The sequence below is a fragment of the Exiguobacterium sp. s130 genome, from assembly GCF_018619055.1.
Lineage (GTDB): Bacteria > Bacillota > Bacilli > Exiguobacteriales > Exiguobacteriaceae > Exiguobacterium_A.
This window is the reverse complement of record NZ_JACSNI010000003.1, coordinates 338161-395831: the sequence shown is the minus strand read 5'-3', so window position 1 is coordinate 395831 and position 57671 is coordinate 338161. Positions and strand designations below refer to the sequence as shown.

The following is a 57671-nucleotide window of genomic DNA, read 5'->3' as shown; positions in this document are numbered from 1 at the left end:
TTCATTTCGATGGGGTTTGCCCTCGTCGAAAGTATGTTACCGGTCTTCTTGAAAGAAGCACTGCCAGGATTACCGACGAAACAAAATCCGTTTCCTTACTTGATGGCACTCAACGGAATCATGGTCGTCTTATTCCAGTTCCCGATTGCTGCTCGCTTGTCAGGGAAGGCATTCGGAAAAGTCATGTTGCTTGGTGCCTCGATCTTCGGAATCGGCATGATTTTCCTCGCATTCTTGCCGTCTTACCTGTTCTCACTCGGAACGAGTTATGTCGTGCTCGTGACAGTATTGCTTGCGATTTATGCGTTCTATACGCTCGGTGAGATGATCATGTCCCCTGTGCAGATGACATTCATTGCTTTAATCGCCCCGGAACATCTCCGCGGAACGTACAACGGTGCTGCGAGTCTTCAGTGGTTGATCGGTGGCGTCACCGCCCCACTGCTCGGATCCTTATTCCTTGACTCCGGAAAAGGTGATTTTGCGCTTGGATTCGTCGGACTGCTCTGCTGTGTATCAGGTGGGGTCTATCTCGCACTCGATCGTTCGATTCAACGCGCGAAACGCTTAACGAAATCAGCTTAAAAAAGCGATGTGTCATGCTCCGACTTTTGTCAGAGCGTGACACATCGCTTTTCTCGTTAAGATGGTAATTGATTTGCCGCTACGAACGGACCGAACAGGACCGGTAGCGGATCGAGTCGTTGCTGGATGTCTGCAATGAAGTTCGTCGATCCACTGACGAAGACGATCGGATCATTCGCTGTGATCATCGTCAGGAATTCCTGCATCTGCTGTTCCCATCCTTCTTGACGAATGTGGTGGACGATCATGCCTTTCGTTGTCAAGGAGAGGACATTTGCTAACATTCGTTCTGCCAGTTCTTCAGCTGAGACATGTAATAAGGTCGTTTTCCGACCGCTTAAGAGAGCATGCCTTGCTTCATCAATGACGGCTCCTAGATGATGTTCTTCTGCGATCAATAAGATATCTTGTTGCCGCCAATTTTCAGCACGGCGGTATTTACAAAAATGCCGACACGTATCGACAAGTTGATGATGGACGATGGACCATGCTTGAAGCAAAAGAGCATCTTCCTCAAGTGCATATTCAATCTGAACGGCTTTTAAAATTTCATGACTGATGATGTCCGGGTACGTCAGCAGAAACGATTTCGTCTGATTGATTTCGTTCAATAAAATCAATTTGAACAATTCACTCGATTCATGCTGATTGGTAATTTGGTTCAGTAATTGACTTAGGCGTAAAATCCGCAGAGCCCGAGTTCCTTCCTGAGCCCCCGCTTCTCGAAGCGCGCGCAATTCTTCTTCGTACGTCGCCTCGAGCGAGTCATAGAAGCGCGTCGCGATCCGCAATCCCTTTTGCTCCATCGATGGACCTAGCTGTTGCAAAAGGTGTAATGCCTGATCGAAATGCATAATTTAACCTACCTTTCACCATCCATTATGCGTGAATCCACTCTCAAAAACAATCTCTAAAATGCATCTTATTTTTTGCACATTGAAAGTTGTAAATGCTTGCGTCCCCCCCCTAGTATGTGTGTTAAGTAGGTGATGAAAATGCGCATGACACGTTATACGGATTACGCGATTCGGTCCCTGCTGTTCGCAGCAGCTCATCCCGATCGTTTAGTCCGAATCCAGGAAGTAGCGGATTGTTACGACATTTCTAAGAATCATTTGATGAAAGTAGTCTATCGTTTAGGACAGAGTGGTCTGATTGAATCTGTCCGTGGTCGTGGAGGTGGTTTTCGATTAGCGAGCCCTCCGGATGCAATTCATATCGGTGACGTCGTACAACTCTTTGAACCAACCGTTCATTTTCTCGATCCGCAAGAAGGTATTTATGAAGTTCCTTCGCTCGATCCGGCACGTGATGCTTTCGATGATGCCATTGCGGCGTTCCATCAAGTACTCAACAGTTATACAGTACACGATTTGCTACATCCGACAGCTAATACTCATCCCCAAATACTTGAAAAGATTCCGAACCGCGATTGAGCCGGTTCGGAATCTTTTTTTATTCCGTCCTCGCTCAATTGCGATTTCTCAAAACGCTCGTGGTATACTTATATAAGAAAGGAGGGGTACAGATGAACCCTCAAGAAGAACTCCATCTTTTATATCTTCGCTTAAAGGAAGAAGAACCCTCCGTTACACGCGGTGAGGCCTTATGGGCCATCTTTGAGGAAACAGCTAATGATTCACTCCGCTTCCTCTCCTTATGGACGTTTTCACAAAATCAATTTGATCTAGGACACTTCCGATCATTTCTCGTGTCCTTCACGCTCTTGATGGAATGGATCCGAAAAGACGAGATGACACTGACTCCAAAACAAGAACTTGATTTGTACTGGAACTATAAGTCCTATTTGATCTATATGGCAGAACAAGAAGACGTGACGGTATCGCTTCTCGAAGAAGATCTTGACCGATTCATCGATTTTTGTGACGCGCATGGATTCGCGCGCACACGCGACTATATTAGCTTCATGGTTTACAGCAAGCTCGGTGACGAGGAGCAAGCCGATCACTATTTATCGGAATGGGTCGACGCACCAAGCGACGAACTCAGTGATTGCCCATCCTGTGAAGCCTTCAGCCGGATGACATATGCAATCGAACGTGGATTCGAAGATCGCGCCTTACTTCTTTATGCGGCACTGCGACATGAACGCGGTTGTTCACGGATGCCAGATCAGGCTCATCCATACATCCTGCCATTATTCCTTAGTCGCAAAAAAGAACGTTTTGATTGGAGCGAACGCTTGATTGAAGAAGTCAAACGTGGTGAAACACTCTTTACCGGTGGCGATGAGCCCTATCATTTATATGCGAAGATGTATTACGACACAAACTATACCTGGTTGATGGAAGAGAAAAAACAATTGATTCCATTCTTAACCGATCGTGGATATCTCCAGTTCCTACTCGCTCACTATGCATTTGCCCATCGACAATCCCTTGGTGAGGAAGCGTCGTATCTCGCAGCGCTCTGGACGAACTTATATGAAATCGCTCAATCTCTTGATCGTCGGATCGAAGGTGTCTTCTACTTGAATCTCGTTGAGCGTGAACTGAAACGGATCACCCAGTTCGTTGCTTAAATCTCATTCGTAAAGGAAGTGTCTTCATGTTAGATCATGTCCAACTCGCTATGCCGAAAAATGAAGAAGATCGCGCCCGTGCATTTTATGCCGGGCTTTTACATATGAAGGAAGTCGATAAACCTGCTGGTGTTCAAAAAAGTGGTGGTGTTTGGTTCAAAGACCACGGTACAGCGCTTCACCTCGGCATCGAGGAGCCATTCTCTCCTGCCAAAAAAGCGCATCCCGGATTGACCGTCGCTACATTTGAAGAATTGAGTGATCGCTTGCAAGACGCCGGTTATCCCGTTGAGCATGATACACGACTTGCTCCGCGCCGTCGTTTCTTTACAACGGACCCATTCGGTAACCGATTGGAAATCATTTCCGCTCATCTTCCGACCTTAACGCCGAAGAAGCTGACAGATGGTTCTCATGTCCGTTTAGTCGCCCCCGCTTCGAGCCTCTCGACAGTCGAGCTGAAGATCATTGACGGTGCAATCGAGACACTCGAATCATTCGGATTACGCGTCTCAATCAGTCAACATGCGCGTGCTGTCAATCCGTTCGGCTCCAGTGATCCCGAGTTACGCGTTGCAGATCTCCACGCCGCGTTCGCTGATCCGAACGTCGATGCGATCCTTTGCGTTCGCGGTGGGTTCAGTACGAATGAACTCGTCGATTTACTCGATTATGAACTGATTCGGACGCATCCGAAGATTCTTTGTGGCTTCTCTGATATCACGGCGCTCAGTCACGCCATTTTGACGAATACAGGTTTAGTGACATACTCTGGACCAATGTTACGGGCTTTCCGTGATCGTGACGCCTATACGATTGATTATTTCAAACAAGTCTTATTCGCAACGGACCCGGTTACAATCAAGCCGTCGATTCATTGGCGGGATTCGGATCGCGGACATGTCATCACGTTACCGAACAAAGGACCGATACTCTTATCTCCGGGACAAGCGAGCGGTCGTCTGATCGGTGGAAATCTTTGCACCTTGAACCTCCTTCAAGGCACGTCGCACTTCCCTGATTTGCGGGATACCATCTTGTTCCTTGAAGACGATTACGAAGTCCACCCAGCGACGTTCGCCCGTGATTTCGCCTCTTTGATGGCGCAACCAGGCGCGGAGACAATTCGTGGGCTCGTCTTCGGACGGTTCCAACTCGCGACGAAGATGACGGAAGAACATCTGCGCTACTTGATTTCACTTTACCCATCACTAAAACAGATTCCGGTCCTTGCGAATGTCGATTTTGGACATACGAGTCCTTTGTTTACGTTCCCGATCGGTGGACAGGTTGACCTTCATGACGAGGTCATCCGACTTCATATTTCTTAAATATCAAAAGAAGGAGACGCGGCAATCCGCATCTCCTTCTTTTTTAATAGTCGAGCAATCTCGAAGCGTCGATTTGACGTTTCGACCCATCCGCGAACATCTCGAGTGTCGCAAAAATCTGGTCATTTGCCCATTCATAGTGAAGTAATGTGAAGTCTTCGAGTGTCGAGACCGTCTTGAACGTTTTCCCGACCGTAAACGCACGCTTCCGGCTCGCATCTTCTGCCGGAACGGTGACGAAGATGACTGTAATCTCCTCACCCTTTGTATCATAATAGAATTCAACGATCCGACCGTCCGCTGTTTCAGGTAAGACACCTTTACGGGGCTGTCCGGTCTCGTCCAATTGTACATATGGTTGCAGCATTTTTTCGCCTCACTTTCTCCGTCATTCATCATAGCACGTCCACCTGATTTATGCTAATCTATATTTGATGTGAAAGGGGGATGAGTCGCGCATGGAATGGTTCATGAACGGGATTCTGCTCTGGGGCTTTATCATGATTACACTCATGGCAATCGGCGGGTTTTTCATGTTCCGGAAGTTCCTCAAGAAGTTGCCGAAAGAAGACGGTAAATCGATGATGGACTGGGAAGATGAGTACATCGACAAGACACGACACCTTTGGACGGATGAGACGATGGAGTTATTGAACGCTCTCGTCATGCCGGTCCCATCGGCATTTCGTGATGTCGCACGCCGCAAGATTGCCGGGCGGATCGGACAGTTCGCACTCGAGGAACGGGCGACAGAGATGACATCTGAACTGGTCGTCAAAGGGTATATTTCTGCGACGCCGAAACGCGATCATAAATTCTTGAAAAAAGCTTTGACGGAGCACGCCATCGACTGGCGAGACTACGCATTATACTTCCAAAATTGAAGGATGCACGAAAAAACCGCCGAAGTCACCTTCAGCGGTTTTTTATTGGGGTAAATGTGCTACAGACACGGTGCCCGATTTCACCTTTTTGAATTTGAGATACATCGCGAAGCGCCACGGGGCAATCATACCGAAGGCGACGAGATAAAAGATCCCACCCGTCTCGAAGATGTCGATTTGCCCTCCGATAAAGAATTTCGCAATCGTCCGAATGAATAAGATGCCGAATAAGACGATGAAAAACGCTTTCGAACGTTGCAGATAAATCTGCCCTTCCGCTTCATAAAAATTGGATGTCTTGATCAAAAAGATACTGAAGATGGCTCCAATGAGCAACGCTTCTGCTACCTCCGTCCATGTCAGACGGGAAGCTGGGTATAAAAACTGTAGCATTCCCGTTGACATCGCAAACGGTGGGATCAAGATTTTTTTAGCGTTCGTCGGTTTTGCTGATGCCTTCACGCGAATAAAGCTGATCAGCAAACCCATGACGAGCGCTACCCCAGTTGATATCCAAATCATCCGATCACTTCCTTGATTAAAATCCTGTGAATCCGACGATGTCACTCATCCATGCCGCGAATTTACTGAGACCGTCAAAATACAGCATGACACCGAAGACCATCATCAAAGCTCCACCGAATTTCGTTAATTTCAGACTATACTGCACGAACAGACGCGAACGACCTACGAAAAATGCCATTAATAAGAAAGGAATCGAGAACCCAAGGACGTACGCGAGCATGTAGAACATACCTTGGCTCGGATTGGTCGCAGCTAATCCGATGACTCCTGCGAGAATCGGACCTGTACACGGTGTCCAACCAGCCGCAAAACCGATTCCGACGAGTACCGTTCCGACGTATCCCCCTTTTCGTTCCCCAAGATTCAGTTTCTTTTCACGCATCAAGAATGTCGGTTGCCATAACCCGACGAGAACGACACCGAACACGAAGATGACGAGTGCCCCGACCATCCGTAACGTATCCCGATATGTGATAAAGACATCTGCGAACAAGGATGTCGAGAGTCCGAGCACAGCGAAGACCATCGCAAATCCAACGAGGAAAGCTAACGTGTGAAACAGGGATCGCCTTTCCCGTACCCCTCGTTCCTTCAAATCTGTGACCGACACTCCTGTAATATAGGAGAGAAATACAGGATACAGCGGCAACGTACACGGAGAGACGAATGATAACAAACCGGCTCCGAACGCTAACCACAATGAGAGCTCCATATGAGCATCCCCTTTCTTTACTACTATAGAAGAAGTTCCTTCTCTATTTTGCCAAACTCCTCTGCATTTAGCACCTATTATCTCATAGAAAGTTGCAAAAGATTCGTGTCCGCCAAAATTACAAAAAAATTACATTTCGTCAATTTTACTGAAATCTCGTTGCACCCAGTAAATGGACTTGCTAGAATATGGATACGACACCAATGTAAGGGAGACCGCTATGACGACACAACAACTATTGACGTTAGCCATTGAAGCCAAACGTAGCGAATTATATCATCAAGCTGACCAGTCCAGCTTCACCTCCCCGCGTGTTTTGCAACTTAGCCATGAACTCGACGTCCTACTTTTAGAATATTCACGGACGGTCCAAAACTACACCATTCACGGTTCAAACGAACCGCTCTTATCCTAATGCACGATCTAGTCAGCATTCGAGTGCGAATGCTGACTTTTTTATGACTTCTTATTTCTGATGGAGGTGCTTTATGTCTGCTCTTACGTTCTTATCTAGTTCCCGTCCCTTTTATGTACCTGACGATCTTCCTCGATTATACGTAGATGAAGTCGAACCGCTTGAATATGTCTCCTTGAAGCAAGGACGATTCACGATGTCTTACCTTTATACGATTGATGGTGCTGATCAATGGGAGTTCATGATTTACTTAGAGCGTTATATTGAAGAAGGAGATGTCCTCGAATTACTCTACATTGAAAATCAAAATGACAGCATGCATGACCATCTACCGTCCGCTCCACTAGTAGAGCCGATTGACATCAATATTCAACAACGAACATACCAAACGATTCACGGCACGTTTCAGCTTTCCGCTAACGATTGGATGCAGGAATTGTACCATCGTTCCTATCTGACAGCGTTTGGTGTGACGACGATCGTCAAGTATTGATCTGCATATCACCTATTTCACTTTTTCATCACTAGACGATAAAAGGATGACATAGTTTCTATATTTAAGTCTTTTTCCTTTTAAATTGTTCGAATATTTCATCGAAAGTAAGTCAAAAGACCTATAAATGTCTATTTTTCATAATTAGTATGTCCTACCGATGACAAAAACCCTTCTTTTGCAATCTTCTTGTCATACAAGCTTAGTTTGTAACTCGAATGACATTGACCTGTAAACGCACAAGTCAGATTTGCCGTGTAAAGTAGGAACAGTAAACACAGCATATGTCAGGAGGACATCAATAATGAAAAAAGCAGTTTTCGCTGCCGGTCTTGCAGCAACAGCTCTATCAGTAGGATTTGCCCAAGAGACAGAGGCTGCCTCAGAAACGGTAACAGTAAATACACCAGTACTCAACGTACGCACAGCACCTACAACTGCATCAGCAGACGTAGGCAATGTATATAAAGGTCAAACATTAAATGTCGAAGGACGTTCTGGCGCATGGATCCAAACACACATTAACGGTCAAAAACGTTATGTCCATGGCGCGTATACGTCTGCAGCAGGCTCATTCGACTTTAAAAAAGCTACAGTTACTACGGCAGTATTAAATGTCCGCACACAACCAACGACAAGCTCGAAAGATGTCGGTAACCTCTACAAAGGTGAAAAAGTCAACGTAGAAGGTAAAGTCGGTGCATGGATCAAAACAACAATCGACGGTAAAACACGCTATGTACACAGTGCATATACAACACTCGGTAGCGTAGCGAAAGCACCAGCAGCTCAACCAGCTGCGAAGCCAGCGGCTCAACCGGCTGCGAAGCCAGCACCAAAAGCAGCAGCTCAACCAGCAACTGCAACAAAACAATCAACACCTGCAAAATCAGGTACAAAAGTGACGATGAACGTCAGTGCTTACACGAACGACCCATCTAACAATGGTAGCCAACTCTACAATGGTCGTGCGTTGACAGCAAGCGGTTATGACGTTACAAATACGATCACGTACAATGGTATGCGTATCGTAGCAGCTTCTTCGCAATATCCAATCGGTACACGTATGCACATCGAAGGCATTGGTGAAGCAATCGTACTCGACCGTGGTGGCGCAATCCAAGGTAACCGTCTTGATCTTCTCGTTGGTTCACAACAAGAAGCACTCAACTGGGGTCGCCAAAACGTCACAGTTACAGTCTACTAATCAAAATAAACAACCTGCCGGGCGAGATCGCCTGGCAGGCTTTTTTTATAGCTATTTTTTTAAGAGACCGTGACATGACCAGATTGCAGTTGATACATCTTCTTATACAGTCCATCTTGCGCGATCAATTCTTGATGGTTACCTTGCTCGATCACTTCCCCTTGATGCAATACAAGAATCAAATCAGCATCTTGAATCGTTGATAATCGGTGGGCAATGGCAATCGTCGTCCGACCCTCGCGCATCCGTTCGAGCGCCACTTGGACTTTTTCTTCCGTTTCCGTATCAATCGAACTTGTCGCTTCATCGAGAATCAGGATTTTCGGATCCCGTGCCATTGTGCGTGCGAAGGAAATCAACTGACGTTCTCCAGCGGAGAATGTCGCACCCCGCTCGGCGACGGGACTGTCATATTGCTGATCGAGTTGATTGATGAATCCGTCGGCTTGAACGAACTGCGCGGCCGCTTCAACACGATCAAAGGAAATCGAACTGTCGAACAATCGAATGTTATCCGCGACCGTACCCGTAAACAAAAATGAATCCTGCAGGACGAGTCCGACATGCTTCCGAAGTTCTTCCTCCGATAACTGCTCGAGCGGTTGACCATCGATCAAAATCCGACCCGATTGGTAAGCGTAAAATCGCATGAGGATGTTGATGATCGAACTTTTTCCGCTTCCCGTATGACCAACGAGGGCAATCGTCTGTCCTTTTTTCGCCTCGAATGAAATTCCTTTCAAAACATCTTTCTCTCCATCATAACTAAAGCGAACATCTTCAAAGACGATATGTCCTTCCGACACACGTGCATCCCCTTCGAGCTGTTTCGTTGGTTCCGGTTCATCCGTATCGAGCACCTTGAATACACGGTCTGCCGAGACGACAGCTTGTTGGAACTCAGACAATTGTTGCATGATTTGCTGAACCGGTTGGAAAATTCGCTCCATGTAGCTGATGAAGGCATAGACGACACCGACTTGGACCGTTTGTGAGAACGATAAGACACCGAAATACGTCACGAGTGTCGCAATCGAAATCGCCAGTAACAATTCGATGATGGGTCGTAGTAACCAGCTATCGAGCTTCAAGTTCTTATAACGTCCATTCTGGTGGGCGACGTTCGTCTCTTCGAATTCTGCCATTAGACGCTTTTCTTGGCGGAACTGCTGGATGATCGCCATCCCGTTGATCGATTCATTCAGTTGGGCATTGATTTTCGACAGTAAATCGCGGACTTCCGCGTAATACTTCGTCGAATACTTCCGGTAAATCCAAATGATGAAATAAAACAGTGGTAACAACAATAACGCAATCGTCGCGAGTCGCGGTTCTAACAGATAGAGGAAGATATATGTCCCAATCAACTGGACACCGCTTTGCACGAATGTCGATAAGACACCGATGTAAAGTTCTTTAATCGCTTCCGTATCGTTCGTGATCCGGGAGACGAGTACCCCAGCAGGCGTTCGATCAAAATAAGCGAGTCGTAAGTGCATGACGTGTCGGAATACATCGATACGCAAGCGTTGAATGACTTGTAAGGCAATCTTTTGGAACTCAAATGCTTGCAAGTAATCGACGATGATCCCTGTTGTATGCAATAACAAGTACGCCGTAAACAAAAGTGCAACTTCCTTTACCGGATACGTACCCGGTGCGACATATTCATCGATAAAAATCTTGACGAGATACGGTCCCCCGAGTTTTGCCGCTGTCGTAATGAACAGCAGGATGAAAGCGATGCTGACTTGCTTTTTGAACGGTTTGACGAAATCAAGCAATCGTTTCAGGACGGCTTTTTCATTGATATCATGATTCATTCAGAACGCCCTCCTTGTTCAACGAGTGATTCTAGTTGCTGGCGATCGTACGTCTCTTTATACCAACCGTCATGAGCGAGTAATTGCTCATGTGTTCCTCGCTCGATGATCCGACCGTCTTCAAGGACGATGATCTCATCGGTATGCGACACAGCCGATAATCGGTGGGCAACGATGATTTGCGCTTGATCGTGATCCGCCGTACGGAAGTGGTGGATGATCGCTTCTTCGGTTTTCGCATCGACCGCAGACAAGGCATCATCGAGTACTAAAATCGGACAATCCGCTAATAATGCTCGGGCAATCGAGATCCGTTGTTTTTGACCGCCAGATAACGTCACCCCACGCTCCCCGACCATCGTCGCGTACCCTTCCTTAAATCCAAGAATATCCTCATGGACTGCTGCAATACGTGCCGCTTCCATGATGTCTTCCATTGATGCATCCGGTTTTGCAAAGGCGATATTATCGGCAATCGACGCGGAGAATAAGAAATGATCCTGTGGAACGATCGCTACTTGACGACGGACGGTGTCACGCGTCAATTGTTTGATGTCTCGTCCACCAATCGTGATGGCGCCTTGTTTAACGTCATATTCACGCGATAACAAACGAACGAATGTCGATTTCCCGGCACCCGTCTTCCCGACGATTCCGAGCGATTTACCGGGCTTCAACGTCACATCGATCTCTTGAAGGACCGGTTGCGTGTCATAGATGAATCGTTTAATCCCGACATGAAGTTCTGATGATGAGACACTCGTTGCTGCTTCCTTCGCATCTTTAATTTCTGGTTCGATCGCAAGCATCCGTTCGATCCGGTCATAGGAAGCACGACCCCGTTCAACGATGTTGAACAACCAACCGAAGGCGAGCATTGGCCACGTCAATAAACCAAGATATGTAGTGAAGGAAACGATATCACCAATCCGGATTTCGCCTTGTCGTAACAAGTAGGCGCCATAGCCGACCGCAATGATATACGATAGACCGACTAATCCAAAAATCGTCGGATCAAACAGAGCATCAATTTTCGCCACACGACGATTCTTTTGAACGACGTCATCAGACAGATCGGTAAACGTCTGCACGTCGGATTCGACTTCCCCTGTTGCTTTTAAGACACGGACACCACTGATGCTCTCCGCGACCTTATCGTTCAAATCAGAGAACGCTTCTTGCGCGTCATGAAAACGGGAATGTAACATCTTACCGTAGCGTGACGTCAAATAGACCATCAGTGGCATTGGCAAAAGTGACACGAGTGTTAATTTCCAGCTGATCGTCGTGACCATCGTGATGATGACAAAGCTCCCCATCGTCACCGAGTCGACGAGCGTTAGAATGCCAGCCCCCGCTGTCATCGAAACAGCTTGTACATCGTTTGTCGCATGTGCCATCAAATCTCCGCTGCGATATTTCTTATAGAACGATTGATCCAAATCTGAAAAATGACCATACAGTTGACTGCGTAATAATCGCCCGAGGCGAATCGATGCACCGAAAATGTGAAAACGCCAAAAATAACGAATGAAATACGTCGCGACCCCGATGAGTAACAATGTACCAGCTAGACGAATCAAATCATTCTTCGTCAAGCTTCCTTCACTCAGACCATTGACTGTCGTTCCGATGACCTTTGGTGGAATAAGTTCTAACCCTGCCACAAAAATCAAACAGATGACCCCAAGACTATACGCTTTCCATTCTCGTCGGAAAAACCAACCGAGTTTCCTGAAGACTCCCATTCAAGTCTCCCCCCTTTTTTTAAATCCTATGATTATTTGAAATAGTCTCACATTTTAGATTAATTCTCTTTCTAAAAAATAGCAAATAAAAAGGAGACCATTTGGTCCCCTTTCGTACAGCTTATTTTTTAGGTGATTTCATTGAACCACTCATTGAACGCATCACTTGGTTGACTTTCTTTTGTGATGGCTTTTGACCCATTTGCATCATCAATGTCTTAATCATATCTTCGTTGATTGGTGGGTTTTGCTCCAAGTAGTTCATCATGTATCGACGAGCGATATAGAAACCAAGGGCGACACCTGCTACCAAGCAAAGAAGGGCAATTAAAATCCAAATCCATGTAGCCAAGTTGCTTCCTCCTCTAACTTAAAACGTCGCTTTTTACTATACTATAATTCCAATTGTTTGCATAGATGATAATAGATGAAAAACGAGTCCGACGTAAGATCGGACCCGTTTTTCCGGAAATGATTATCCGAGTTGCTTGACAGTCGCTAAAACGTTCTCAACAGACATGCCGTATTCTTTCAAGAGGAAGTCTCCAGGAGCAGATGCGCCGAAACGATCGATTCCGATGACTTGTCCTTCTGTACCTACATATTTGTACCAACCGAGTGAAGCCCCTGCTTCGATTGCTACACGTTTCGTGATGTGTTTTGGAAGAACCGATTCTTTGTACTCTGCTGATTGTGCTTCGAATACTTCCCATGATGGAAGTGAAACGACAGCTGCTGATTCACCAAGTTCTTTTTGTGCTTCGACAAGAAGGTGAACTTCTGAACCAGTACCGAGCAAGAGTGTATCAGCTTTCGTAACGTCACCAGCGATGACATAACCACCTTTTTCAGCACCTTCTGTCGTCGTACCTTCAAGTTCAGGAAGACCTTGACGTGTCAAGACGAGGAGTGTCGGTTTATCTTTTGCTTGAACTGCTGTTTTCCATGCTGCGATCGTCTCTTTTCCGTCTGCTGGACGGTAGATCGTGACGTTCGGCATTGCACGGAAGCTCATCAAGTGTTCGACTGGCTCGTGTGTTGGACCATCTTCACCGACAGCGATCGAGTCGTGCGTCAAGACGAAGATTGATGGAAGTCCCATTAATGCTGCTAAACGAACAGCTGGACGGAGGTAATCCGAGAAGACGAAGAATGTTGCACCGTAAGGGATGACGCCGCCGTGAAGTGCCATACCGTTGACAGCTGCTGCCATTGCGAATTCACGTACACCGAACCAGATATTACGACCGCTTGGGTCGATATCGAAGTCTGCTTCGCCTTTGAGCATCGTGTTGTTTGATCCTGCAAGGTCAGCTGAACCACCGAACAATGTCGGAACGTTCTTCGCGAGACCATTCAAGACTTCACCGCTTGTTTGACGCGTTGCTTTTTTCGACGACAAGTCGTATGTCGGAAGGTCTGCTTCCCAGTTGCTTGGCAATTCGTTTGCGATTGCGCGAACGAGTTCAGCATGCAATTCTGGGTGCGCTGCTTCGTATTGTTTCATCGTCTCGTTCCATGCGTCTTCTGCAGAAGCACCACGTTGGACGACCCGCTCGTCAAACAATGATTTGACTTCTTCAGGAACGTAGAACTCTTCGTGATCCCAAATGTAGCTTGCTTTCGTCAATTTGATTTCTGCTTCACCAAGTGGTGCACCGTGAGAAGCCGACTTCCCTGATTTGTTCGGTGAACCGAAACCGATGACTGTTTTGACTTCAATCAATGTCGGTTTTGTCGTCTCTGCTTGTGCCGCCGCGATTGCTTTCGAAATCGAATCGATATCCGTTCCGTCTTCTACACGAATGACTTGCCAGTTGTAAGCTTCGAAGCGTTTCTGGACGTTTTCAGAGAATGATTTATCGAGATCGCCATCAAGTGAAATATCGTTTGAATCATACAATACGACCAATTTACCAAGACCAAGGTGACCTGCGAGTGAAGCCGCTTCAGCTGAGACACCTTCCATTAAGTCTCCATCTCCACAAATTCCGTATGTGAAGTGATCAACGACGTTGAGATCGTCACGGTTGTATTTTGCTTCAAGATGACGTTCTGCCATCGCCATACCAACTGCCATCGCGATCCCTTGACCAAGTGGACCCGTTGTCGCATCTACACCAGCCGTGTGACGGTATTCCGGGTGACCTGGTGTTTTTGATCCCCATTGACGGAATGATTTAAGATCATCCATCGATAGATCATATCCCGATAGGTGGAGGAGTGAGTAGAGAAGCATCGAACCGTGTCCGGCTGAAAGTACAAAACGGTCGCGGTTGAACCATTCTGGATTTTTAGGGTTGTGGTTCATATGATCCGCCCAAAGCGAGAATGCCATCGGCGCTGCTCCCATTGGCATACCTGGGTGACCCGAGTTCGCCTTTTGTACGGCATCAATCGATAAGGTACGAATCGTATTAATTGCTAATTGTTCTACTGTCGTCATGTTCGTCAAAACAATCATCCTCTCTCTTTTTCACAAATTCCTACTCATTTTAGCATACTCTTAAATGTGATACAACTTTTCTAAATAGTATGTCACATTAAAATGAATGCGCTATCTATAGCCGTTCTATCGACTCATACAGGATGTCTGAATCGATGAATGTCCTCTATTAAGATGTATTGCTATCGTACAATGTTTCCTCACCTACTCACTCTAAACAAAAAAGATACTCGCTCTAAACAAAAAAGATACTCGCTCTAAACAAAAAAGAGGTCCGCTTGACGCGAGACCTCTTTCTTCTATAAAAGAAACGAACGATTATTGTTTATTCCGTTCTTCTTCTTGTGCTTGTTTCAATTTCTCAGGTGTTACGTCCGTTCCCTCTTCATCGACGATTTTCATACCCATGAGTTGGTTTTTGAACGATCCACGGAATGCTGCGAGATACGCTGCACGTAATTCTTTTTGCTCTGCCGTTTCCGCTTCCGATAACGGCTCAACTTTTGATTTATTCGCTAATGCATTGATTCGATCTAATTGTTCTTGTGATAACATGGAATCCCTCTTTCTTTATGACTCAAACTTGAGTTGTTCAATTGTATTCTTACTGTAAAAGAGCTTATAAAAAAAAGCAAGTTAACCGCGTCAGTCGACGGGTTACTTGCTTCTCATTCCGGGCTAGGTGTCAGTTCGCGGTATTCAAGATATCGACGATTGACCGTTGCTTTTGAAATATCATGCCCCATCCCCCGCAAGGTGATGGCGATATCAGAAAACGTCAATCCGAGTTCTCGAAGACGTACAATTTCTTCGATCGGTACGTCTTTTCGACTACGTCCTGCGTTCTCTCCTTGACGATTGAGATTTCGTTCCGGGCGAAAACCTTGTTCGACTGCTCGCCGCATGCCACGGGCGATTTTTGCATTATGCAGTTTCCGTTGGTATTCTTCCACGAGTGAGACGATCTCAAGGACCATCGCTTCTGCATCCGCAAGTTGATATTCTCCATCTGAATCAAGCGTCATCAAGCGGACCCCATGTTTTTTGAATGTATGCAAAATAGCGATTTTTGCATTCCCTCGACCAATCCGTGTATCATCTGTCACCAGGACCGCATCTACCGTATTGCGTGTCACATAATCAAGAACTGTTAGCATCCCTTCCCGATCAACATCATATCCACTCTCTTTTTCAGAGACGATGTCCACGACATCAAATCCCTTTTGAGAAGCAACCTTCGAAAGCTCCATCCGTTGGCGTTCAATCGAACTATCTTGTGCTTCTTTTTCGGTCGATACTCGACAATAAATCACGACCTTCATCGTACCTCACATCCCTGTTCGTTCTTTCACAACTTTTCCATTTTGTCATTGTTGTGCGATTGGTACAACGATTTTGCTTTTTGAGATGACATGTTTTGTCTCAACATCATTATTTTTGATCAACCAGTTGACGTATTCCTCATCTGACATCGAACCGTCATTGTAGACTTCAGCAATTTGTTCGACTGTAGCGTTCTCATCGACCGTAACGGAAGCCGTCATCAATTGCGCTACTTTTTCATCTGGGCGTGGTGTGAGTAAAAAGATCACGAAGGCAATACTTAATGCATAGAAGAGAATAGAAAAAGCATGAGTACGAATCGTATGAATCATCATGAATCCCTCCAAATATGAAATGAATGAGTTAGAATAAACGTTCGCGGAACAATTGTTCGCATAACTCATAATAAACACAGAACCTGTGTTCGGTCAACACAAAATGTCGAACAATTGTTTGTACGCTCATTTGTTCTATGTTATAGTGAATTTAGAAACATATATTCTTACATTTCAAAATTCAATCCAGAAAGAGGTGGCAATTCGTATGCGGAAAATGTCTAAGCGCCAACAAGAGATTCTCGACTACATCGTCTCTGAAGTGAAACTGAAGGGGTATCCACCATCAGTTCGTGAAATCGGAGAAGCAGTCGGACTCGCGTCTAGCTCGACGGTACACGGTCATTTGGATCGACTCGAGAAACGGGGAATGATTCGCCGTGACCCGACGAAACCACGTGCGATTGAGATATTGCTTGATAAGCCTGAAGAAATCACGGAAGCCATCGTTCATGTTCCCGTCATCGGGAAAGTCACAGCTGGTCTTCCGATTACAGCGATTGAAAACATCGAAGAACAATTCCCGCTTCCTGCACATTATGTAGGAAACGAAACGGTCTTCATGTTGACGATCGATGGGGAATCAATGATTAACGCAGGTATTCTTGACGGCGATCGTGTCATCGTACGCCAACAAAACACAGCAGAAAACGGAGAAATCGTCGTAGCTATGACCGAAGATAGCGAAGCGACGGTGAAACGGTTCTTCTTAGAAGATCAACAGGTACGTCTACAACCAGAAAATGACTCGATGGATCCGATGTATTTCGATAATGTCTCCATTCTTGGTAAGGTAATCGGCGTGTATCGGACGATTCATTGACGGAGGGACCAGTTACGACTGGTCTTTTTTCATGCCTTCAGGAAATGTACATGATACCGTCAATACCGTCGCACTGACGGGTTACGTTGCGTATTCGGTCGCAACGCAACAAACCGATTGGTTACCGACTGCCATCGGTATCGCTGTCGGTACGCTTTGGTTGTCACCTGACCTCGATTTAAAGTCAGAACCGTATTATCGCTTTGGACCATTTCGAGTCCTGTGGATGCCTTATGTGAAGATCATGCCCCACCGCTCGATCTGGTCACACGGATTGATCATTGGGGATGTCATTCGACTCCTTTATAGTGCTGCACTTGTGATTCCCTTATTATTTCTCAGCTTGTATTTTCAAGTCATCGCGTCAGAGACCATCGATTCCTGGTTCGCTTCCCTACCCGCTTTTGTCATTGGTATCATGGTGGCGAGTACAATTCATATCCTACTAGATTATTCCAGTAGTTGGTTTCGACCTAAAAAAAGAAAAAAGCGTCGTCGTTAACACCTCTTTTGCTTGCTTGCAGGCAAGACGAGGTGTTTTCATATCCAATTTTTCGTATCTTTAAACATTAAAATAAAAAATTTCCATTCCTATATTTCAATTATATGTATTGAAAACGTTATCAAATCGGAGTAATTTAAAGTAGAAAGACCATTATTTGCTTTAATCCAAAGGGAGGGTTTTTGCATGAATAACTTTGTACTAGAAATGATCGGTACGATGATCCTCATTCTGCTCGGGGATGGTGTCGTCGCCGGTGTCGTCTTGAGAAAGACGAAGTCCGAAAACAGCGGATGGATTGTCATCACGTTCGCTTGGGGTCTTGCTGTCATGACAGGAGCATTCGTCGCTGCTGAGAGTGGAGCGCACTTGAACCCTGCTTTAACAATTGCACTTGCTTTAAACTCTGATTTACCGTGGGCAGACGTTCCTGTCTATATTGCCGGACAACTTGTCGGAGCTTTCATCGGCGCCATTCTCGTTTGGCTTCATTACATGAAACATTTTGAAGCGACTGATGATCAAGCTGCAAAACTCGGTGTGTTCGCAACAGGTCCAGCGATTCGCCATACGCCGTCGAACTTGATTTCTGAAATCATCGGGACATTCGTTCTCGTCTTCGGTATCTTGGCGCTCGGTTTAACGACATTCGGTGACGGCTTAAAACCACTTATCGTCGGTTTACTCGTCGTCGTCATCGGTCTATCACTTGGTGGTACAACAGGATATGCCATCAACCCGGCCCGTGACCTTGGACCGCGTATCGCACATGCTATCTTACCGATTCCGAATAAAGGGTCATCTGACTGGGGCTACTCATGGATTCCAGTTGTTGGTCCAATCATCGGCGGAGCGCTTGCCGTGTTCATCTATCAATTGATCTACTAAGATCACGTTTCACAAACACATACCGCTCAAGGGGGATTTCGAAATGGAAAACAAGTATATCCTAGCACTCGACCAAGGTACGACAAGCTCACGTGCGATCATCTTCGATCACGACGGGAAAATCGTCAACTCGGCACAACGGGAATTCAAGCAATACTTCCCGCAACCAGGCTGGGTCGAGCACGATGCAAACGAAATCTGGGGTTCGATTCTTGCTGTTATGGCTGAAGCACTCGGAACAGCAGATATCAAACCTGAGCAAATCGCCGGAATCGGAATCACAAACCAACGTGAAACGACAGTGGTCTGGAACAAAGAAACAGGTAAACCGGTTTATCACGCGCTCGTTTGGCAATCACGTCAAACGTCTGGTATCTGTGACGACTTAAAAGAACAAGGTTTGAATCAGAAGTTCCGTGATAAAACAGGACTTTTGATTGATGCCTACTTCTCTGGTACGAAAGTCAAATGGATTCTCGACAATGTCGAAGGCGCACGTGAGCAAGCAGAGAACGGTGAATTACTCTTCGGTACGATCGATACGTGGCTCGTTTGGAAACTGTCTGGTGGAAAAACGCATATCACGGATTACACGAACGCTTCACGAACATTGATGTATAACATCTATGAGCAAAAATGGGATGAAGAGTTGCTCGATATCCTCGGTGTTCCTGCATCAATGTTGCCAGAAGTTCGTCAATCGAGTGAAGTCTACGATAAAACAGTACCGTATCACTTCTTCGGTTACGAAGTGCCAATCGCTGGGATCGCTGGTGACCAACAAGCTGCACTCTTCGGTCAAACATGCTTCGAAGCGGGTGAAGGAAAGAACACATACGGAACAGGTTGTTTCATGCTCATGAATACGGGTGAGAAAGCCGTTTCTTCTGACCACGGACTCCTGACGACAATTGCTTGGGGCGTTGATGGAAAAGTCGAATATGCGCTTGAGGGTTCTATCTTCGTCGCCGGTTCTGCGATCCAGTGGCTCCGTGATGGACTCCGTATGTTGAAACACGCGAAAGATTCAGAAGGCTATGCAACGAAAGTCGATTCAACAGACGGTGTTTACGTCGTTCCTGCTTTTGTCGGTCTTGGTGCACCGTATTGGGATTCAGATGTTCGTGGGGCGATCTTCGGATTAACACGCGGAACAGATAAAGAGCACTTCGTTCGGGCAACGCTTGAATCACTCGCTTATCAAACACGCGACGTGTTGACAGCGATGGAACAAGATTCTGGAATCGAACTGAAAACACTTCGTGTCGACGGTGGTGCTGTAGCCAATAACTTCTTGATGCAGTTCCAATCGGACATCCTCGGCGTTCCTGTCGATCGTCCAGAAATCAACGAAACGACTGCACTCGGTGCAGCATATCTTGCTGGATTAGCTGTTGGTTACTGGAAAGATAAAGCGGAAATCAAACAACAATGGAAGCTCGATCATCAGTTTAAACCAGAGATGAAAGAAGACGATCGTGAACAACGCTATGCTGGATGGCAAAAAGCAGTGGAAGCGACAATGGTCTTTAAACCATCGAAATAAGTTAATTAATAACCCGATCCCTTTTACAGAGGGACCGGGTTTTTGATATCTTATAGAAAATATAGCGTGAGGTGCCTCATGAATACCATTTATTCTGATCAACAGCTAAAAGAGCACATTTTGGCCGCACTAGAAGGCAACATCACACATGAAGAATTGGCAGATTGGTGTTACCGGTATATGATTGACGTCTACCATAATGATTACTATCATCTTGCAACTGACGGACGTGGAACTTATCCATTAAGTGAACAAGCGACTGAAGTAGCAAACGATATCGATGCACAATGGGATATGTATCTTGCTAACAGTTATACTCTAAATGAATTACAGACCATTGATTTAGCTACAATTCATTTGCCTAGAGAGTGGTTAGAAAAATGGCTCCAGTCGTTTTGATTCATGAGACTCTCTACCAAGTTTTAATATGAATAAAAGTAATTGAAATAAATCCCCCTCGCCTATTCGCGATGGGGGATTTATTACTTATTTGCCAAACTCATTTTTTAATCCGTCTTCAATCTCATCGACGGATTTCGACTGTCCACTTAAAACAGCTGCTAGAAAAGCACCTTCGACGAGTGGTGCGTCGATAAAACGTACCGTCCGTTCGCCACTGTATAATTCAAGTGCTAATTCCGTATTCATCGTCGCAGAACCGATATCCGTTAAGACGACTCCATCGTCGTCTAGTGTATTCAGTGTTTCTTCGATTCGTGTCGCGTCTGTTCCAATGCTACCATCTTCAAGACCGGCTGCTACTAAGACTGGCGTATCCGGTGCCATCTCTGCCAACAGTTCTTTCAGCCCAGCCGCGAGTTTTTCACTATGAGAAACGAGTACAAGATTAACCATGAAGCACCTCCGCGATTTCGCCGAGTAGCAAAGCACTCGATAAACTACCTGGGTCCTGGACGCCTTCCGTCGCTTCACCGAAGTAGGACGCGCGCCCTTTCGTTGCGATACGCGCTTTTGTATCAGCAAGTGCTTGATCGATTGCCGCTTTCAAGTCCCCTTCTTGCGAGAGCGCTTCTTGGAACGGTGTCCAGATATCGACCATCGTCTTTTGACCGAATTCTGACTTTCCGCGCGACTTGATCCCTTCCGTCGCTTCGCGGAAAGCGTCTGCAAGCTCTGCACCTTCGACTTCTGTTTTCCCTTTGAATGCACCGGCGAACTTAACGAATGCTGTCCCGTATAAAGGACCGGATGCCCCACCAATCGTTTTGATCAGCGTCATCCCGACTTCTTTGGATAAAGCTCCTAAATCCTCATATTCGCCGTGTTCTTCTAGCGTCTTCTGGACTGCTTGGAAGCCACGCGACATGTTAATTCCATGATCTCCATCACCAATTTCCCGGTCAAGGTCCGTCAATTCATCCTTATGCTGTTCGATCTGTTCCGCTGCTTTGAGGAGCGCGCTTTGCAACTGTTCCGTCGTCAACTTCATGTTTTTACACCCCGTTTATTTGAATTAGAATCCAATCGCTTTCGTTTCTGCATCGAGATATCCGAGCAGTTCATCATCCACTGGTAAGAGCGTGATTGAGAACCCGTGCATCTCAAGCGATGTCATATAGTTTCCAACGAATGAGCGGGCAATCTCGTAACCATGCGCCTCAAGTTCTTCCGCGACATATTTATACGTGATGTACAGTTCGGATTCTGGTGTTCCGCCCATCCCATTCACCATGACGGCGACTTTTTTGTCTGGTACTTCTTTCGTCAAACGATCGAGCAACTCTTTGACGATCGCATCAACGGAAGCGACTGCTTTTCGTTCAAGTCCTTTTTCACCGTGGATCCCGATTCCGATCTCCATCTCGTCATCATGCAACTCAAAGCCTGGCTTGCCGCTCTCCGGCATGTAACATGGTGAGAGTGCCATTCCGATCGAACGAACGCCCTTGATGACTTTTTCCGCAACTGCTTTGACTTCACTTAGTGATTTTCCTTCTGCCGCTGCAGCACCGGCAATCTTATGGACGAAGACAGTTCCCGCGACCCCACGACGATCCTCTTCCTTTTTGATCGCGATGTCATCATTGACGACGACCGTATCGACTTCGATATCCTCGAGTTCAGCAAGTTCCTTCGCCATATCGAAGTTCATGACGTCACCTGAATAGTTCTTGACGACGAGTAGGACACCTTTTCCACCATGCGCAGCCTTAATCCCTTCAAGCACCATGTCGGGTGTCGGTGAAGTGAACACTTCCCCACAAACAGCCGCAGCAAGCATACCGTCCCCGACGAATCCAGCGTGTGCCGGTTCGTGACCGCTTCCCCCACCAGAGACAAGACCGACTTTTCCGTCCAGTGGTACTTTCCGCGCAACGACGTTAACACCTTCGACTTTTTTATACAAATCAGGGTGAGCAAGTACGAGTCCGTCGACCATGTCTGAAACGAACCGGTTTGAATCTTTCATTAATTTGTGCATGAAAAACGCTCCTTTACCTAACTGATTTTGCCGTACCACTTACTCTTTACCACCAAATCAAGTCGAGTATGTCGAAAAAAATGATGAAAATATTGACCAGTTGGTGACGATATACCGCACGAATGCTATGCTCTTAAAAAAGAGGAGGAATCGAATGTCATCAGCCTTTCAAGCAGGTGTCCGCGCCTGTCTACCCACCGTCCTTGGCTATATCGGCATCGGCTTTTCCGCAGGGATCGTCGGTCGTGCCTCCGGCTTATCCCCTCTTGAAGTCGGATTCATGTCCGTCTTCATCTATGCCGGCGCCGCTCAATTCATCATCACGAGTCTCTTGCTGTTGAATAGTCCCGCCTCTGCCATCATTCTGACGACATTCATCGTCAATCTCAGGCATTTGTTAATGAGTCTGACGCTCGCTCCGCACGTCGAGACACGCCACCTTCGTGACCGACTCGGTACCGGGACGTTACTGACAGATGAATCGTTCGCTGTCGCAATGAATACTGCGCAAAAAGGGAAGATCTCACCGTCCTTCATGCATGGCTTAAATCTGACCGCGTATCTTAGCTGGATTATCGCAACCGTTCTCGGTGCACTTGTCGGTAGCTGGTTTCCTGATCCCGAGCGCTTCGGTCTCGACTTTGCTCTGACGGCGATGTTCATCGGTTTATTGTACTTACAATTTGAAGGAGAACGTACCCGTATTGCCGTGAATAGTTGCCTCTTATTGATCGTCTTACTTTTGCTTTACATCACCATGCGCTACTTTTCTGCGGAAGTCGCCGTTCTTTGCGCGACACTCGGTGGCGCTAGTATAGGAGTCGTGATCACACGATGGAAATCCGCCCAGAATTAATCGGTCTCTTTTTAGCTTGTGGACTCGTCACTTGGATTCCACGTATCTTACCGTTTCTCGTCCTTCATGGACTGACGTTACCGCGCCTTGTAACGGAATGGCTCTCCTTCATTCCGGTTTGCTTACTCGGTGCGTTATTTTTTCAAAATCTACTTATCGCGCAAGACGACGCGTTCCCAACGATTTCGACGCTTCATGTCTTCGCCGCCCTACCGACGATGGCAGTCGCGATTTTTAGTAAAAGTCTTTCTTGGACGGTCGTGACTGGTGTTGTTACGATGGCGTTTCTACGATTGTATCTGTAACTAATCTACTATTCCTTTTTTTATGTAGTACGATTTGATATCCATCTTATGCTATTTTTAAAATGGAAATAAATGAATAGTAAAGGAGGTTCTAATATGCCTAAAAAGTGGCCGTTATCCTTTCTGATTTTATTGTGCGCTAGTTTTCTACTTGTGAATCAAATAGACGTATCCTACATGTTAAAACAAGGACTTGTCATACTGTACGTTGTAATCTATTTTGGCGTGATGGTTGTTTCTCAGAAAAAGAAAGTCTGATATCACAAATATGCAAATCCATATATTTATTCTGAGAATGAAACAATCACAAAAAGTTTTTATTTTTACATTTTTGAGATATAATGTAATCAGTTATTCTTATCAAGCTAATACATAACAATATTGGAGGGACTATAGTGTATAACTATTTTGTATCTTTTACATTTAGAAGTGCTACAGATAGAGTTAACTTTGGATCTACCGTAGTAAAAACACCACGTAAAGTTGTAGACCACGATACTCTCACCTTGTTGAGAAGTAATCTCGCCTCACCTCAAGAACCTATTTCAGACTCACTAGTTATCTTAAGTTTTCAATTAATCGAAGAATGATACGATATAAAGGCGCTTACGAGCGTCTTTTTACTTTTTCATCTTCATCCATATACACACGTGATGTCGTTTCATTAATCATCGTTACGATTGGATAAAGTTTATTGCGTCGAACATTGAAATATCAAAGGTATTTCATATAAACAACCAACATCTTCTTTCGAAGTTTTATCGTCTCTTCATTGACATCAATCTCACGATTATTTCGAAATAGCACAATTGATTTAATGATTAGTGTAACAACGTTTAGATCGCTTAGTCTTTTTAGTCATCAAAAGACGTCTCTTTCGCATACCGCTTAGTCTAACGAAAGAGACGTAAATAGTTCGACACTCAACTTAGATTCATCCGTGGAAACTAATTACATATTTGAAGATATTTCAGCATATTCCGGAGTACGCTCAAACTCTTTTTTCGCAAACGGACATAACGGCAACAGTTTGACGTTTGCTTTTCGGGCCCAGTTGACGATCTCGGCAACGAGTTGTTCCCCGATCTGTTGGTTCCGGTGCGCGGGATCAACATACGTGTGATCAATGATCCACATGCCGTTGTTCGTATCGCTGTAAGTGATTTCTCCAATCACTTCACCTTCCTGATGGGCTTCGATTTTACGTTCCGCTCGTTTCAGCTCCATTTGCTTCCCTCCGTTCGTAAGATAAGGCGCCGCTTGGACAACCATCGACGACGCGCATGACGTCTTCCACCGGCGCCCCGTCCGCTTCAATCCAAGGACGCCGTTTGACATCAAAGACGGTCGGTAGACTTCGTACACAATGACCGGAATGAATGCAGACTTCCGAATCAAAATAGACCGTGATCTCTTTGCCTTCATATCCTTTTTTCATGATGTATCGTCTCCCTTTCTTTGTACTCTTGTATCTTTCCATATCCTTGACTCAATCCCTGTCGACGACATGAAAAAAGCACTTCCAGACAAAAGTCCAGAAGTGCTTGAGTTGGATTAGAACAAGACCATGTACTGATCGCGTTCCCATTCCGTGACTTGCGTCCGGAACATATCCCATTCGATTTCTTTCAATTCAACGAAGTGCTCTGCGATGTGATCGCCGAGAGCGTGCATGACGACGTCATCCGCTTTCAAGACTTCGAGTGCGTGGCTGAGTGTTGATGGAAGATCATCGATTCCGTTCGCAACGCGTTCCGGTTTGTCCATGACGTAGATGTTACGGTCGATTGGAGCCGGTGCTTTCAAGTTGTTCTTGATTCCGTCGAGACCTGAAGCGAGCAATGTCGCAAGCGCGAGGTACGGATTCGCTGCTGGATCGACTGAACGAACTTCGATACGAGTCGAGAGTCCACGTGCTGCAGGAACACGGACGAGTGGTGAACGGTTACGGGCTGACCATGCGACGTAGCAAGGCGCTTCGTAGCCAGGAACAAGACGTTTGTATGAGTTGACTGTCGGGTTACAAACCGCTGTGAAGGCACGTGCGTGTTTGAGGATACCTGCTGTGAAGGCACGTGCATCATCCGACAATTGCATTTCTTCGTTGCCTTCATCGAAGAAGACGTTCTCGTTGCCTTTGAAAAGCGACATGTTCGCGTGCATTCCTGATCCGTTGACTCCGAAGAGTGGTTTTGGCATGAATGTCGCGTGCAAGTTGTGCTTCGCCGCGATCGTCTTGACAACAAGTTTGAACGTTTGGATGTTATCCGCTGTCGTGATCGCATCCGCATATTTGAAGTCGATTTCGTGCTGACCTGGAGCGACTTCGTGGTGTGATGCTTCGATTTCAAAGCCCATGTTCTCGAGCTCGATGACGATTTCTTTACGGCAATTTTCACCAAGATCGACTGGTGCGAGGTCGAAGTATCCACCTTGGTCGTTCAATTCAAGTGTCGGACGACCTTTTTCATCTTTCTTGAAGAGGAAGAATTCTGGCTCTGGTCCAACGTTGAATGATGTGAAACCGAGTTCTTCCATCTCTTTAAGTACCCGTTTGAGCTGACCACGTGGGTCTCCTGCGAACGGCGAGCCATCCGGATTATGGATGTCACAGATTAAACGTGCAACTTTCCCTGTTCCATCCTCTGTCCATGGGAAGACGACCCATGTGTTTAAGTCTGGGAAGAGATACATATCTGATTCTTCGATCCGGACGAATCCTTCGATCGATGAACCATCGAACATCATTTTGTTATCAAGTGCTTTTTCCAATTGGCTTACTGGAATTTCAACGTTCTTGATCGTTCCGAGGATATCTGTGAACTGTAAGCGAATGAAGCGTACATCCTCAGCTTTAGCGATTTTCAAAATGTCTTCTCGTGTAATGTTGCGACGTGTCATGTGACAAATCCCCTCTCCGATTCGTTTTTATATGGTTACAGGTCCTTACTTGAAGAAACGCCCAAGCTCACCTTGGATGAGCGACGTCTTTCCATGTCGTCCTGCTTCCTTCAATTCATTTTTCAGGAGTTTATACAATTCGCCGTCAGATAGTTCCGGACGCGTCTCGACGACGCTCTCCGCAACGCGTTCGCGTTTGACGAGATCGTTTTCGAAAATCAATTTGATCCCTGCGATATTCAGTCCCTGATCCAGGTATTCCTTAATCGACAACAGGCGATCGACATCGTTGAACGAATAGAGGCGACGCTTCGTCTCTGTCCGCTCCGGCTTAATTAGTCCCTGTTCTTCGTAATATCGGATCTGGCGGGCAGATAACGCGGTCAACTCTTGAACGACTCCGATGGGAAATAGTGGCTTGGACTGGCGTGATGAGTCTGCCATGTGGTTCCTCCTTTTTCCTTACTCCATGAGAATAAACCTCTGTCAGGCAACTTGTCAAGCGATGTAAGAAAAGTTAACACAACTTTTTTAATCACTTTACTCGAAGTCGTTCAGAGGTCGTTTTCACGAGATATGCTAGTATTAAACGTTTTTTTCTGGAATTAATTGTTTTTCCATCAAGTGATTGACGGCTGAGATGATCGCGATCTTGACGTGGCTATACGTTAAACCACCTTGGACGTATGCAGTATAGGGTGCACGGATCGGACCATCCGCTGACAACTCGATCGATGAGCCTTGTACGAACGTTCCTGCTGCCATGATGACATCGTCCGCATATCCCGGCATATAATCCGGAATTGGTAACGCATGTGCATTGACGGGTGAAGCAGCTTGGATCGCCTGACAGAAAGCAATCATCGGCTCCGGCGCATGGAACGAGACCGATTGAATCAAATCCGTCCGTTCTGCCGTATGGTGCGGTGCCGTGTCAAAGCCGAACTGACCGAGCATGCTTGACGTGAACATCGCACCCATCAACGCTTGGCTAACCGTATGTGGTGCCATATAGAAACCTTGATACATATCCGGAAGTGCGGATAACGATGGACCGGCTTCGGCGCCAATCCCTGGCGTCGTCATCCGGAACGATGCCCGTTCGATCAAGTCCGTTCGACCGACGAGATAACCGCCAGTCTTCGCAAGACCACCACCTGGGTTCTTGATCAACGACCCTGCCATCAAGTCTGCCCCGACGTGCGTCGGTTCGATCGTCTCGACGAATTCACCGTAGCAGTTATCGACGAAGATCAGTACGTGCGGATGGACGGCTTTGATGGCGGCGATTGCTTCACCGATTTCATTAACCGGCAGACTGCGTCGCGTCGCGTACCCTTTTGAACGCTGTATCCCGACTACCTTCGTCTGCGGTGTGATCCGTTCGAGAACGACCGGTACGTCGATCGTCTCGGCGTTTTTCATCTCGACGACATCATAGTGGACGCCCAATTCCTTTAATGAACCGCGTCCATCACCACGAATTCCGACGATCTCTTCGAGCGTATCGTATGGTTTTCCTGTGATATAGAGCAGTTCATCGCCCGGCAACAATAAACCGAACAACGCGATACCGATTGCGTGGGTGCCGCTGATGATTTGTGGACGACAAAGACCGGCTTCCGCACCGAAGACGTCGGCATAGATGCGTTCGAGCGTATCGCGTCCTTCATCGTTGTAGCCATAGCCTGTTGACGGCATGAAATGAAAATCACTGACCTTGTGACGCCGGAACGCATCGAGGACACGGAATTGATTATATTCCGCGACCTCTTGCGCCTTCTTGACGTACGGAGCGATCTGTTCCTCCGCCCGGTCAATGAGCGGACGAAGCGTTTCGTAATGGGTTAATTCTGAAAACATGTTTACACCTCGTATTGTTTCAATGTCGCGTATAGACGCGTATCTTTACGCAAGTAACCTTTAAGAATGACAGAACCATCTTCTTCAAACGATTCCTTCAAGTTCATCATGACTTCCTTTGCCGGATTGTAATGAGCAAAACCATCAACCGGGATGCGGATCTCGAGATACTCGAGGATCTCACTGATTGAACGTTCGATCTCTTCAATCAAACGCTCGATGTCCTGCGGATCAAGTGCAGAGATCAACAGTTTCCCGCCTGTAAACAAACGGTTCAGCTGGTCCTTCTTGTTGTAGACTTCGAGCTGCGGGATGTCACCGGCACCGAGTTCATCGAGAACATCGTTCGTCGTCTGCATCTGATTCAAATAATGCTCACTCGATGCATCGACGACATGGAGGATCAAGTCCGCTTCCAGCACTTCCTCGAGGGTCGAGCGGAACGCTGCGATCAACTTCGTCGGAAGATCTTGGATGAAACCGACCGTATCCGTCAGGAGGATTTGCCCACCTTCCGGCAAATCAACTTGACGTGTCAACGGATCGAGCGTCGCGAACAATTCATCCTTTTCGTATGTGTCGGCTTGAGTCAACCGGTTGAAGATCGTGGATTTGCCAGCATTCGTATAACCAACGAGTGCGATTTGGAACGTCTGGTTCTCTTTGCGACGTTCCCGGTAACGAGAACGGTGCGCGACGGATGTCTCGAGTTGTTTCGAAATCTCATCGACGCGGCGCCGGATATGACGACGATCCGTCTCGAGTTTCGATTCACCTGGTCCACGTGTTCCAATTCCGCCACCAAGACGTGACAGTTGTGTTCCCTGCCCGGCAAGACGTGGCAACAGATAACTCATCTGTGCCAGTTCGACCTGCAATTTCCCTTCGCGTGACTGGGCACGTCCAGCGAAGATATCGAGAATCAACTGCGTCCGGTCGATCAACTTGATCGCTTCCGGGTCTGATAAGGCAATCCGGATATTTTTCATTTGACCCGGCGTGACTTCAGCATTGAATATGATTAAATCAGGTTCAAGTTCGTCTGCTAACGCAACGAGTTCCTCAACCTTTCCTTTTCCGATGAACGTACGGCGGTCAATTGCTTGTCGTTTTTGATCCAAACGACCGACGACGACACCATGCGCAGTCGTTACGAGTGCTTCGAGCTCCGCGACCGATTCTTCATAGACATGATCCGGGACACCGGGGAGCTGGCAACCAACGACGATGACGCGTTCTGACATAATATCATTCCTTTCACGAGTAAAGACGTACTGCGCCCCTTATCATACCACAGCCACCGGTTCGTCTGAACTTTTTTGGACAGGAAACATCCGTTCGGTTTATGATGGAAGAAACACCATTAAGAAAGGGAGGAAAACGATGGCACGCGAACAGTCGTATACGCTTCCAGAATTCATTGAACGCTACCTATTTTATTTAACGACAAGCGGACGACAACTTTCGACCGTCCGGCGCTATCGGTACGATTTAATCGAAGTCCACCGCTACATGACGGATGTCGATCAACCACTTGAGACGATCGATGATTTCAAGGCGATTTCGATTGAGACGTGGAAGACGTTCATCAATGAGTACTTGATCGAAGAGAAACTCTACCAACAAGCGACGGTCGCCCGAATCGTCACCGTCATCAATCAAGTCAATTACCAAATTCGACAAACGAAGGCGAAGCTGATCGAATACGCACAACCGACACATGAATTGACGGCAAAACACGTCGCTTCCTTTAAGGAATACGAGCAACTCGTCCGAACGAATCAATCCGATCGCGGCTTGACGGAACATCAATTGAAAGCCCGTCCGTATTTGATCGATCGAAACGAACTCATTCTCCGCCTGTTTTATCGCTACGGTTTACGCGTCCATCACATCATCGGCTTAAAGATGCACGATCTCAACTTCGCCCAGCAAGAGATGACCGTCCACGATCGACTCGGCAACCGCTACCTGCTCCATCTCGAGCGGGAAGATCAAGATATCATGTTGCGTTACTTGAAGACGATTCCGGAGCCCGTCCGTCCTCGTTATCACAGTACCGACCCTTTTTTCGTCGCCTTCGACTTCGCCCGGATGACATTCCGCTGGGTTTACAGTAAGAATGCACCGAAGCAATTGTCGATCGTCATGATCACGAAGATGATGCGTCAGCTGAATGAACGGTCGGACAACAAGCGGGTCTTGACACCGTCGATGTTACGCAACAGCTTCATCCTAAAAACGTATCAGGACGAGATGACGAAGGAAGAACGCCTGCAGAAGACGTGTCTTTATAAGGATGTCTCGCTTCGACGTTATGAAGAGGCGGTCGAGGAACTGACACCATTACTGTAATGACACATTTACGCTGAAAGTGAAGTAGCTGTCATTTTTCACTTCACTTGCGAAGCGTCATTCTTCTTTCGTTATTCGTCTCGAATTTTTAATACGACCCACACCTGAATGAAACCTAAAAAAAGACGACCCCCCGGTCGTCTTTTTCATTAGCGAGAAACTTCTTGCGTCTCTTCTTGCTCATATAACGTCACGTTGCGCGCTGGTGCGAACGTCGAGATCGCGTGTTTGTAGATTAATTGCTGTTTGCCTTCTGACTCCAAAATGACCGTGAAGTTATCAAATGACTTGATCAGCCCCCGTAATTGATACCCGCTGATTAAGAAAACCGTCGTTGGGACTGCATCTTTCCGTAATTGATTTAAAAAGACGTCCTGAATGTTGTATGTCGCTTTCATGATTCCCCGTGCCCCCTCTTTTTATCTGTTTCTGTCTTCGGGCAACTCTTATTTAACCGCTTTCAGAAACTCTACAGTTCTATCATAGATAATTTTGAACGTTTCTTCAAATGAAAACTTTCCCATATCTACCCAAACGCCATCAAATTGATGACGGAACCAGGTCAATTGACGTTTGGCGAAGCGTCGTGTGTTCCGTTTTAGCATGTCAACAGCAGGATCGAGTGGTGCTCCGTCAAGAACAGGTAACATCTCTTTATAACCAATCGCTTGCAACGCCTTCGTCTGTCGATACCCGGCAGCGTCCAGACGCGCCACTTCCTCTAGAAGGCCACTGTCGACCATCATGTCTACCCGCTGATTAATCCGGTCATACAAACGATCCCGGTCTTTCATGTGTAAAACGAACAGCAAACTCTCGTAAAGTGCGGGTTGACTGCCAGTCGTTTGCGTCTGACCAGTCCGCGCGACCTCGATCGCCCGAACGACCCGCTGGATGTTATTCGGATGAATGGCTTCTGCGCGCACCGGATCGAGTTCTTTTAACTGATCATGTAGTGCAGTTGCTCCATGTGTCGCCGCATACGCTTCGAGTTCAGTCCGTAGGGCTGGATCTTCTGCCTGCTCAGTAAACTGGTAATCATATAAAATCGATCGGATGTAAAGCCCTGTTCCACCGACGATGATCGGTAACTTACCACGGCTTGCGATCTCATCAATCGTCGCTCGGGCAACCGTCTGAAAACGGGCTACACTCATCTCGTCGTCCGGTGTGACGAGATCTAGCAGATGATGCGGCACTCCTTCCATCTCTTCGGTCGTCACTTTTGCCGATCCGATGTCCATCCCTTGATAGACTTGAACCGAATCTCCGGATAAGACCTCTCCGTTTAGTCGTTTTGCGAGTTCAATGCCTGTCTTCGTTTTTCCGACTGCCGTCGGTCCGACGATGACAATAACTGGTTGTTTCTTCATTCTGCTTCACCCATTCTTTATCTTTTCATTTTTGATTCGAGTGTACCACAGCCACTTACTCGGATTAAAAAAATCCACAAAAAAACCGCCCTCCTTGGACGGTTCCACACTTACTTGTCTTATACGCGACGGATGAAATCGTCATAGATGGCACTAAAGATGCACCATCCACAAATGACGACGCCTGTCAGCATGATGCCCCAATCTGCCATGGTCGTTCCTCCTCTAGTCATCGTTATTCTCTCTTTTGACGGTTTGAATGGTTTGTAAACCCTTTCGAGCAGGTTTGACACCAATTCTTGGAATCAGTATGATAAAAGTACGATTGGTACGTAGCGCGGAGGCTGACCTGCATCGGCTTCCTATTAGAGGCACTGCCTCTCGATTCCATGTCTTGTGTTGGCACGAGGCGACATAGGAAGATTTCCTTCTTCCACAGAACAGGTCCGGCATCATGCCCGGGCCTGTTCTGTGTGCTAGTAGATTATTTCGAAAGGAGCTGGTTCTCGTGCGCATTCAAATCATTGGTGGGTCTGGTACTGGAAAAAGTACACTAGGTGCATTCATCGGACAATCGGAACGGATTGCGTGGATCGATACCGACCATTATCTCTGGAAAGATACGAAGTTCACTGAAAAACGTGACGTCTCCGAGCGATTTTCCATGTATGAAGCAGATATACTGACTTACCGTGATTACGTCGTCTCCGGTTCTGTCTTCGCCTGGTACCCGGATGGTTTCACCAATCGGGACTTGCTCGTCTTCCTGTCGCTCGACGAATCGCTCCGGATGGAACGGCTCATCGCACGCGAAGCAGCACGTTATCCTGACTTTTCAGGATCAAATGAGTTCCTCGACTGGTGCCGGACGTATCATACAGCGACGGACCCGAAGATGATCGGCACGTTCGCGGAACACCAACTGCAAATGGAACGGTCGGTTTCCCCCGTTCTAAGATTAGACGCTTCCATACCGACACAGCTTCAGTATCAAAAAATAATGGAAACATATGACAAATTGCCTCATAGATCATGACAAACGGGTCCCCTCTTCAGGTGGACCCGTTTGTCTTAATACATATCTTTTTGCGTGAAGTTCCAGAAGGCAACGATTAGTGCCGCGGCCGTCCAACAACCGAGGACAGCAAGCGAAAACGGAAGTGTCATCCCTTCGATCGGTGGCGCTTGACCATCGAGGTAGTTAATCAGTCCAAAGTTGACGTTGACGAGATACTTCGAACTCGTCCAGCTCGAACCGAGCGTCGTCAGTAACGTACCGGAAATCAAAACTGCCATCATGATCCCGATGCCTGTCGCCGTATTCTTGACGAGAACGGAGACCATCAAGGCAATCGTCCCGACGACCGCCGTGACGATCCAGGCTAGACCGACCGCCATCAACAGATACTCCCACATCGGTAACGTATGCACGAATTCAGTCGAGAACGTTCCGCTCGGTGAAGCTTGGAATCCGGTCAAGATCGGTGCGGTCCAGCCGTCATAACCGAGGACGATTCCGGATATCGCATAACAGACGACGACGGTCAATGCCATCAGCATCGATGTATAAAGTAACACCGTCAACCATTTCGCCATGAGGATCTTCCAACGCCGGACCGGTCGCGACAGCAACGTCTTGATCGTTCCGTCATTTTGTTCCCCGCTGACGATGTCCGCCATGATGACGATGATGAACAGCGGTAAAATCAACGTCAATCCTTGCGAGAAGAAAATCCGGATGAATGTCGGGGCTCCCGGATAATTCGGATTGATGTCGTTATCGAGATAGTATTGGTTTTGTTTTAGGTCGAATTCAAGGAACTGACGGAACTCATCTTGAATACTGCTAGAAGCAAGACGGTTCTGTGTATCGACGATATCTTGTTGAAGTTCAACCCGCCAATCGAGTGTTCCTTGCTTTTTGATCTGTTCTTGAATGTCTCGATACTGTGCGTACGTAAACATTGAGACGAGGACGATGAGGATGATCGCAACAACAGCAAACCGACGTTTCGAAGCGATTTTCGTCACTTCATTTCGGACGAGACCGATCATGTTCGGATTACGCAATGTGATCGCCTCCCGTTAACGTGATGAACAGATCTTCAAGCGTCTGGACTTTCCGTTCGATCGTCCAAACTTCAACACCTGCTTCAAGCAACTGCTTGTTGAGTGCCGGCGTCTTACTAGCATCCATCAAGGTATGGACCGTATTCGCATCGACGACTTCGGATACTTGGACTAAATCAGAAGCCGATAAAATCTCGTTCGCCTTGAAGGCATCGTCGACACGCCAATCAACACCAGGAGCAAGCGACTCGACCAGCTCCTTGACCGTTCCGACTTGGACGATTTTACCGTAACTCATGATCGCGACACGATCGGCGAGCATCTCGATTTCAGCGAGAATATGACTCGAGACGAGGACCGACAGTCCCGTTTCCTCGACGAGCCGGCGTATGAATTGACGCAAATCCCGAATCCCCATCGGATCGAGACCATTCGTCGGTTCGTCGAGAATCAAGACGCTTGGTCGTCCGAGTAGTGCTTGGGCGATACCGAGACGCTGACGCATCCCGAGTGAGTATGTCCGGACTTGATCGTCGACCCGCGCCGTCAAATCGACGAGATCGATGACTTCCTGAATCCTTGCCTCGTCGACATTCGGTAACATCCGGGCGAAGACTTGTAAATTTTCACGACCTGTCAAATATTTATACAACTCCGGGTTCTCAACGATCGAACCAATCCGCTCCATCGCTTGGACGAACTGTTTGCGGACGTCGAAGTCACAGACTGTGATTTTACCGGACGTCGGTTTAATCAGCCCGACGAGCATCCGGATCGTCGTCGTTTTCCCTGCCCCGTTCGGTCCAAGGAAGCCGAAGACCTCACCCGGTTGAATTTCAAACGAGATATTATCGATGATCGTCTTTTTTCCGATCACCTTTGTTACATCTTCTAATTTCACTGTTGGTTTCACGTCTCTCACCTCTTATTGTCTATTCTAGCGGAATAATGAATCATTTGACTTGTCAGAACACTTCATTTCCGCACATTCTTTCAACATTTGCTACAATCAGGATAGAACCTAGAAGGAGGAACGTTCATGAAGCGATTACGCTGGTCCCTGTTTTTAACCGTTTCACTCTTACTGACCGCGCTGTTTGGTTACGGTTTCGTCAACGCCTATAGTGATGTCGTCAATCCACCGAAGCGTGCCGTCCTCACACCAACGAAGGAAGAACCTGTCAAAAAAGGCGGAACGTACGTCGCGCTTGGTGATTCCTTGACGCGTGGTGTCGGAGCATCTAACGGAAATAGTTATGCTGCTCTTGTCGGACGTGACCTTGTCAAAGCGAACACGGTCGAGCGTTTTCAGAATCTTGCCGTCAGTGGTGCCCGGACGGAAAATTTATTAAAACAACTCAAACAAAAAGAAGTCCTACGCTCAGTCAGTCAAGCGAAAGTCATCTCGGTGACGATCGGCGGAAATGACTTGTTCAATCGTGGCGAAGGTGTCACGAATTTCGATGCAAAGAAAACGGCCGCGACGATTACGACGGCTCAAGACAACTTAAAAAAGACGTTCCGGATTCTGCGCGAACAAAATCCGGATGCTGTCATCTTCTACGTCGGACTTTATAATCCTTTCCGGGCAACGGAAAACGGTGAGGCGTTCGATGTGATCGTGCAAGACTGGAATGCTAAATCCCGGACGCTCGGGATTGAATATGACGTCGAAATCATCGACACATTCAATCTCGTTCGCGACGTCAAACGTGATTTATCAAGCGATCAGTTCCATCCGAACGACTCTACCTATGAAGAGATCGCAAAAGCCGCATTACTTGCTGTCAATAAACGTTTCTAAAACAAAAAGCCGCCATTTCGGCGGCTTTTTGTTCCGATTCATTTCAGGCGTTTGGCCAAGGCGATCAGTCCCCATTGAAGCGGCAAACGTGTCCAGAGCAACCATGATGGAAGGCGCTTCCCATTGACCGGCTTCGGATTGACGGCCATATTGACGTTTGCCGGTAAGACCGCGTACAAAAAGGCCGGAAGCGTCTTACGAACGAGATGTACTCCTTTTCCTGTCAACAGCATGAGACCATAAGCGATCTCGATCACACCCGTTACTTGGACGAAAAAGCGCTTAAACGGAATGAACGACGGCATGATGCTGACAAACCCTTTCTCGTTGCGGAAATGACCAACTCCCGCAAACAATAATCCTGCTCCATAGACTAGACGTAATAGCATGATCATTCACTCTCTCTTTCCACTTTACGGATTCATTCGAAACAGCTTCAGTGTATCGAACTGATCCGATTATCTCAACTTTTAGAAATTGTCGTCGAATTATGGGGAATGATGAGTCATTTCGGAATGTCTCCCGTAATCAGGTGACAAGTCGCTTCATTTGCTATGATGAAGTCAGAAATCATACAGGAAGGGATGACGACTTATGGCTGGAAAAACAAAAGGACTTTTACCTGGATTGACTGGAGGAATCATCGGTGCCGTTCTGACGGCAACGATCGCGTTTCCGATTTTACTCGATCAAGAGCAACAGGTCGCGGACACACCACTCTCAAACGGAATGCCAAAACAAGTCTCGACGACGTCGAATGATCCAGTGACGAATGCAGTCGCCACTGCTCAAAAATCCGTTGTAACGGTAACGAATTATCAAACCGGTAATGCGATGTCGCAAAAAGAAGCAGCTGCCGGGTCGGGATCTGGTGTCATTTATAAAAAAGAGAATGGAAAAGCATACATCATTACGAACCACCACGTCGTCGATGGCGCATCAAAACTTGATGTCACGCTTAACAACGGTAAAACACTGCAAGCCAAATTACTCGGTAGTGACGAAACGTATGACTTAGCCGTATTAGAAGTCGACGCAAACGACGTTCCAGGCGTCATCACACTCGGGAAATCGGCTGACTTAAAAGCCGGGCAGACTGTCCTTGCAATTGGCAATCCGCTTGGTGAATTCCAAAATTCCGTTACCCGCGGAATCGTCAGTTCAAATGACCGAACTGTACCGGTCGATACGAATAACGATGGACAAGACGACTTTAATACAACGGTCATCCAGACGGATGCCGCGATCAATCCTGGTAACTCAGGCGGTGCCTTGATCAATGAACAAGGACAACTCGTCGGTATCAACTCGATGAAAATTGCCGAGTCGGGTGTTGAAGGTGTCGGTTTCAGTATTCCAATCGATGATGCATTACCAATCCTTAAACAACTTGAGACGAACGGTAAAGTCGAACATCCGACACTCGGTGTTTCCTTACAAGATGTGGCGGCGTTCCCTGCTGGATATTTAATAGATCAAGTTAACTTACCAGACAGTCAAAAAACAGGTGTCGTCGTCATGTCAGTCGAACCGAACAGTCCAGCTGCTGCGGCTAAACTGAAAACAGGTGACGTGATCACGAAAATCAACGACTCCGAGATTAAAGGATTCGTCGATATCAAAACGGCACTCATCAAATCAGACGGTCCACTCTCACTGACAATCATCCGTGACGGAAAAACGATGACGGTCGAGACGAAAACAACGACGACCGACCAGCTGTAAACTTCAGCCTGACGTTTCGTCCGCCTTCCTTTTCGGGTATTGTTTTAGAACAATATCGAATTGGGAGGCTTTTTCTATGTATGACTTAATCGGCATCGGCATTGGTCCGATGAATTTAGGGTTGAGCGCACTGGCTCATCCGACAGATTTAAAAACGTTATTTTTTGACGAAAGCGAACAATTCTCATGGCATCCCGGCATGATGATTCAGGACTCGATGATGCAAACGAGCTTCATCTCCGATCTCGTCACACTTGCTGATCCGACGAGCGCATTTTCTTACCTTAATTACTTACGATCGATCCAACGTCTCCACACGTTTTACTTCTATGAAAAACTTCTGATTTCAAGACAAGGTTACAATGATTACTTACGCTGGGTGGCGACACAGCTTAATGATTTACGATTTTCAACCCGCGTCGTCGATGTGCAAGATACCGGTGATAGTTTTGAGGTCCTCGTCGAAGATGTCACAACCGGAAAACGGGAAACGTTCGAAGCACGGAACGTCGTCATCGGTACTGGCTCAAAGCCCGCGATTCCAGACACGTTTGACGAGCGTGTCATTCACAATACACAATATGTCATGAACAAGGCAGAACTGTTGCAGCGCAAAAAAATCAGTATCGTCGGCTCCGGTCAAAGTGCTGCCGAGATCTTCCTTGATCTTTTGACGACACCTGCTCCAGAGCGTCCTGAACTCGAATGGATTGCGCGTTCGACACTGTTTGAGACACTCGAGACCGGTAAACTCGGAGAAGAAATTTTTTCACCGAGCTATGTGATGTACTTCAATCAGCTCCCACTCAAAGTAAGACAAGAGTCGGTCAAGAAATTCGCCCGGTCTCAGAACGGCATCAGTCCAGAGACCCTGCAATCGATCTATGCCCACCTCTATGATTTGACGGAAGAAGAACAGCAACAAGTCGCGATTCGCGCGAATCTTGAAGTGAAAAAGATTACCTATGACGAACGGTTCACGATCGCGATGCAACATCAAGAGCTCGAAGATGAACGCTCGTCTAAAACAGATGCTGTCATCGCGGCAACCGGCTTTTCGCCATCCCTTCCAAGCTTCATTGATCGACTCGATATCGTGTTCGAAGCACCCAACGCTTGGAAAGTCGACGCGGACTATCAAATCGTGCGTTCCGTCGAGACGGCGCATCATCTTTACGCAACCGCTAATTTAGAGCTGTCACATGGTCCAGCTGCTGATAATCTCGGCATGTCTGTTTCGCGGAATCAGTTGATCTTGAACGCTGTCGCCGGTACGGAACTTTATCCGGTCGAACAACATGCGACGTTTACGACGTTTGATTAAGTCAGATGAGCATACAGTAAAACGGACGAGGTATGGTGCGCACCATACCTCGTCCGTTTTGTCTATTTCAATGCTTCACGTCACGGTTTTTTCGTTAGTTCTAGTGCAGCCAGTAACAATAATGTAGCTTGCACCCGTGTCACTCCTGATTTAGCCAGTAACAGATGAAAGGCAATCAACCAGTTGACCTCGTCTGAAAATCGATTCCGTGCCCGCTCCCGGTCGACGATCCGGGTCACGTAAATCCAGTCGACACGTTCCATTGTAGGCAGTAACGCAAGAATCGGCATTAAACGATCCCAAATAATGATTTCTCTTCGCTCTAACAGTTCCCGCCAAGCAACGATTCGTTCTTGTTGCGCTGACGCATCCGGATGCGCTGCTAAGATCTGCGCCGTAATGACACGTTCACTCGTCCGTTCCATATATTGCGCAAGCCACTCTTCAAACGTATCAACGCGTTCTAAAAACGTATCTGGTAGTGGGTGCTGTTCAAGCAAGGTCGATGTCACGACGTATTGTTTCGCGGCATTTAGATGATGTCGTGTCGCATGCAAGCGCTCCATGTAAGGGAACGCATCAATCACTTGTCGCCGGTTCAGCACTTCGTTGAGTGCAAAAAATGGGCGGACTCCTTTATCACGAATCAAGCGATGTTTAATCTTCTTTTCCGCGACGATGATTTCTTCGATGAGAACATCGGGATCCGTGCTATTCAATTGAACATGGGCGACAAGTAACGGTGTATAGCGGCTCCGAAGTGCTGAAAAACGCGACGTCTTATGTTTGATCGTCCGCATCAGCCGTTCGTAGACATTCTGTTCAAAAACGGTATCATGAATCGTGTAGGACAGCGCAAAAAAACGATGGAAATCATGTGACGATTCCTCCCGTAAGACGGGATAACTCTCATCATAGTTCTCACAGAATTGACCGTACATCCTTCCACCTCGCCTTCTTTTCTATAAATCGTTTTCCCTAAAATTGGTTTGTACAACCTTATTTTTAGACGAACAAAAAAAGGCGACAGAACATGTCCGTCGCCTCTCATTCTTTCAATTTGATTCAAACTCGTTGTCTCTCTAACAGACGGGAGAAGTAACCACCTTGATCCATTAGTTCATCATGCGAGCCTTCTTCGACGATGCCGTCCTTCGTGACGACGAAAATCTTATCGGCATTTCGAATCGTTGCTAAACGGTGGGCGATAACGAGCGTCGTCCGGTTCTCAGACAGCTCGGCAAGCGATTCTTGAATCAGTGCTTCCGTTTCTGTATCAAGGGCAGACGTCGCTTCATCAAGAATCAGAATCGGCGGGTTCTTCAGGAACATCCGCGCGATGGCGAGTCGTTGCTTTTGTCCACCCGACAATTTGAGTCCCCGTTCGCCGATTTGTGTCGCATACCCATCAGGTAGATCCGCGATCATCGGACCGAGATGGGCACGTTCTGCCGCTTGCACGATGTCTTCGTGCGTCGCATTCAAATCACCGTAGGCGATGTTTTCAGCGATCGTCCCTGAGAACAAAAAGACATCTTGCTGGACGATCCCGATTTGTTGTCGCAGAGACTCCTTCGTCATCTGCCGGATATCGATTCCGTCAATCGTGATTGCGCCATCTAGAACATCGTAAAAACGTGGAATCAACGAACAGATCGTCGTCTTCCCTGCCCCGGACGTTCCGACGAATGCGACCGTCTGACCCGGTACGACCGTCAGATTGATGTGTTCTAAGATTAGACGATCCGCTTCATATCCGAATGCGACATCCTTGAACGTGATGCCACCGTTCAAGCGATCAACAACGAGCGCATCTGGCGCATCAGGTAAAGATGCATCTTCATCAATCATCGAAAGGAACCGCTTAAAGCCAGCCATCCCTTTCGGATACATCTCAAGCAATGCCGTAATCTTATCGATTGGCTTCAATAAGATATTCATGTAGAGAATGAAGCCGACGAGTTCTCCTGCCGTTAAGGCTTCGAGATGTGTCAAGTACGCACCGACGACTAAGACGGCAAGTGTCATCAAACGAGTCGTCAAGTAGATGCCGGACAGGCTCTTACTCATGACCTTGTAGGCATTGATCTTCGACTGACGGAACGTCGCGTTGTCTTTTTCAAAACGCTCGATTTCGTAAGCTTCGTTCGTGAACGACTGGACGACACGGACACCGGAAACACTGTCCTCGACGCGTGAATTGACTTCCGCGATATTACCGTACATCCGGTCCCATGATTTATTCATCCGGACGTTCGCATAGCTGATCAGCCAGATCAGGAATGGTACGGCGATGATCGTCACGAGGGCAAGCGGCACATTGATCGTCAACATGATCGAGAATGCACCAAGCAAGGTCATGACGGCAATGAACGCATCTTCCGGACCATGATGGGCTAGTTCCCCGATATCAAACAAATCATTCGTGATCCGGCTCATGATATGCCCCGTCTTCGTATTGTCAAAGAAACGAAACGACTGTTTCTGGACATGACTAAACAACTGACGACGCATATCGGTCTCGATGTTAATCCCGAGCTTATGTCCGAAATAGTTGACGACGAATTGCATCAGCGTACTGATGACGTAGAGCGCTAATAATCCGACGCTGACGAGGATGATCCAGTTCATCTCACCGTTTGGCAACAAGGAGTCGATGAACCACTGGACTGCGAGTGGAAAAGCAAGTTCTAACACCCCGACGAATAAGGCAGATATGAAATCGAGCCAGAATAAACGTTTATGTGGGATATAATATTGATAAAAACGGTGTAACATGTGTAGCCTCCTTCCGAGTACTTCTAGTGTACTTGAACTTTTTTGAAAATACTCCTTCTACCTGTTCATTTTTTGAAAAACGGTATTACAGTTTTCCAGACAAAAATTATATTTTTAATTCAGGGGAATCAGCACTTTTTATGACAAAATGGTAACAACGATTTTTACCTATCTCTTGGAAGGAGCTATGTCACGTGAAAAAGACCGTTCTCGCCCTCACGACGCTCGCTTTGGTCGGTACCACAATTCCGGTTTCAGCCGCGTCAACGACACTGACTTTGACGGATAACGTCAACATTCGCACGGCTGCCTCGACTTCCGCGAAGGTCATCACGACGCTAAAAAAAGGTACGAAGCTGACAGCTGTCAAGAAAGTCAACAGCTGGTATGAAATCCGCTATCAGTCGAAACCAGCTTTTATTACTTCAGCATACGTCAAAGCAACGACGGAAAAGGCTCCGACAACTACGACCTACATAACGAACACCGATGCCGTCAACATCCGGCAAAAAGCAACGACGAGTTCGAAATCACTCGGAAAACTGGCAAAGAATACTGTCTTGACTGTTCAGAAACAATCAGGTGATTGGTACCAAATCACATATAAGAAACAAACGGCCTATGTCCATGCGACGTTAGTCAGCAAAAAGACGTCGAACGTCACGACAAATTCAAAACCACCCGCAACGACTCCCGTCAAAAAAGTCGTTAAAGCGGTTGATCGATCAAAAGTCTACACGGTTAATGCGAAGGAAGGCTTGAACGCACGGACTGCTGCAGCGACGAACGCAAAAATCTACAAGACATTACCGCATCAGACGGTGCTCGATGTCACAGGTGCGGTTGATTCGTGGTACCAAGTCAAGCTTGACGGAAAAGAAGCATATGTCGCTTCGACCTATGTCAAAGCTTCAACAAAAGCATCACCACCAACAACACCGACGACTCCTGGAGTCTCTTTGACGCCAGTTGATGCCTCGAAGACGTATCGCGTCAATGCCCCAACCGGTCTGAATGTCCGTACGTTGCCTTCGACGTCGTCTAAAGTTTTCACACAAGTCGGACACGGTTCGACAGTCAATGTCACGGGTGAAACGACAGGTAAAGATAGCGGCTGGTACCAGATCAAGATCGGAACGGGTCTCTACTATGTCGCGAAGAGTTACATCACGACGGGATCCGTCACGACGACGCCTCCGGTCACTCCGACGACACCACCTGTGACGACCGTTCCCGGTTCGACATTGATGGAACGTGCCATTTCGATTGGGCAACAATATCTCGGAACACCATACGTTTGGGGATCTAGTAATCCAGTCAACGGTGGCTTCGACTGCTCTGGCTTCATCAACTACACGTTGAATGCCGCTGGCTATTCTGTCGGACGGACGAACGTCAACGGTTACTGGAATGATGACCGGTATCTTGGGGCGAAGCTCTCGAAACTGCGTCAACCGGCACGCGGCGATATCATCTTCTTCGAAAACACGTATGCCGCTGGTCCAACGCATATCGGCATCATGTTGAACAACGATCAGTTCATCCATGCGAACACACCATCACTCGGCATCAGTCGTCTTTCAGAACGGTACTGGACACAAAAACTGTTAGGCTTTAAATCACTTTAAGACATTTTTCATCCATCCCTTGGGGTGGATGTTTTTTTGTCTTACCGCTTCTCTTTTGGATATACTGGATATGGAAAGGATGTGTCCGCATGTCTTACAAAACACTTTATGTCCGACTTCTCTTTCTTGCCTTATTGATTTTTGGTGGCTCGATGCTCTTGCATTATATCCAGACGGGAGACGTCTATATCGGTCACTTGATCGTTTCCGTCGCCGCATGCGTCTTATTGATTTTCAGAAGAACGACATCCTCACACGAACAGGCATGAAGCGCACTCGCTTCATGCCTGTTTTTTCGTCATTGAACATTAATCAATGCTTGTATCTCTCGCTCAAGATCGCCTTTGAGTCGTTCGCTTTGAAGATCATCCTTCAATCGTAAAACATCCTCCAGTCGTTCCTGACCAATCCCTCGTTGCATCGCCAGTACGAGAGTCTGTAACATCATCGCTTGGTCGAATCCACTCGCAGCAAGCCAGGCATCTTGCATCTCCCATATCTTATCGACGCTCTGCTGAAGCGTCTGATTCGGTAATTCGATGCCGTTCACAAGGAGATGGACTTCGAGTTGTCCGATGTAATGCTTCGCGTCATCGATCGCCACAGTGACGAGTTTTTCCCACGCCATCTGCATGCCGTTCGTATCATTTTCGAAAATCGCGATGAGTCCTTTCGTCAAATCAACTTCGATCCGTCCAACGGCAGTCGTTTCACTAAAGGCAAAAAACTGCTCCAATCGATCAAACTCTTGCCGTGATTGTTCGATTTCCCCTTCTAGATATAAAAACAATCCGAGGAAACGTTGAAACGAAATGACATGATAATAGACATCTTGCTCCCGCATATACTGAACCCCTTCACGCAATAAGGCGATCGCTTCTGTATAGTGATCATCGAACAAACTTGCTCGGAGCGCACGCAAGATTTGGAAATTTAAATAGGTTTTTGGCGCCAGTGGAATCTCGCGTGGTACATCCATTGCTTCGATCAGCTCATACGCTTCCTTTGTTCGTTTGAGATTGAATAAAAAATAGACTGTCGAGATCTGAACGAGCAACTGCTCATCTTGACGACCGAGCTGTTGAAAAATCCGCTCTGCTTTCTCATAATATATCAAACCAAGCTCCGGGTCAGACGCTCGGAGGGCATCGCCGTATTTATGATAGACCTGCCCTTGCCAATAGGAAGTCGTTTCCGGAACCAAGTAAGGTTCTAGAAGTTCCTGAATTTTTTCGTCTGAAAAATATGGGGTATGCCGCGAACGGATTGTTTCGATGAGTTCCCGCATCTGAACATCTCGCGGATCGAGCATTAATTCTTCGACTGTCACCTGTAATCGCCTAGCAATCGCCTGTAAGGCGGGAACAGACGGTGTCGCTTTCCCGTTTTCGACCATACTGAGCATTGACTTCGTGATGATGCCGGTCGCAACGTCCGTTTGCGTCATTTTCTTCTGTTTTCGGATCTGTTTGATACGTTCCCCTGACACACTGGTCACTCCTTTTATCACAAAAGTTAAATTATATTGAACTTTATCTTTACATTTTTCTTCCACTCCTTTATTCTACACTAAAGTTCAATATAATTTAACTCTGAAGGAGTGAACATGATGTCATTTAATTTAAAACGTGTCTTATTCGGAAAGTTTTGTTCGTTGTTCGCAGCTAGTCTATTCACGTTCGTCGCTGGACTGACCGTCTTACGGGAAACGTCATCTGGTCTTCAGTTCGCGCTCGTCCTGCTTGCAGGATCGGTGCCACGGATTTTGCTCTCACCGGTTGCTGGTGTCCTTGCTGATCGTTGGAACCGGAAACGAATCATCGTCATGACCGAAAGCTTAAGTGCACTCGTCTTGTTTGGACTTTTGCTCTATTCGTTACAAGCTCCGTTACATACTATTCATTACATCGTCGCGAGTGTGCTCTTGACGAGCCTGTCGACGTTCCTGTCCGTTACCTTATCAAGCTCGTTACCGCGACTCGTAGCAGAAGAGGAGTTACAACGCGGGAACGCGCTTTTCTCGACGATTCAATCGACCTCAACGATCACTGCACCACTCGTTGCGGGATTGCTTATCGCCACAGTCTCCATCACGCAATTCTTGATCTTACCGTTTCTCCTGTTTGCTTCTGCTGCCTGGTGGAACAGCCGTCTCCGCTTTCTTGCAGTGGATACCTCTCCTCTGGCTACTACTAATACTCCGTCTTTCGTCTCGGAGTTTAAAGAAGGCTACCGCTATCTGTTCCGTCAACCGGTATTGACGACACTCGTCCTGATGGCGATCGTCCTGAACTTCTTTTTTGTCGCTTTCGAAATCTTGTTACCAATCGTTTTGCTCGATCGACTGCAATTCACGCCATTTCGGTTTGGATTAGTCGAGTCCGCACTGGGTGCTGGTCTTCTTGTCGCTTCGTTGCTTCTTGCCTTACCTCGCTTTACCGTGAAACGTCCGTTACGGACGATATTCGAGTCGCTCTTTTTAATCGCCTCTTGTTATGCGCTTCCTGCACTTGCCCTACTCGGCTATGTTCCATCTGCTCTACTATTACCTTTTTTCATGATTCTATTGTTCATCGACGGCATGCTCGTCTTACGGATGAACATCCCACTACAGCTCATCGTTCAAAAACAGACCGATCCGGCTTACCTCGGACGTGTCATCGGTGTCCTGGAATCGGTCGCCATGGCGATGATGCCGATTGGTACCCTATTATTTGGTTTACTGAGTGATCATGTGTCTATCATCGTGCTACTTGCAGTCGGTACAGTCGGCTTGTTCGGTGCAGCGTTATTCGGATTCTTCCGATTGCGTAAAGACATCGTATCCGAACGCATTCCAGTAGTAGACGCAAAAAACACGTCCTCCCTCACTTCGTGAGAAAGGACGTGCGTATAAATCAGACTGTCGCTTTGACAGCGTCCATGATTAATTTTAATGATTGTTGTTTTGCTTGTTTGTCTGCGATCATCGAAGCAATCATCACTTCGTCCGTTCCATATGAATCGGCAAGCTCTTGTAATTGTTTCGCAACGGATTCCGGGTTACCGACGATCATCCGTTTCCGATTTTCAGCAATCCGGAACTGATCTTGGAACGTATACGGATACGCTGCTGCTTCTTCCGGTGTCGGCGTTCCTGTTGACGAGACCCCTTTTTCGAGTAAGAGCAGAGATAAATCAAGGCTTGACGCCAAACGTTCTGCTTCTTCCGTCGTTTCGGCACATGTCACGAAGATCGAAACGAGTGTTTGTGGTGTCTCATTAAACGACGTCGCCATGAAATTATGACGATAGTAATCCATTACTTCCTGACCACCCTGTCCATTGATGAAGTGAGCAAAGGCAAATCCGAATCCGCGTTGTGCGGCGTTCAAGGCACTACCACCACTTGATCCGAGCAACCAGCCTTCTGGTGTCGTATCGACTTCTGGTGTTGCGACGAGTCCCGCGAACCGATGTCCGGCAGGTGCCCCGTCTTTCAAGTAATCGACGAGATCATCGAGTTGTTCGCCGTAATCGGCTCCACCAAAACGTGGCGACGATCCTTCTTGCAACGCACGTGTCGCAAGCGGCATACCGCCCGGTGCCCGACCGAGTCCAAGGTCGATCCGGTTTGGTGCAAGCCCTTCAAGGACACGGAAGTTCTCCGCAACTTTGTAGGCACTGTAATGCGGCAACATGACGCCGCCTGAACCGAGGCGAATCTGTTTTGTCACGGCTGCCATATACGCGATCAAGACTTCCGGACTTGAACCGGCTAGTGTTTTTGCGAAGTGGTGCTCGGATACCCACAGGCGATGATAACCGAGTTCGTCCGCGATTTTCGCGAGCTCGACCGTTTCGTGTAAGGCATCAGATGGGGATTGTCCTTTAGAGACCGGGGATTGGTCTAAAATACTAAGTTTCATGTATGTCTCTCCTTTTTCTTTCGAATGCGTACCTACACTGTACGCCTCCTCGTTGTAGCGTGCAATGAAACTGCTTCTTTCCGTCATGGGGACGTTTTCATTTTGAAATTCAGGGAACAATCCTTACGTGAGCATAAAAATCTAACGAATGAGGTGGAGCTACATGTCAACGCATACTACGAATCAAGAAGCAGTCGAAACGATCAAGAAACTGATCGATAAAATCGAGACAGCGATGCTGACGACGATTGCAGCAGAAGGACTCGTATCGCGTCCGATGCAGACACAGGATATCGAATTTGATGGCGACCTCTGGTTCCTCACTTCAAAAGAAACGGACAAGTATCAAGAATTACTTAAGAATCCGAGTGTTAACGTCGCGTACGTCGACAAATCATACGTCTCGATCCGTGGGACAGCAGAACTCGTCGAAGACATCGAACGAAAAAAAGAGCTCTGGAGCCCACGTTACGAAGCATATCTTGGAACGACATACGAAGATCCGAAAGTCGTCTTGATCAAGGTCAACACGGAAGCTGCTGAGTACTGGGAAACAGGAAACACGACAAAGTCCGTCAAACAAGTCTTGAAGAAAGTCGTCGGCAAAGACGATGAGAACGAAATCAATAAAACAGTCGACTTATCTTGACGAGTTAAACCCGCGCAGCTTGCGTGGGTTTTTTCATGTGAAGATAGTCGTTTTTCTCAAAATGATGTAACATAATAAAATGAACTAATACGTAACTTAACTAAAAGGAGTACAATCATGGGAGAATTTTTTACGTTATTACGCCGGGGTAACCGGTCTGCGCTGACGGCAGGCATCGTCAACTCTATCATCGCCATCATCAAGGCAATTGCCTACGTCCTGACGGGAAATGTCGCGATGTTCGCCGAAATGATGCATACGCTCGGGGATGCTGCCAATCAATTTTTCGTCTTCATCGGTTCTGCCCTCAGTAAAAAAGCACCAACGAAACGGTTCCCGAATGGCTTTGGTCGTCTCGTCAATCTCGTCTTGTTAGGCGCCATCCTCTTTGTCGGCATCATGGCCTACGAAACGATTCATGAAGGGATTGCCCACATCATCGAACCGACAGAATCGACAGGCTTCTGGATCACGTTATCCGTTTTATTCGCAGGGGTCGTCTTAGAAAGTGGTGTGTTCTTTAAAGCGATGCAGGAAATCGCGCATGATGCGAAACTGGACTCAAAAGGACCACGCTTGATTCTTGACAGCTTCCGGTCACTCAAACAAGCAAAACCAGCGACACGCCTTGTGTTCCTTGAAGACTTAGTCGCAACGGCTGGCGGGATCGTCGCGATGATCGCCGTCATCATCTCGCATGTGACACCGTTTCATCAGGCAGAAGGAATTGCTTCGATCCTGATCGGGCTGATGATGTTTTACGTCGTCGGAAACGTCTTCCTGCAAAACGCAGCTGGTGCACTTGGTGAAGCCGATGAGACGATGGCAGCACGTCTCGGCGGACTGATCATGAAAGACCCAGACGTCAAGGACATTAGTAAACTGGAAGTTATTAAGGAAGGCGATCATTTCCACGTCGAAGTTGAAATCGAAGTTGATCCAACGTTGACGATCGCTCAAGCAGACGACATCAAGGACCGCCTTGAACTTCAGATTCGACTACAACAAGGCATCATTGATGTGACGATCGGCTTTGACGAAGACGATAAGATTCAACAGTATGTCATCGCTTCTGACGAGTCATGACTCCGTTTACGCAAGATGTTCTGACGATCATTCGCTCGATTCCTGCTGGTCAGGTCATGACGTACGGGCAAGTCGCCCGACTCGCTGGTCATCCGCGTAGCGCACGACAAGTGGCGCGGATTCTTCACAGCATGAGTAAGACGGAACGTCTACCGTGGCACCGCGTGCTTGCTGCTGGTGGAAAACTATCACTTGAAGGCGATGAACAGCGACTTGCGCTTGAAGCAGAAGGTGTCGAGTTCCTCACCGCCCGTCAACTTGATTTATCGCGTTATCAAGTAAGAAGCGAATAGATACAACAAGAGAGGGATGACCGGTTCGCAGACCAGTCATCCCTCTCTTTTTATCGTAATGAATCAAGCTTTTGACGTACTCGAAGCCGCAGCAATTTGTCGACGTACTTCTGCTTCAAGCTGTGGTTCCGGTGGTTGCCAGCCTTCTGGTTTCATGACCTTTTGGTCAGATTCTCGGAAGATTGGTTTTCCGTCCGGTCCAAGCTTCGCCATGTTGGCACGTTGAACGATCTCGAACAATGGAGCCGGATCAAGCCCGATCTCAACAAAGCTTCCCATGATGAAGTAGAGCGCGTCCGTCAAGGCATCCCCTTGTCCAACGAGTCGTTCGACATCTGTTTCAGGTTGTTTCATCTGGAGCGATTTTTCGACCGCTGTATCAAGCCCTGACTTGAAACGTTCGATTGCCTCGAGGAACTCTGCTTCACTCGTCGCCGTTTGATGCAAGAACTCAACGACCGCTTCTTCCGCCGTCCAGGTCGAGCGTTTAATCCCACGATCAACCGTCATTGGTGTTGGCGTCGTTGCACCAGGGTGTGAAAACACACGGTGGAATTCCTTTACGTCTTGATAATAGTTTGTCATACCGATCATCCCCTTTTACCGAATGTCTCCATTCTAACAGGTTCAGAACCGGAGTTCGACTCATTGATGAACGACGTCGAGTAATGCCATCCCGCGCGTGATTAATTCATCTCGCTGTTCGGACGTTGCTTTTAAGCGTTCGAGATCAGCGACAAGACGTGGTTGGTCGACTTCATCCGCCAACTCAAGTAATTCGAGGCGGAGTAACCAAGCGTCCGGTAACTGGACGAGTGTCTGGTCGATCAGTTGCGGCAACCGTTCCCGACCAGCACGTCCTTCGCGAATCTCACGAATAACTTCGAAGATTGGATCAGCCGCTGTCAACGGACGCTCGATTCGTTCGAACTCGATCGTTTCTGGAATCGGCTTCAGTGCTTCAACTTCCGTTCCCGGGAATGCTGACGTGATGTCACCGACGATCAATTCCATCCGGTCCATCGTCATCGTTTTCCCGTCGTTCGAGAGCGTTGCTGCTTCTAAAACGACGAGTGCCCGGTGACCATTGACGTTTTGAATTGCTGAGATGTCACCTGTGACATGAACATTTCCTTCCGCCCAGTCGAGACGTTCACCGACTTTGACTTGCATCAATACTTCGTTCAATTCCTTGCCGTGAAGGAGTGTAAAACCTTCCGGATGATCTGCAAGTCCTTGACCTGTCAACACTTCATCGTTTGCAGCCAACGCTGTCGGTCCAGTCAGTTTGACGATATGCAGCGAATCGTGAATCTCTTGCGTTTCAGGAACACCGACGAGTGAGAGACCGCTGTCGAAGACGAGCGTTGACAGATTGCCCGATTCAACGGCTTTCGTTAGTCCGTGGATGCCACCGCGAATGTAGGACATCGATTGAGCGAATTCTTCGAGTGCGTCGCGGAGTTGTTCAAACGATTCACAGACGAAGAGTTCTTTTTGCATGCTCGTCACGTCATGTTTCGTCGCAAGTGCTTTCTCAAGCGAGAATGGATGTTTAACGACCGCGTCCGTCAAACAATGGCGACTTTCACCGACTGATGATAGAAGACCTGCCCCGTAGATTTGCGGGTTGTCGATATCACCAATCAGACCGAATTCAACCGTCCACCAGAACAGACGTGAGATTTCGTTCGCTTCCGAAATCCCTTTGACGTGTGTCCGTGTCTCCGCAAGCTCAATTTCAGCTTGCTCGATATCGGCTGGCGTCGAGAATGGACTCTCTTTAACGATCGTCAATTTCTTGAGTGCCTTGAACACGTCATGCTCGGCTTTATGGTTAAAGGCATGTGCCCCTATCTCACCGAAGCGACGAACGAATTCCGCGTAGACAGGATTCATCAAGATCGGTGCATGCCCCGCTGCTTCGTGCAGAATATCCGGTGCTGGAGTGTAGAGAATGTTATCGACCTTCCGGATGTCGGTCGCAATCGGTAATAAACCATGTCCTTGGAAATCGAAGAAGGCGACGCCAGGAATGAGACCATCGACAGCGACTGTTCCCCAGCCTCCACGGCTTAGGTTCGCTGTCATCTCACGTACATCTGGAATCCGTTCCGGGCTGATGCCCGATGCAGCAAGCCCTTCGAGGTATGCTGGATGTGCTGTATCTTGTAACGTATTTAAATTCAGTCGCATGACGTATCTCCAAACGGCATGATCCGTTGGCGTGTAGTCTTCGTAGTGCTGTGGTGCGACATGTGGACGTAAGTGACTTGGAATGATTGGTGTAGACATATGAGTTCCCCCTTGAATGAATGTAAGATAACAAAAAAGCCCCTGCCGAACGTATCGTTCGACAGGGGCGACGAAAGCCGCGGTACCACCCTGATTACCCAGTCATCGACTGAGTCACTCATGATTGGGATAACGGTTTGCTCCGCTCGCTTACGCAAGAAGCTCAGAAACTGTAATTCAACACCATCTGTGTACACGTTCGCAGCGCCACGTGCTCTCTGAAACAGGGAGATGGTCTTTACTTCGGTTTCATCATCGCTTAATCTTTCGTTCTGTTATGCTGTTATGCTGTTATACTGTTATGCTTTTAGCAAGTAAAGTATCGTTAAGGAGGACTATACGCTTACTTTTTACTTTCGTCAATGGCTTTTTTACGTTTGAATCGATTAAATGTTTTATCACGGACTGATTTTTGTTCGATCGTCAGTGATGTGATATGGCGACGAAGCCCACCATTGAGCCGTTTTTCAAAGGATTCGAGTTCTTGTATCCACTCGTTCATCGAGACGACGATCGGTAAAATTTCCATGATGACTTCTTCCTCGAGTTCATCACGATCGAGAAAAGAGTGCTTGACGAAGGCAATGTTCTCTTTGACGAGATCCTCCATCGCGAGCGGTTCTTCCGTCAACAGGAGATCGTATGTCAGCAAGACTTTCTCTTGTCGCTGGGCGATATGCATCAAGTGATAGAACAGTTCACTTCGAAGATCGTCTGCAATCGAATCAAGTGCCTTCTCTCGTTCTCTAAAGCGCTCTGCCGTCGCGACGCCACGTTCGAGGCACGATTGCATATGTTTGAGGATCAGCAGGTTCCGTAGAAGCGAGGCATGCTTCTGACGCGTTCCTCTAATTTCTTCCTTGTGTAGGTTGAACAGGTTTTGTGTCTCAAGGAGCGAACGCCCCATCTTATCGATTGCTGCCCGATATGGGGTGACCTTGCCTTCAAAGGCAATTGCTCGCGTGACGACGAGTAGTTTCTCAAAGAGTTTCGTCGCTTTCTGGTAATAGACATTGCCGTAACGTGGCGGGAAAATCAACGCATTGATGCCGAGTGCACAACCAATCCCGAGCATGACGAGCAAGTAGCGGATCAAAACGACTTGCCAAAGTGGTTCGGTCGCAGTCGCGACACTTTCGAGAATGACGATGATCATCAAGACGACGTGTGGAATCGTCCGCCCGAAACCAAAAGCTAGCAAGATCGAAATTGCTGCCATGATGACGATCCCGATCGCAAGCGGATTCGCCGGGTTATCGCCTAAAATCCAAAGTGCGAGTAACGTCAAAAAGGCACCAATCAAGTTGGCCTCTGCTTCCTCGAGAAATTGTTTCCATGTCTGATAGACCGAAGGCAGGAGTGTCGTCGCTGCCGAGATCGCAGGCAGGATTGGGCTGAGGTTGAACAGATTACTGATCAACAGCGCCAAGATGACCGCGAGACCTGTCTTTATGGTCCGTGGTCCGATTTGTAAGGATTGTCCACCCATGTCCATCCCTCCTTCTTATTCAGTATGCCCTCTATTCTTCACCGTTAGCCGTCAAAATTCAACAAAAAATCCCCTCCGCTTAAAAACGGAGAGGATTTAGTTGAATTATGATGCTTTCGTACCTGTTCCTTCTGTCATTTCCGCTTTCGCGACCGATTGGTCAACAAGCGGTTTTTTGAGGAAGGATAGGATTGCCGCACCGACGAGTGAACCGATGAGGATCGCACCCGCGTAACCGACGATTGCCATGACCGTACCTGATGGACCATCAAGTAACGGGAAGACGAAGATACCGCCGTGTGGTGCAGGGAGCAAGACGCCGAAGACGATCGTCAACGCACCAGCAATCGCTGAACCGATGACGCTTGACGGAATGACGCGCAGTGGATCGGCTGCAGCGAATGGAATCGCACCTTCTGTGACGAACGATGCGCCCATTGCGTAAGCAGCAATTCCTGCTTCACGTTCTTGCGGCGTGAATTTCTTACGTGCGAACAATGTGGATGAGAAGGCAACGATGAGTGGTGGAACCATACCACCTGCCATGACAGCTGCCATGACTTCCGTGTTACCTGCTGTAAGAGCAGCTGTACCGAAAACGTATGCTGTTTTGTTGATTGGACCACCCATGTCGATTGCCATCATCGCTGCGACGAGCATACCGAGGAGGATTGCGTTTCCACCACTGAGTCCGTTCAATGAATCTGTGAGCCATGTCATGAACTTCGCAATCGGCTCATTGATGACGAGCAACATGATCATTCCTGTGATGAATGAACCAAACAGAGGATAGAGCAAGACTGGTTTGATTCCTTCAAGTGCTGCTGGAAGACCTTTGAATACTTTAACAAGCAAGAGTACGACGTACCCGGCAAGGAAACCGGCAATCAATCCGCCGAGGAAACCAGCGTTACCGTTGCTTGCAAGGAAACCAGCGATTAGACCAGGAGCAAGACCTGGTTTATCAGCGATCGACATCGCGATAAATCCAGCGAGGATCGGAATCAAGAGACCGAACGCGGCTTTCCCGATCGTCATCAATTGCGCAGCGAACTCATTGTACGATGGATCTTTTGGGTTAGCAGAGTTGATACCCCAGAAGAAGCTGATTGCGATCAAGAGACCACCTGCAACGACGAGTGGTAACATCGCGGATACCCCACTCATCAAATGTTTGTAGAATCCGCCACGAGCTGGTTTTGAGCTTTCGCTTGAACCGCTTGCTTTGTAGACAGGTGCATCCTGTTTGACGGCACGGTTGATCAATTCTTGTGGTTTCCGAATTCCTTGTGCAACTGGTACTTCAACGACGTGTTTACCGTTAAAACGATCCATCTCAACTGCTTTATCCGCTGCGACGATGATGGCTGTCGCATCGTTGATATCTTGTTGTGTCAAACCGTTCTTGACGCCTGTCGATCCGTTCGTCTCGACTTTGATACGGACACCCATCTCTTCCGCTTTTTGACGAAGGGCATCAGCTGCCATATACGTGTGTGCGATTCCTGTCGGACAAGCTGTGACGGCAAGGATATATGGTGCGTCTTGATCGACGTTGTCGCTTGAGACGTCAACTGGACCTTCTTCTTCGCGTTCCTTCGCTTCGATTGCTGCGATGACTTCGTCTTTCGTTTTAGCCGCAAGGATCGTATCGCGGAAGTTCATATCCATTAAATAAACGGATAGTTTCGAAAGTGTTTCAAGGTGTGCATTATCTGCGTTCTCACCCGCCGCAATCATGAAGAACAACCGACTTGGTTGACCGTCGAGTGCTTCGTAGTCAACGCCTGCCGAACGCCCGAAAGCGATTGCTGGTGTTTTGACCGCTGCTGTTTTTGCGTGTGGGATGGCAATACCTTCTCCTAAACCTGTCGTACTTTGCGCTTCCCGTGCGAGAATTGCTTCTTTATATGCCGAGCGATCGTTTAGTTTTCCTGCCCGATCGAGGACGTTGACGAGTTCATCGATGACAGCGGCTTTAGATGACGCTTGTAAATCAAGTTGAATCGTATCACGTGTCAAGAGATCAGTAATTTTCATGAGTAGTCACACTCCTTTTAGGATTGAATGAGTTCAACGACGTTGACGTCTTTGATGAGACGATCGATATCTTCTTTCGTACAAAGACCGAAGGAATAAGCAGACGCGCTGCCAGTCGTTACCGCATAGCGGAACGCTTCTTCTGGTGATTTGCCGAGCGCGTGGCTGGCGACGAATCCAGCGACGAGTGAATCTCCGGCACCGACGGAATTGACGAGCTTTCCTGCCGGTGTGTTTGCCGTGTAGGCACCTTGACGATTGACGAGCAGTGCTCCATCTCCTGCAAATGAGATGACGACATTCTCGGCACCACGCTCGACGAGCTGTTGCGCGTATGGAACGGCCATCTCCTTCGACGTAATCTCGACGTCGAAAATTTCACCGAGTTCATGGTGATTCGGCTTGATTAAAAATGGACCGAGCGGTAAGACTTCAAGCATCGCTTCCTTCGTCGTATCGACGGCGAAGCGGACGTTCCGTTCATTCAAGATCGTCGCGATATGACGATAGAGATCATGCGGTAGACTGCTTGGGATACTACCTGCGAAGACGACGATGTCACCGGCTTGCATCGTCTTGAATCGGGATAATAAATGCTCCAGCTCTTCCGGTTGAATCTTCGGTCCCGCTGCATTCAGCTCAGATTCTTGATCGGCACGAATCTTTACGTTGATCCGCGTCTCATCTTGAATCGGTGTGAAGTCCGTTAACACGCCTCGTTTCTCGAGTTCCGTCCGGATGAATTGTCCGGTACTTCCTCCAAGGAATCCGAGTGCTTGTGTTTCTACCTCATAGTTTTTTAGGACGAGAGAGACGTTGATTCCTTTCCCTCCGGCCACTTTTTCCGCCTGTTCGACACGATTGACTTGTCCTGCCTCAAATACCGGTAACGTGACATAATAGTCGATTGATGGGTTGAGTGTCAGTGTATAAATCATTTCGCGTTCACCACCTCTGTGTATTGACTGTATTTCGCTGCTTGCTCACTGGATGTCGTCGTGATGATCGTCGCCGCTTGCAAGGACGCCACCCGACTGAAGCTGATCGCATCCAGCTTCGTCTCATCGACGAGTACATACGATTGTTTTGCTAATTCGATCGCTGTCTTCTTTACGAGTGCCTCTTCCGGATCTGGTGTCGTGAAGCCTTGTGCCGGATGAACACCGTTCATCCCAAGGAACGCGACATCAAAATGGTAAATCAACATTCCTTCACGTGCGTTGTAACCGACGAGTGCCTGCGTTGAATGCTTGAGTTGCCCTCCGACGACGAACGTCGGGATACGGTGATAGAGTAACGTGTTCGCTAGAGGAAGACTGTTCGTTACGACCGTAATCGCCTTCTCTTCGAGATACGGAACGATGGCAAGCGTCGTTGTTCCGGCATCGAGATAGACATACATACCGTCTTCAATCAGGTCGGCAGCCGCTCGCGCGATCCGTTCCTTCTCTTCGACATGCTGGTCACTCTTCTCGAAGTAACTCAGTTCTTCAATTTGCAAATGGTTTGCTGTTGCTCCCCCGTGTACTCGACGCAGGTGACCTGCTGTCTCGAGTTGTGATAAATCCCGACGAATCGTGGATTCACTCGCACCGGTTTGTTCGACGATCTTTTGCATCTTGACGATTTCTTCTCGGGCTAAAAGCTCAAGGATGAGTTGATGGCGTTTTTTGGTTAACATAAGGTTTCCCTCCGCATCTTTAATATAAAGCGTTTACATATAAAAATCAATCAAAAACGGTCAAAATTTATATAAATTCTTTATAAAACGTTCAAAATACGACTTTTTTCGACATGAAATCGTTCTTATAGTTTCATTATACATCAAAAACGGTCATTTTATGACTGTTTTATTGTTTGAAATCAATCATTTTTTAAATTTTTGACGATTTTTACAAAATAAAAAACCACTTTCCAAAGTAATTTGGAAAGCGGTGAATGCAATTCAATCAATTCGGTCATCTTCGTTCACTGGACTTCATTTTGCAAACGACCGATTCCTTCAATCGATACTTCGACGACATCCCCTGTCTGAAGGTAGACCGGTGGTTTCATACCATGTCCGACACCAGCTGGAGTTCCTGTCGCGATGACATCTCCGGCTTCAAGCGTCATCCCACGTGACACTTCCACTAAAATCGTTACGACGTCACGCAACATTAAGGCGGTTGATCCTGACTGTCGGAGTTGCCCGTTCACACGTGTCTCGACGAGGACGTCACTTGGATCAAAGCTATCCGCTGAGACGATGACCGGTCCAAACGGACAGAACCCATCGAGTGATTTACCACGGAAGAACTGGACGTGTTCTTTTTGTAAATCCCGTGCCGTCACGTCATTGACAATACTGTAGCCAAA

The 57671-nt window shown here is 47.4% G+C and carries 62 protein-coding genes and 1 other annotated feature (2 of these 63 only partly in view); of the genes, 26 read left to right on the top strand and 36 right to left on the bottom strand.

Annotated elements, in window-relative coordinates:
• Nucleotides 1-585: the end of an MDR family MFS transporter gene (locus HZS85_RS09675; protein WP_214855393.1), read on the top strand. Its footprint begins 660 nt before the window's first position; 585 of the gene's 1245 nt are visible here — the last part of the coding sequence; the start codon falls outside the window, past its left edge; the stop codon is at nt 583-585.
• A 56-nt stretch (nt 586-641) separates the two neighbouring features.
• Here the strand turns inward: HZS85_RS09675 and HZS85_RS09670 are convergent, their stop codons facing one another.
• Nucleotides 642-1439 (bottom strand): hypothetical protein, encoded by a 798-nt coding sequence (locus HZS85_RS09670; protein ID WP_214855391.1) that lies wholly within the window; start codon nt 1437-1439, stop codon nt 642-644.
• Between the two features lie 141 nt (nt 1440-1580).
• Between HZS85_RS09670 and HZS85_RS09665 the strand changes: the two genes are divergently transcribed.
• From HZS85_RS09665 to HZS85_RS09655, 3 genes are all read left to right on the top strand, one after another.
• A complete protein-coding gene (locus HZS85_RS09665; RefSeq protein ID WP_214855389.1) occupies nt 1581-2021 on the top strand; it encodes an RrF2 family transcriptional regulator in 441 nt (146 codons plus the stop codon).
• A 92-nt stretch (nt 2022-2113) separates the two neighbouring features.
• Complete coding sequence (locus tag HZS85_RS09660; protein WP_214855387.1) at nt 2114-3127, top strand: hypothetical protein; 1014 nt, start codon at nt 2114-2116, stop codon at nt 3125-3127.
• 26 nt (nt 3128-3153) lie between these two features.
• Nucleotides 3154-4458, top strand: a complete 1305-nt coding sequence (locus HZS85_RS09655; RefSeq protein ID WP_214855386.1) for a VOC family protein — start codon at nt 3154-3156, stop codon at nt 4456-4458.
• A gap of 43 nt (nt 4459-4501) precedes the next feature.
• On the opposite strand, the gene HZS85_RS09650 is transcribed toward HZS85_RS09655, so the two are convergent.
• Nucleotides 4502-4825 (bottom strand): hypothetical protein, encoded by a 324-nt coding sequence (locus tag HZS85_RS09650; protein ID WP_023467783.1) that lies wholly within the window; start codon nt 4823-4825, stop codon nt 4502-4504.
• A 91-nt stretch (nt 4826-4916) separates the two neighbouring features.
• On the opposite strand from HZS85_RS09650, the gene HZS85_RS09645 reads away from it, so the two are divergent.
• Nucleotides 4917-5342 (top strand): DUF2621 family protein, encoded by a 426-nt coding sequence (locus HZS85_RS09645; RefSeq protein WP_035408684.1) that lies wholly within the window; start codon nt 4917-4919, stop codon nt 5340-5342.
• Nucleotides 5343-5384: 42 nt separating this feature from the next.
• Here the strand turns inward: HZS85_RS09645 and HZS85_RS09640 are convergent, their stop codons facing one another.
• Together HZS85_RS09640 and HZS85_RS09635 are read right to left on the bottom strand one after the other, a co-directional pair.
• Nucleotides 5385-5864: a CcdC family protein gene (locus HZS85_RS09640; protein WP_214855384.1), complete on the bottom strand. Its 480-nt coding sequence runs from the start codon at nt 5862-5864 to the stop codon at nt 5385-5387.
• Nucleotides 5865-5880: 16 nt separating this feature from the next.
• Complete coding sequence (locus HZS85_RS09635; RefSeq protein ID WP_035408688.1) at nt 5881-6579, bottom strand: cytochrome c biogenesis CcdA family protein; 699 nt, start codon at nt 6577-6579, stop codon at nt 5881-5883.
• A gap of 220 nt (nt 6580-6799) precedes the next feature.
• On the opposite strand from HZS85_RS09635, the gene HZS85_RS09630 reads away from it, so the two are divergent.
• The 3 genes from HZS85_RS09630 (at nt 6800) to HZS85_RS09620 (ending at nt 8694) form a co-directional block, all read left to right on the top strand.
• The gene (locus HZS85_RS09630; protein ID WP_023467779.1) at nt 6800-6994 is read left to right on the top strand and encodes an aspartyl-phosphate phosphatase Spo0E family protein; all 195 of its coding nucleotides are present in this window, start codon (nt 6800-6802) and stop codon (nt 6992-6994) included.
• Nucleotides 6995-7067: 73 nt separating this feature from the next.
• Nucleotides 7068-7487 carry a hypothetical protein gene (locus HZS85_RS09625; RefSeq protein ID WP_214855381.1) on the top strand — a complete coding sequence of 140 codons (420 nt, stop codon included), beginning with the start codon at nt 7068-7070 and terminating at the stop codon, nt 7485-7487.
• 304 nt (nt 7488-7791) lie between these two features.
• On the top strand, nt 7792-8694 hold the full coding sequence (locus HZS85_RS09620) for an SH3 domain-containing protein (RefSeq protein ID WP_035408692.1): 903 nt from the start codon (nt 7792-7794) through the stop codon (nt 8692-8694).
• Nucleotides 8695-8753: 59 nt separating this feature from the next.
• Here the strand turns inward: HZS85_RS09620 and HZS85_RS09615 are convergent, their stop codons facing one another.
• The 7 genes from HZS85_RS09615 to yneA form a co-directional block, all read right to left on the bottom strand.
• Nucleotides 8754-10517, bottom strand: a complete 1764-nt coding sequence (locus HZS85_RS09615) for an ABC transporter ATP-binding protein (RefSeq protein WP_035408695.1) — start codon at nt 10515-10517, stop codon at nt 8754-8756.
• Nucleotides 10514-12265, bottom strand: coding sequence for an ABC transporter transmembrane domain-containing protein (locus tag HZS85_RS09610; protein ID WP_214855378.1), 1752 nt, complete (start codon nt 12263-12265; stop codon nt 10514-10516). Before HZS85_RS09610 ends, HZS85_RS09615 begins: the two co-directional genes overlap by 4 nt.
• A 121-nt stretch (nt 12266-12386) precedes the next feature.
• Complete coding sequence (locus HZS85_RS09605; protein ID WP_012370001.1) at nt 12387-12617, bottom strand: YneF family protein; 231 nt, start codon at nt 12615-12617, stop codon at nt 12387-12389.
• A gap of 123 nt (nt 12618-12740) precedes the next feature.
• A complete protein-coding gene (tkt, locus tag HZS85_RS09600; RefSeq protein ID WP_214855376.1) occupies nt 12741-14729 on the bottom strand; it encodes a transketolase in 1989 nt (662 codons plus the stop codon).
• Nucleotides 14730-15029: 300 nt separating this feature from the next.
• The gene (locus HZS85_RS09595) at nt 15030-15266 is read right to left on the bottom strand and encodes a DUF896 domain-containing protein (protein WP_035398122.1); all 237 of its coding nucleotides are present in this window, start codon (nt 15264-15266) and stop codon (nt 15030-15032) included.
• Between the two features lie 113 nt (nt 15267-15379).
• A complete protein-coding gene (locus HZS85_RS09590) occupies nt 15380-16033 on the bottom strand; it encodes a YneB family resolvase-like protein (protein ID WP_214855373.1) in 654 nt (217 codons plus the stop codon).
• 45 nt (nt 16034-16078) lie between these two features.
• Entirely contained in the window at nt 16079-16366 is a 288-nt protein-coding gene (gene yneA / locus HZS85_RS09585) for a cell division suppressor protein YneA (protein WP_023467771.1), read from the bottom strand.
• Nucleotides 16367-16577: 211 nt separating this feature from the next.
• Between yneA and lexA the strand changes: the two genes are divergently transcribed.
• The 5 genes from lexA to HZS85_RS09560 all read left to right on the top strand — a co-directional run bounded on the left by lexA (nt 16578) and on the right by HZS85_RS09560 (nt 20527).
• A complete protein-coding gene (lexA, locus tag HZS85_RS09580) occupies nt 16578-17192 on the top strand; it encodes a transcriptional repressor LexA (RefSeq protein WP_023467770.1) in 615 nt (204 codons plus the stop codon).
• Between the two features lie 31 nt (nt 17193-17223).
• Complete coding sequence (locus tag HZS85_RS09575; protein ID WP_035408706.1) at nt 17224-17694, top strand: metal-binding protein; 471 nt, start codon at nt 17224-17226, stop codon at nt 17692-17694.
• Nucleotides 17695-17880: 186 nt separating this feature from the next.
• Nucleotides 17881-18582, top strand: coding sequence for an MIP/aquaporin family protein (locus tag HZS85_RS09570; RefSeq protein WP_035408708.1), 702 nt, complete (start codon nt 17881-17883; stop codon nt 18580-18582).
• A gap of 43 nt (nt 18583-18625) precedes the next feature.
• Nucleotides 18626-20128, top strand: coding sequence for a glycerol kinase GlpK (gene glpK, locus HZS85_RS09565; protein WP_214855371.1), 1503 nt, complete (start codon nt 18626-18628; stop codon nt 20126-20128).
• A 78-nt stretch (nt 20129-20206) separates the two neighbouring features.
• A complete protein-coding gene (locus HZS85_RS09560; RefSeq protein ID WP_214855369.1) occupies nt 20207-20527 on the top strand; it encodes a hypothetical protein in 321 nt (106 codons plus the stop codon).
• An 87-nt stretch (nt 20528-20614) separates the two neighbouring features.
• Here the strand turns inward: HZS85_RS09560 and dhaM are convergent, their stop codons facing one another.
• From dhaM to dhaK, 3 genes are read right to left on the bottom strand one after another with little or no spacing between them, the layout of a single operon-like run.
• Nucleotides 20615-20983, bottom strand: coding sequence for a dihydroxyacetone kinase phosphoryl donor subunit DhaM (gene dhaM, locus HZS85_RS09555; RefSeq protein ID WP_035408716.1), 369 nt, complete (start codon nt 20981-20983; stop codon nt 20615-20617).
• Nucleotides 20976-21578, bottom strand: a complete 603-nt coding sequence (dhaL, locus tag HZS85_RS09550; protein WP_214855366.1) for a dihydroxyacetone kinase subunit DhaL — start codon at nt 21576-21578, stop codon at nt 20976-20978. Before dhaL ends, dhaM begins: the two co-directional genes overlap by 8 nt.
• 24 nt (nt 21579-21602) lie before the next feature.
• A complete protein-coding gene (dhaK, locus tag HZS85_RS09545) occupies nt 21603-22571 on the bottom strand; it encodes a dihydroxyacetone kinase subunit DhaK (protein ID WP_035408722.1) in 969 nt (322 codons plus the stop codon).
• A gap of 154 nt (nt 22572-22725) precedes the next feature.
• Here dhaK and HZS85_RS09540 point away from each other — a divergent pair, with 154 nt between their 5' ends.
• Both HZS85_RS09540 and HZS85_RS09535 read left to right on the top strand, forming a co-directional pair.
• Entirely contained in the window at nt 22726-23427 is a 702-nt protein-coding gene (locus tag HZS85_RS09540; RefSeq protein WP_035408725.1) for an AzlC family ABC transporter permease, read from the top strand.
• Nucleotides 23406-23732: an AzlD domain-containing protein gene (locus HZS85_RS09535; RefSeq protein ID WP_214855363.1), complete on the top strand. Its 327-nt coding sequence runs from the start codon at nt 23406-23408 to the stop codon at nt 23730-23732. Before HZS85_RS09540 ends, HZS85_RS09535 begins: the two co-directional genes overlap by 22 nt.
• Before the next feature lie 951 nt (nt 23733-24683).
• Here the strand turns inward: HZS85_RS09535 and HZS85_RS09530 are convergent.
• From HZS85_RS09530 to hflX, 6 genes are all read right to left on the bottom strand, one after another.
• Nucleotides 24684-24959, bottom strand: coding sequence for a GNAT family N-acetyltransferase (locus HZS85_RS09530; protein ID WP_214855361.1), 276 nt, complete (start codon nt 24957-24959; stop codon nt 24684-24686).
• Nucleotides 24934-25170 (bottom strand): (4Fe-4S)-binding protein, encoded by a 237-nt coding sequence (locus tag HZS85_RS09525; protein ID WP_050678346.1) that lies wholly within the window; start codon nt 25168-25170, stop codon nt 24934-24936. The genes HZS85_RS09530 and HZS85_RS09525 overlap by 26 nt, the downstream gene beginning before the upstream one ends.
• Nucleotides 25171-25286: 116 nt before the next feature.
• Nucleotides 25287-26633 (bottom strand): type I glutamate--ammonia ligase, encoded by a 1347-nt coding sequence (gene glnA, locus HZS85_RS09520; RefSeq protein ID WP_056060529.1) that lies wholly within the window; start codon nt 26631-26633, stop codon nt 25287-25289.
• A gap of 45 nt (nt 26634-26678) precedes the next feature.
• Complete coding sequence (locus tag HZS85_RS09515) at nt 26679-27077, bottom strand: MerR family transcriptional regulator (protein ID WP_023467758.1); 399 nt, start codon at nt 27075-27077, stop codon at nt 26679-26681.
• Nucleotides 27078-27218: 141 nt separating this feature from the next.
• A complete protein-coding gene (locus HZS85_RS09510) occupies nt 27219-28496 on the bottom strand; it encodes a methionine gamma-lyase family protein (protein ID WP_214855359.1) in 1278 nt (425 codons plus the stop codon).
• Between the two features lie 2 nt (nt 28497-28498).
• Nucleotides 28499-29740 carry a GTPase HflX gene (gene hflX, locus HZS85_RS09505; protein WP_214855357.1) on the bottom strand — a complete coding sequence of 414 codons (1242 nt, stop codon included), beginning with the start codon at nt 29738-29740 and terminating at the stop codon, nt 28499-28501.
• Nucleotides 29741-29879: 139 nt separating this feature from the next.
• On the opposite strand from hflX, the gene HZS85_RS09500 reads away from it, so the two are divergent.
• A complete protein-coding gene (locus HZS85_RS09500) occupies nt 29880-30851 on the top strand; it encodes a tyrosine-type recombinase/integrase (protein ID WP_056060521.1) in 972 nt (323 codons plus the stop codon).
• Nucleotides 30852-31000: 149 nt separating this feature from the next.
• On the opposite strand, the gene hfq is transcribed toward HZS85_RS09500, so the two are convergent.
• Both hfq and miaA read right to left on the bottom strand, forming a co-directional pair.
• Nucleotides 31001-31249 (bottom strand): RNA chaperone Hfq, encoded by a 249-nt coding sequence (gene hfq / locus HZS85_RS09495; protein WP_023467753.1) that lies wholly within the window; start codon nt 31247-31249, stop codon nt 31001-31003.
• A gap of 48 nt (nt 31250-31297) precedes the next feature.
• Nucleotides 31298-32224 (bottom strand): tRNA (adenosine(37)-N6)-dimethylallyltransferase MiaA, encoded by a 927-nt coding sequence (gene miaA / locus HZS85_RS09490; RefSeq protein WP_214855355.1) that lies wholly within the window; start codon nt 32222-32224, stop codon nt 31298-31300.
• A 508-nt stretch (nt 32225-32732) separates the two neighbouring features.
• On the opposite strand from miaA, the gene HZS85_RS09485 reads away from it, so the two are divergent.
• A complete protein-coding gene (locus HZS85_RS09485; protein WP_214855353.1) occupies nt 32733-33260 on the top strand; it encodes a P-loop NTPase family protein in 528 nt (175 codons plus the stop codon).
• Between the two features lie 35 nt (nt 33261-33295).
• Here the strand turns inward: HZS85_RS09485 and HZS85_RS09480 are convergent, their stop codons facing one another.
• Entirely contained in the window at nt 33296-34294 is a 999-nt protein-coding gene (locus tag HZS85_RS09480; protein WP_214855351.1) for an ABC transporter permease, read from the bottom strand.
• Entirely contained in the window at nt 34287-35207 is a 921-nt protein-coding gene (locus tag HZS85_RS09475; RefSeq protein WP_214855349.1) for an ABC transporter ATP-binding protein, read from the bottom strand. Before HZS85_RS09475 ends, HZS85_RS09480 begins: the two co-directional genes overlap by 8 nt.
• Nucleotides 35208-35333: 126 nt before the next feature.
• Between HZS85_RS09475 and HZS85_RS09470 the strand changes: the two genes are divergently transcribed.
• Entirely contained in the window at nt 35334-36098 is a 765-nt protein-coding gene (locus HZS85_RS09470; RefSeq protein WP_214855347.1) for an SGNH/GDSL hydrolase family protein, read from the top strand.
• 38 nt (nt 36099-36136) lie between these two features.
• Here HZS85_RS09470 and HZS85_RS09465 read toward each other — a convergent pair whose 3' ends face one another.
• Nucleotides 36137-36487: a DoxX family protein gene (locus HZS85_RS09465; RefSeq protein WP_035408747.1), complete on the bottom strand. Its 351-nt coding sequence runs from the start codon at nt 36485-36487 to the stop codon at nt 36137-36139.
• Between the two features lie 205 nt (nt 36488-36692).
• On the opposite strand from HZS85_RS09465, the gene HZS85_RS09460 reads away from it, so the two are divergent.
• Both HZS85_RS09460 and HZS85_RS09455 read left to right on the top strand, forming a co-directional pair.
• A complete protein-coding gene (locus tag HZS85_RS09460) occupies nt 36693-37823 on the top strand; it encodes a S1C family serine protease (protein WP_214855343.1) in 1131 nt (376 codons plus the stop codon).
• Between the two features lie 76 nt (nt 37824-37899).
• A complete protein-coding gene (locus tag HZS85_RS09455; RefSeq protein WP_214855341.1) occupies nt 37900-39147 on the top strand; it encodes a lysine N(6)-hydroxylase/L-ornithine N(5)-oxygenase family protein in 1248 nt (415 codons plus the stop codon).
• Nucleotides 39148-39227: 80 nt separating this feature from the next.
• On the opposite strand, the gene HZS85_RS09450 is transcribed toward HZS85_RS09455, so the two are convergent.
• Nucleotides 39228-40088: a DUF4003 family protein gene (locus tag HZS85_RS09450; RefSeq protein WP_214855338.1), complete on the bottom strand. Its 861-nt coding sequence runs from the start codon at nt 40086-40088 to the stop codon at nt 39228-39230.
• Nucleotides 40089-40212: 124 nt separating this feature from the next.
• Nucleotides 40213-41925 carry an ABC transporter ATP-binding protein gene (locus HZS85_RS09445; RefSeq protein WP_214855335.1) on the bottom strand — a complete coding sequence of 571 codons (1713 nt, stop codon included), beginning with the start codon at nt 41923-41925 and terminating at the stop codon, nt 40213-40215.
• 194 nt (nt 41926-42119) lie between these two features.
• Between HZS85_RS09445 and HZS85_RS09440 the strand changes: the two genes are divergently transcribed.
• Together HZS85_RS09440 and HZS85_RS09435 are read left to right on the top strand one after the other, a co-directional pair.
• Nucleotides 42120-43553, top strand: coding sequence for a C40 family peptidase (locus HZS85_RS09440; RefSeq protein ID WP_214855332.1), 1434 nt, complete (start codon nt 42120-42122; stop codon nt 43551-43553).
• 89 nt (nt 43554-43642) lie between these two features.
• Complete coding sequence (locus HZS85_RS09435; protein WP_174316089.1) at nt 43643-43822, top strand: hypothetical protein; 180 nt, start codon at nt 43643-43645, stop codon at nt 43820-43822.
• 29 nt (nt 43823-43851) lie between these two features.
• On the opposite strand, the gene HZS85_RS09430 is transcribed toward HZS85_RS09435, so the two are convergent.
• A complete protein-coding gene (locus HZS85_RS09430; protein WP_214855329.1) occupies nt 43852-45042 on the bottom strand; it encodes a helix-turn-helix domain-containing protein in 1191 nt (396 codons plus the stop codon).
• Between the two features lie 120 nt (nt 45043-45162).
• Between HZS85_RS09430 and HZS85_RS09425 the strand changes: the two genes are divergently transcribed.
• Nucleotides 45163-46431, top strand: coding sequence for an MFS transporter (locus HZS85_RS09425; RefSeq protein ID WP_251137915.1), 1269 nt, complete (start codon nt 45163-45165; stop codon nt 46429-46431).
• A 19-nt stretch (nt 46432-46450) separates the two neighbouring features.
• On the opposite strand, the gene HZS85_RS09420 is transcribed toward HZS85_RS09425, so the two are convergent.
• Nucleotides 46451-47461, bottom strand: coding sequence for an LLM class flavin-dependent oxidoreductase (locus HZS85_RS09420; RefSeq protein ID WP_035408770.1), 1011 nt, complete (start codon nt 47459-47461; stop codon nt 46451-46453).
• A 163-nt stretch (nt 47462-47624) separates the two neighbouring features.
• Between HZS85_RS09420 and HZS85_RS09415 the strand changes: the two genes are divergently transcribed.
• The 3 genes from HZS85_RS09415 (at nt 47625) to HZS85_RS09405 (ending at nt 49489) form a co-directional block, all read left to right on the top strand.
• Nucleotides 47625-48110 carry a pyridoxamine 5'-phosphate oxidase family protein gene (locus tag HZS85_RS09415; protein ID WP_214855324.1) on the top strand — a complete coding sequence of 162 codons (486 nt, stop codon included), beginning with the start codon at nt 47625-47627 and terminating at the stop codon, nt 48108-48110.
• 117 nt (nt 48111-48227) lie between these two features.
• Nucleotides 48228-49196 (top strand): cation diffusion facilitator family transporter, encoded by a 969-nt coding sequence (locus HZS85_RS09410; protein WP_214855322.1) that lies wholly within the window; start codon nt 48228-48230, stop codon nt 49194-49196.
• Nucleotides 49193-49489: an MGMT family protein gene (locus tag HZS85_RS09405; RefSeq protein ID WP_214855320.1), complete on the top strand. Its 297-nt coding sequence runs from the start codon at nt 49193-49195 to the stop codon at nt 49487-49489. The genes HZS85_RS09410 and HZS85_RS09405 overlap by 4 nt, the downstream gene beginning before the upstream one ends.
• Before the next feature lie 63 nt (nt 49490-49552).
• Here the strand turns inward: HZS85_RS09405 and HZS85_RS09400 are convergent, their stop codons facing one another.
• The 7 genes from HZS85_RS09400 to HZS85_RS09370 form a co-directional block, all read right to left on the bottom strand.
• Nucleotides 49553-50083 carry a pyrophosphohydrolase domain-containing protein gene (locus tag HZS85_RS09400; protein ID WP_214855318.1) on the bottom strand — a complete coding sequence of 177 codons (531 nt, stop codon included), beginning with the start codon at nt 50081-50083 and terminating at the stop codon, nt 49553-49555.
• Nucleotides 50084-50134: 51 nt separating this feature from the next.
• Nucleotides 50135-51784 carry an aromatic amino acid hydroxylase gene (locus tag HZS85_RS09395; protein ID WP_214855316.1) on the bottom strand — a complete coding sequence of 550 codons (1650 nt, stop codon included), beginning with the start codon at nt 51782-51784 and terminating at the stop codon, nt 50135-50137.
• Between the two features lie 60 nt (nt 51785-51844).
• Nucleotides 51845-52049 (bottom strand) — a binding site (T-box leader).
• A 78-nt stretch (nt 52050-52127) separates the two neighbouring features.
• Nucleotides 52128-53273 (bottom strand): FUSC family protein, encoded by a 1146-nt coding sequence (locus HZS85_RS09390; protein WP_035408788.1) that lies wholly within the window; start codon nt 53271-53273, stop codon nt 52128-52130.
• Between the two features lie 105 nt (nt 53274-53378).
• Nucleotides 53379-55313, bottom strand: a complete 1935-nt coding sequence (locus tag HZS85_RS09385; RefSeq protein ID WP_035408791.1) for a PTS fructose transporter subunit IIABC — start codon at nt 55311-55313, stop codon at nt 53379-53381.
• A gap of 17 nt (nt 55314-55330) precedes the next feature.
• On the bottom strand, nt 55331-56251 hold the full coding sequence (gene pfkB, locus HZS85_RS09380) for a 1-phosphofructokinase (protein ID WP_195865443.1): 921 nt from the start codon (nt 56249-56251) through the stop codon (nt 55331-55333).
• Complete coding sequence (locus tag HZS85_RS09375) at nt 56248-56994, bottom strand: DeoR/GlpR family DNA-binding transcription regulator (protein ID WP_214855314.1); 747 nt, start codon at nt 56992-56994, stop codon at nt 56248-56250. The genes pfkB and HZS85_RS09375 overlap by 4 nt, the downstream gene beginning before the upstream one ends.
• A 287-nt stretch (nt 56995-57281) precedes the next feature.
• On the bottom strand, nt 57282-57671 hold the 3' end of the coding sequence (locus HZS85_RS09370; protein WP_214855311.1) for a fumarylacetoacetate hydrolase family protein. It continues 435 nt past the right edge of the window; 390 of the gene's 825 nt are visible here — the last part of the coding sequence; the start codon falls outside the window, past its right edge; it ends in the stop codon at nt 57282-57284.

Coding starts and splice junctions, on each gene's coding strand:
- HZS85_RS09610 (WP_214855378.1), bottom strand. CDS start 12,265: ATGGGAGTCTTCAGGAAACTCGGTTGGTTTTTCCGACGAGAATGGAAA.
- yneA (WP_023467771.1), bottom strand. CDS start 16,366: ATGATTCATACGATTCGTACTCATGCTTTTTCTATTCTCTTCTATGCA.
- HZS85_RS09425 (WP_251137915.1), top strand. CDS start 45,163: ATGTCATTTAATTTAAAACGTGTCTTATTCGGAAAGTTTTGTTCGTTG.
- HZS85_RS09420 (WP_035408770.1), bottom strand. CDS start 47,461: ATGAAACTTAGTATTTTAGACCAATCCCCGGTCTCTAAAGGACAATCC.
- HZS85_RS09650 (WP_023467783.1), bottom strand. CDS start 4,825: ATGCTGCAACCATATGTACAATTGGACGAGACCGGACAGCCCCGTAAA.
- HZS85_RS09575 (WP_035408706.1), top strand. CDS start 17,224: ATGCCTTCAGGAAATGTACATGATACCGTCAATACCGTCGCACTGACG.
- HZS85_RS09515 (WP_023467758.1), bottom strand. CDS start 27,077: ATGGCAGACTCATCACGCCAGTCCAAGCCACTATTTCCCATCGGAGTC.
- pfkB (WP_195865443.1), bottom strand. CDS start 56,251: ATGATTTATACACTGACACTCAACCCATCAATCGACTATTATGTCACG.
- HZS85_RS09535 (WP_214855363.1), top strand. CDS start 23,406: ATGGAAATCCGCCCAGAATTAATCGGTCTCTTTTTAGCTTGTGGACTC.
- HZS85_RS09570 (WP_035408708.1), top strand. CDS start 17,881: ATGAATAACTTTGTACTAGAAATGATCGGTACGATGATCCTCATTCTG.
- HZS85_RS09435 (WP_174316089.1), top strand. CDS start 43,643: ATGTCTTACAAAACACTTTATGTCCGACTTCTCTTTCTTGCCTTATTG.
- HZS85_RS09660 (WP_214855387.1), top strand. CDS start 2,114: ATGAACCCTCAAGAAGAACTCCATCTTTTATATCTTCGCTTAAAGGAA.
- tkt (WP_214855376.1), bottom strand. CDS start 14,729: ATGATTGTTTTGACGAACATGACGACAGTAGAACAATTAGCAATTAAT.
- HZS85_RS09525 (WP_050678346.1), bottom strand. CDS start 25,170: ATGAAAAAAGGATATGAAGGCAAAGAGATCACGGTCTATTTTGATTCG.
- HZS85_RS09390 (WP_035408788.1), bottom strand. CDS start 53,273: ATGGGTGGACAATCCTTACAAATCGGACCACGGACCATAAAGACAGGT.
- HZS85_RS09590 (WP_214855373.1), bottom strand. CDS start 16,033: ATGAAGGTCGTGATTTATTGTCGAGTATCGACCGAAAAAGAAGCACAA.
- glnA (WP_056060529.1), bottom strand. CDS start 26,633: ATGACACGTCGCAACATTACACGAGAAGACATTTTGAAAATCGCTAAA.
- HZS85_RS09445 (WP_214855335.1), bottom strand. CDS start 41,925: ATGTTACACCGTTTTTATCAATATTATATCCCACATAAACGTTTATTC.
- HZS85_RS09640 (WP_214855384.1), bottom strand. CDS start 5,864: ATGATTTGGATATCAACTGGGGTAGCGCTCGTCATGGGTTTGCTGATC.
- dhaL (WP_214855366.1), bottom strand. CDS start 21,578: ATGAAGTTGACGACGGAACAGTTGCAAAGCGCGCTCCTCAAAGCAGCG.
- HZS85_RS09455 (WP_214855341.1), top strand. CDS start 37,900: ATGTATGACTTAATCGGCATCGGCATTGGTCCGATGAATTTAGGGTTG.
- dhaK (WP_035408722.1), bottom strand. CDS start 22,571: ATGCACAAATTAATGAAAGATTCAAACCGGTTCGTTTCAGACATGGTC.
- HZS85_RS09620 (WP_035408692.1), top strand. CDS start 7,792: ATGAAAAAAGCAGTTTTCGCTGCCGGTCTTGCAGCAACAGCTCTATCA.
- HZS85_RS09625 (WP_214855381.1), top strand. CDS start 7,068: ATGTCTGCTCTTACGTTCTTATCTAGTTCCCGTCCCTTTTATGTACCT.
- HZS85_RS09415 (WP_214855324.1), top strand. CDS start 47,625: ATGTCAACGCATACTACGAATCAAGAAGCAGTCGAAACGATCAAGAAA.
- miaA (WP_214855355.1), bottom strand. CDS start 32,224: ATGAAGAAACAACCAGTTATTGTCATCGTCGGACCGACGGCAGTCGGA.
- HZS85_RS09615 (WP_035408695.1), bottom strand. CDS start 10,517: ATGAATCATGATATCAATGAAAAAGCCGTCCTGAAACGATTGCTTGAT.
- HZS85_RS09510 (WP_214855359.1), bottom strand. CDS start 28,496: ATGTTTTCAGAATTAACCCATTACGAAACGCTTCGTCCGCTCATTGAC.
- HZS85_RS09460 (WP_214855343.1), top strand. CDS start 36,693: ATGGCTGGAAAAACAAAAGGACTTTTACCTGGATTGACTGGAGGAATC.
- HZS85_RS09405 (WP_214855320.1), top strand. CDS start 49,193: ATGACTCCGTTTACGCAAGATGTTCTGACGATCATTCGCTCGATTCCT.
- lexA (WP_023467770.1), top strand. CDS start 16,578: ATGCGGAAAATGTCTAAGCGCCAACAAGAGATTCTCGACTACATCGTC.
- HZS85_RS09655 (WP_214855386.1), top strand. CDS start 3,154: ATGTTAGATCATGTCCAACTCGCTATGCCGAAAAATGAAGAAGATCGC.
- HZS85_RS09595 (WP_035398122.1), bottom strand. CDS start 15,266: ATGTTATCACAAGAACAATTAGATCGAATCAATGCATTAGCGAATAAA.
- HZS85_RS09400 (WP_214855318.1), bottom strand. CDS start 50,083: ATGATCGGTATGACAAACTATTATCAAGACGTAAAGGAATTCCACCGT.
- HZS85_RS09375 (WP_214855314.1), bottom strand. CDS start 56,994: ATGTTAACCAAAAAACGCCATCAACTCATCCTTGAGCTTTTAGCCCGA.
- HZS85_RS09540 (WP_035408725.1), top strand. CDS start 22,726: ATGTCATCAGCCTTTCAAGCAGGTGTCCGCGCCTGTCTACCCACCGTC.
- hflX (WP_214855357.1), bottom strand. CDS start 29,740: ATGTCAGAACGCGTCATCGTCGTTGGTTGCCAGCTCCCCGGTGTCCCG.
- HZS85_RS09410 (WP_214855322.1), top strand. CDS start 48,228: ATGGGAGAATTTTTTACGTTATTACGCCGGGGTAACCGGTCTGCGCTG.
- dhaM (WP_035408716.1), bottom strand. CDS start 20,983: ATGGTTAATCTTGTACTCGTTTCTCATAGTGAAAAACTCGCGGCTGGG.
- HZS85_RS09560 (WP_214855369.1), top strand. CDS start 20,207: ATGAATACCATTTATTCTGATCAACAGCTAAAAGAGCACATTTTGGCC.
- HZS85_RS09645 (WP_035408684.1), top strand. CDS start 4,917: ATGGAATGGTTCATGAACGGGATTCTGCTCTGGGGCTTTATCATGATT.
- HZS85_RS09450 (WP_214855338.1), bottom strand. CDS start 40,088: ATGTACGGTCAATTCTGTGAGAACTATGATGAGAGTTATCCCGTCTTA.
- HZS85_RS09500 (WP_056060521.1), top strand. CDS start 29,880: ATGGCACGCGAACAGTCGTATACGCTTCCAGAATTCATTGAACGCTAC.
- glpK (WP_214855371.1), top strand. CDS start 18,626: ATGGAAAACAAGTATATCCTAGCACTCGACCAAGGTACGACAAGCTCA.
- HZS85_RS09395 (WP_214855316.1), bottom strand. CDS start 51,784: ATGTCTACACCAATCATTCCAAGTCACTTACGTCCACATGTCGCACCA.
- HZS85_RS09665 (WP_214855389.1), top strand. CDS start 1,581: ATGCGCATGACACGTTATACGGATTACGCGATTCGGTCCCTGCTGTTC.
- HZS85_RS09630 (WP_023467779.1), top strand. CDS start 6,800: ATGACGACACAACAACTATTGACGTTAGCCATTGAAGCCAAACGTAGC.
- HZS85_RS09670 (WP_214855391.1), bottom strand. CDS start 1,439: ATGCATTTCGATCAGGCATTACACCTTTTGCAACAGCTAGGTCCATCG.
- HZS85_RS09465 (WP_035408747.1), bottom strand. CDS start 36,487: ATGCTATTACGTCTAGTCTATGGAGCAGGATTATTGTTTGCGGGAGTT.
- HZS85_RS09530 (WP_214855361.1), bottom strand. CDS start 24,959: ATGGAGCTGAAACGAGCGGAACGTAAAATCGAAGCCCATCAGGAAGGT.
- HZS85_RS09635 (WP_035408688.1), bottom strand. CDS start 6,579: ATGGAGCTCTCATTGTGGTTAGCGTTCGGAGCCGGTTTGTTATCATTC.
- hfq (WP_023467753.1), bottom strand. CDS start 31,249: ATGAAAGCGACATACAACATTCAGGACGTCTTTTTAAATCAATTACGG.
- HZS85_RS09470 (WP_214855347.1), top strand. CDS start 35,334: ATGAAGCGATTACGCTGGTCCCTGTTTTTAACCGTTTCACTCTTACTG.
- HZS85_RS09385 (WP_035408791.1), bottom strand. CDS start 55,313: ATGAAAATTACTGATCTCTTGACACGTGATACGATTCAACTTGATTTA.